The organism is Pseudomonas sp. S150 (assembly GCF_004526365.1).
GTDB classification, from domain to species: domain Bacteria; phylum Pseudomonadota; class Gammaproteobacteria; order Pseudomonadales; family Pseudomonadaceae; genus Aquipseudomonas; species Aquipseudomonas putida_A.
In genome coordinates this window covers 4,920,584-4,975,920 of the sequence record NZ_CP038207.1, presented here as the reverse complement: position 1 = coordinate 4,975,920, position 55,337 = coordinate 4,920,584, and the positions used below count along the sequence as shown (strand labels likewise).

Here is a 55,337-nt window from a genome sequence, read left to right as displayed (position 1 = left end):
CATACGCACGGAGTCATGGATATCGTTGGTATATCGATCCAGTGCCTTCTATGCTGTATCGGCAGCACGATCGTAATCAAGTAGGTGCCAATACGGGGCTTCGGTCTTTAATTTCTCGATACAAAACTATTCATGATGGTTGGTGGTTCAGTCAGGTGCAACTCATTGCTCGACTAACGGGGCAGGAGTTTGATCCTTTTGTAGCGAGTTGGCTCCCATTGCATGGTTTGCAAATGCTCAGGCTATCGTTCAGTGCGTGGAGTTGCCGGCGTCGGATGCGCGATAAAGTATTATTCTTTTTTGTTTGCTGGCTAAAAATGCTGGTAAAAAATAAAGGCTGAAAGTCTAAAAAATTATTATGAGTTCAGTGATCGCCTCCCGGGTGATCCGTGGTGGTTTCATCATGCGGTGTACAAGGCGCAGATGATGCATACCTCCGCATCCTTGCGGCCTGTCCATTTCGCCATCCCTTAAAGCTGTCAGATTCTCAGGTCGGGAGGCAGGATTTTTTTTGTCAGCATGGCGTGCGGGGTGGGGCGATACGGCTCGTTTCGGTCAGACTGCATTCGTTTTCGCAAGCACTGCAGAGTGAGGGCGAGGCAAGCGCTGATGGTGGTGGCTGTCGTCGCTTTTTTAAGTGTGCGTTGCATCAATTGATGTAGAATGTAGCATTGCTTGCTAAGAACAAAAGCAAATACTGATTGGCTTTTTTATAAGTGATGGCGCTCTTTGCGGGGCGACGGTTCGTGCAAAGAGGGATTTTGTGACGGTTTCCAGCCAGAGTTTTGGTACAGATAATGCCGCCCAGGTAGCTGGCGAGCGTCTTGCGGACGTCGCAATTCTTATGTGTACATACAACGGCGCATCATTTCTCGCTGAGCAACTCGACTCGCTCGAGCGTCAGACGTATCGCAATTGGAAACTATATGTTTCCGACGATGGTTCTCAGGACGCGACACTGGCAATCCTGAAAGCATTTCAAGTCAAGGTGGGCGCAGAGCGCGTCCACATTGCGACAGGCCCCAAAAGAGGGTTTGTAGCCAATTTCCTGTCTCTCGCCTGCCGAGCGGATATCGATGCGGACTTCTTTGCCTGGTCTGATCAAGACGACATCTGGAAGGATTTCAAACTCCAGAAGGCACTTGATTGGCTGCAGGGTATCCCCGGTGATGTCCCTGCGTTGTACTGTGGTCGCACAGAGCTGATCGGTGAAACAGGTGATTCGTTTGGGTATTCGCCCCGGTTTAGCCTTCCACCACGTTTCTCGAACGCTCTCGTTCAAAGCATTGGTGGCGGTAACACCATGGTATTCAATAGGGCGGCCCAAAAGCTTTTGCTTGAGGCAGGCTATGACGTGGATATTCCATGTCACGATTGGTGGGCTTATTTGCTTGTTTCCGGGGCGGGGGGCGAGGTTCATTACGATCCTGAACCGGCGTTGTTGTATCGCCAGCACGACGAAAACCTGATTGGTGGAAACTCCGGTTGGTCTGCGCGTCTCAAGCGCATACCGCTGATTTACCAGGGCCGGTTCAGCAAGTGGAATGATCAGATCATCAAAGCGCTCGAAGCAATGCATCATCGTCTGAGCCCTGAGCACCAGGTGACGTTGGATCGCTTCAAAAAAGCACGCAAGCAGAAACTCTTCTCAAGAATCCTAGGATTCCAGCGGGCTGGTATCTACCGGCAGACACTGCTTGGAAACCTGGGGCTTATTCTCGTAGTTCTACTGAAAAAGATCTAAATTTATGACCATCTTAGTCACCGGCGGGGCCGGTTTTATCGGGGCGAACTTTGTACTGGACTGGCTGGCGCAGTCGGATGAACAGGTGATCAACCTGGACAAGCTGACTTATGCGGGCAACCTGGAAAGCCTGGCCAGTCTGGACAAAGATGTGCGCCACGTATTTGTGCAGGGCGATATCGGTGATGGTGAGCTGATAGCTCGCCTGTTGAACGAGCATAAGCCACGTGCGATCTTGAATTTCGCTGCTGAATCGCACGTCGACCGCTCTATTCATGGTCCGGAAGATTTCATCGAAACAAACATCGTCGGCACCTTCCGCCTTCTGGAAGCAGTGCGCGCCTATTGGGGCGGGCTCGAGTCAGGCGCCAAAGAAGCGTTCCGCTTCTTGCACGTTTCCACTGATGAGGTCTATGGCTCGCTGGCTAAAGATGATCCGGCGTTCACCGAAACTCATCAGTACGAGCCGAATAGTCCCTACTCTGCAAGTAAGGCTGCCAGTGACCACTTGGTACGCGCCTACCATCACACCTATGGTTTGCCCGTACTGACCACCAACTGCTCGAATAACTACGGGCCTTATCATTTCCCGGAAAAACTCATCCCGTTGATGATCGTCAACGCGCTTGCCGGTAAATCATTGCCTGTTTATGGCGACGGTCAACAAATTCGTGATTGGCTCTATGTCAAAGACCATTGCAGCGCTATTCGTCGTGTATTGGAAGCTGGGGTGGTTGGCGAAACCTACAACGTTGGCGGATGGAACGAGAAGCCAAACCTCGAGATCGTACACACTGTTTGCAGTTTGCTGGACGAGTTGCGCCCACGTGCCGATGGCCAGCCATATAACCAGCAGATCGCGTATGTGACAGACCGTCCAGGCCACGATCGCCGCTACGCAATTGACGCTCGGAAGCTTGAGCGTGAATTGGGCTGGAAGCCGGCGGAGACTTTCGAAACGGGTATTCTAAAGACTGTCGAATGGTACCTCGACAACCAGGTGTGGGTAGGTAACGTCACGAGCGGTGCTTATCGAGAGTGGGTAAGCAGGCAGTACGTATGAGAAAAATTGTGCTGCTTGGGAGTAATGGACAAGTAGGTTGGGAGTTGCAACGCTCTCTGTCCCCACTTGGAAACGTAGTGCCTTGTGATCGCAGCAAAGTTGACTTGACTGATCTAGAAGCCTTGTCAACTTATCTGGAGCATGAGCGCCCTGATGTTATCGTCAACGCAGCGGCCTACAATGCGGTCGACTTGGCTGAGTCTTTCGAAGATGAAGCCCAGAAAATCAATTTTGATTTAGTTAAAGTGTTAGCGGAGTATGCTTCGCTTAATAACGTTTGGCTGGTTCATTATTCAACGGATTATGTCTTTGATGGTGTGGCGGTGCTTCCGTATTCTGAGGAGGATGTTCCTAATCCTCTGAGTGTCTATGGAAGATCAAAGGCCAATGGTGAGTGTGCAGTTATTGCAAGTGGGTGTAATTATCTGCTGTTGAGGACGAGTTGGATTCACTCTTCGCGGGGAAGTAATTTTGCAAAAACAATACTGCGTCTAGCGGAGACCAGAGACAGTTTCTCAGTGGTGGATGATCAAACTGGCGCGCCAACAAGTGCCTCGCTCGTTGCTGATGTCACTGCACTTTGTCTTTACCGAATTGTAAATGGTACAAACTCTGAAGATCTGAGTGGAGTTTATCACTTGGTGGCGTCGGGATTTGCAAGTTGGTATGAATATGCTTGTTATTTAGTGTCTGAAGCAATTGGATTGGGCATTAAGTTGAGTTGTTCTGAACTCGATATCCGTGCGGTTAGCAGTTCTGAGTATCCTACTAAAGCAATTAGACCCAAAAATTCGCGACTCGATAATAGTAAAATTCAAGATGTGTTCAATATAAGTATTCCGGACTGGAAGATTTGTGTGAAAAGAACGCTTTCTGATATAGCTAGGCAGGGATGATTATGTATCGTAAAGGTATAATTCTAGCGGGTGGCTCTGGTACGCGTTTGCATCCAGCAACCCTCGCAATTTCAAAGCAGCTCCTTCCGGTTTTCGATAAGCCGATGATTTATTACCCCCTCAGCACATTAATGCTGGCGGGGATCAGAGATATATTGATTATTTCCACGCCACAGGATACGCCTCGTTTCGAGCAGCTTCTTGGTGACGGCGCAAAGTGGGGTATCAATTTAAGCTACGCTGTCCAGCCCTCTCCGGACGGGCTGGCACAAGCTTTCATTATCGGCGAGGAGTTTCTCGACGGTAGTGCATGTGCGTTGGTGCTTGGCGATAATATTTATCATGGGCATGATTTCCAGGAACTTCTGGCAAATGCAATGCAGCGTGATAGTGGAGCCAGTGTATTTGCATATCATGTAAACGACCCTGAGCGCTACGGCGTTGTTGAGTTTGATAAGTCAGGCAAGGCTATCAGCCTGGAAGAAAAGCCATCAGTGCCCAAATCCAGCTACGCTGTGACTGGTCTGTATTTCTATGATGCCGATGTTGTAGAAATCGCTAAAAGCATCAAGCCTTCTGAGCGTGGCGAACTGGAAATCACGGATGTGAACCGCGTCTATCTAGAGCGCAACAGCCTCTCGGTAGAAATCATGGGAAGGGGCTATGCCTGGTTGGATACGGGAACTCATGAGTCTCTTCTTGAGGCGAGTCATTTCATTGCAACGTTGGAAAACCGACAAGGCCTCAAAGTCGCTTGCCCTGAAGAACTGGCATGGCGCAAGGGGTGGATTTCGGACGAGCAATTACTCGCGTTGGCGGCTCCATTGATCAAAAACGGATATGGAAAGTATCTTAAGCGTCTCTTGGAACACGAGAGTCACTGATTTGCAAACAGCAGAACAGACCAGATTTCGGCCCGTTCTGTGAAAAATATACCTGAACCAAAACTTAAAATCGCACAGCACTTGTAATTCGAGGCTAAATACATGTCAATTCAACTGTTTGTACCTAACTTTCGTGTCGACGAATGCCTTGAAGGTATTCGTGAATGTCTTGAGAAAGGCTGGACTGGATTAGGTTTTAAAACTGTTGAGATGGAAGAAGCATGGAAGTCCTACACCGGACTGCCGCACGCACATTTTCTTTCGTCGAATACTGTGGGTCTTGAATTGGCTTTCAGACTGTTCAAGACAAAGAACGGCTGGGACGATGATGCAGAGGTCATTACTACTCCTCTTACTTTCGTATCCACTAACCACGCGATTCTCTGCGCAGGTCTGAAGCCTGTATTTGCGGATGTTGATGACTCGCTGTGTCTGGATCCTGCAAGCGTCGAGCAGCGCATTACTGACAAGACCAAAGCACTGATCTTTGTAGGTATTGGCGGCAATGTCGGTCAGTACCAGAAAATTGTTGAAATTTGCAAGGCGCGCAACATCGCGTTGATTCTCGATGCTGCCCACATGTCCGGCACCCGTATTAATGGACGTCACGTATGTCCGGAAGCGGACGTTGTGGTGTTCAGCTTCCAGGCTGTAAAAAATCTGGCAACCGCTGACTCCGGCATGATCTGCTTCAAAAACGCGGAAGATGACGAGCGTGTTCGCAAGATGAGCTGGCTGGGCATCAACAAGGATACTTATGCACGTACTGCCGCTCAGGGCGCGTATAAGTGGATGTATGATGTTGAAGAAGTAGGCTTCAAGTACCACGGCAACTCGATCATGGCAGTAATGGGTCTGGTGGCATTGAAGTATTTGGATCGTGATAACGCCTACCGCCGCCAAATCGCTAACTGGTACCGCGAAAACCTAGCTGGTAACGACAAGGTACGGTTTATCGACATTAATCCAGAATGTGAATCGTCGACTCACCTGGTGCAAATTCGTGTCAAAAACCGTGAAGAGCTGATGCTCGCACTCAATGAACATCAAGTGTACCCAGGCGTGCATTACCGTGATAACACGGAATACCGCATGTACGCGCATGGTAATGGCTCTTGCCCTAAAGCAGCGCTGGCCTCTCAGGAAATCATTTCGTTGCCGGTGCATATGGGTCTAAGCAAAGCCGATGTTGACACCGTATCTCAACTGGTAGCCAAGTACGCAAAATGAAACCTACCCTCTACTCAACATCTGATGAAGTCGTCGGGATCCGTCTACTAGAAGTAGCTGATTTACCAGCCACTCTGGCCTGGAGAAACAGGGACGAAAACCGCCGATGGTTTATTAACTCGAACATCATTGAATGGGACAGCCACGTAAAGTGGTTCGAATCCTATCAAAAAAAGTCTGACGATTTTGTGTTTGTTATCGAGGCAGATGGTGAGTTGGTAGGGCAATGTGCTGTCTATGGCGTGGATTTGGAACGAAAGCGAGCCGAAGTGGGCCGCTTTCTAGCTGCGCCGGACAATGCAGGTAAAGGCTATATCAAGCGAGGCTGCCAACTGTTGATTGAAACATGTTGGCAGCAGCTTTCGCTTGAAAATGTATTTCTAGAAGTTCTGGATGAAAATGTCAGGGCTATAAAGTTATACGAAAAGCTGGGCTTCAACGAAGTTTCCCGTAAGGGTGAATTAATAGTGCTTGAGCTAAATAGGCTTTAGATGATCAGTCAGAATAGTTTTATATCCGGTGCAATAAAATCGCTTCTTGAGTGGCGTGTATGGCTATACATGGGACTTCAGGATATTAAGGCTCGTTTTCGCAGATCGGCGATCGGCCCACTTTGGATTCTGATAAACCTGGCAATGATGGTTCTAGGTGCTGGTGTAGTTTATGGCGTTTTGCTAAAGCAACCCATGGAGGAATTTCTTCCTTACCTCACGTGCGGCCTGATTATTTGGGGGTTTTTAGTTGCCTCGTTTGTTGAAGGTGGCTATGCGTTTGTGGGGTCTGAAGGCTATATAAAGCAGTTCTCGTTTCCAAAACAAATTTATCTGCTCCGTGTGTTGGTCGCGCTGTTCGCGGTTATGTTGGTTGGTGTTGTCGCGCTGGCGGGTACGTTATTAGTCTTTGAACGCTTCAAGCCCATAGGCTGGTTATATGCGTTGCCGGGTCTCGGAATTCTTTTGGCCGCAGGCCTGGGGCACATTACTCTCAGTGCGTATTTGTCTGCTCGTTTTAGGGATCTGCCTCATGCTTTAACAGGGATTTTTCAGGTGTTATTTTTTGTTACGCCGATTATGTTTCCTGTGACGATGCTTAAAGATCGTGGTTTGGATTTTGTTTATAAATATAATCCGCTGTATTATTTAGTGGATGTTATTAGATTTCCAATTTTAGAAGGTACATTTGCAGTCAAGCAAGACTATATTTTTTGTGCCGCTTACTTGTCGCTCCTGTGGGTCGTCTGCATTTTGCTTGCATCTAAAATGGATAAAAAAGTGGTTTACATGTTATGAGCGATATTTCAATAGATTTGCGAGATGCAAGTGTGGTGTTCACTGGTCGGACAGATTTCCTCGGACGAATGAAAAATGCAGTATTGCGTCGTCCAGGAACGGCTAATACTCAAGAATATACAATTAACGCTCTTTCAAATGTGAATCTTTCAGTAGCGCGAGGGGAGCGTGTAGGCCTGATTGGCTTGAATGGTGCGGGTAAAAGCACCTTGTTGAAGGTAATGGCTAGAATTTATCCAACTACCAGCGGCACTGCTCAAACACTTGGTCATGTATGCCCAATGTTTGAGTTCGCTACAGGCTTTGAGATGAATCAGTCTGGTTGGGATAATATAAAAATCCGGGCGCTCTTATTAGGTCTGAAACCCAAAGAAATTAAAGCCAAAATGCAAGAAATTGCGGAGTTTTCAGAATTGGGTGAGTTTTTAAATTACCCAGTTCGTACCTATTCTGCAGGTATGTTTATACGTTTGGCGTTTTCTGTGTCGACTGCTATTAACCCCGAAGTCCTTTTGCTTGATGAAGTTATGGGTGCTGGTGACATAAACTTTGCTCACAAAGCCCAAGAGCGCATGAAGAAATTTATGACTCAAGGTAAAATTCTTGTTTTTTCGAGTCACTCGCCTGATTTGGTAAGTGATTTTTGTGAGCGAACAATCTGGCTGGAAAAAGGAAAAATACGCATGGATGGTGAAACTCAAAAAGTGCTAAAAGCTTATTCAGAAAATTATTCGGCAACTGTCTAAGGTTTCGAACATGAAAGTCAAAGATCTCATTCGCGAAACTCAGTGGTTGCCTGGTAGTTCTTATGTTGACGGTCCGCTTCCAATTGTCTCCGTTTTTCTTCCCACCTTTCGGCGCGCGAAGAGTGGTAAGTTTCGTAAGGCGATAGAGTCAGTATTAAGTCAAACGCTGACTGAGCTTGAGTTGATCATCGTTGATGATGCCAGTACAGACGGTAGTGCTGACATTATTGCGGAGTTCATGGAAAAAGATGGGCGTGTGAGCTGTCTTCGCCATGTAGTAAACATTGGTCTTCCTGCAATTTCTGAGTATGAGGCGTATTCAAAGTCTCGCGGTCGCTACATCGCATTTGCGTTTGATGATGACGAATTCTTTCCTGATGCACTGGAAGAGCTTTACAAACATGCTCAAATGACGCCAGACCAAGTAGTCTATGGGTCTGTCGGTATGAGAATAAGGGAGTTGGGCTCTGGTACTGAGCAGTTTGTGCACTTGGGTGAAAGTATTTCATCGCACAATATAAATAGCTGGAATTGCATCTCAAATAACGCAGTCTTAGTACCACGTTTCATCCTTGATGATATAGGTCTATACGATCCGCACATACTTATGACGCGCCTTTGTGATTGGGATCTGTGGAGAAGGATTTCCAGAAAGTACATTTTGCGTTATGTAGATGTTTGCGTTGGCGAAGTTGGTGGCCCTGCAACTGACGATAGTTTAGGAAAAACGTACGCGCTGGATACTTGGGCCTCGGAAGAGCAAATGAGGCAAGAGCGTGATTGGTCTCTCCGACCAGAGAACTTTGAGGAGTATGATATCTTCGCGTTGCCGGATTCAGCGGCGCATTGTACAGCTATCGCCGTGAGAGAAATGGCAGTTGCGCACGGACGAACGAGAGAAAATTTTGATATCAGTAGCTCTTTGTCCGGCTCAGATGATAATCGAAAGGTATTGGTTCTTACAGGCAATCACGATGCATGCACTAGTATATACTTCGACTTTTTGCCTGATGAATGGAAAAGCCGTGTAAGAGTTATTCGATACCCAGGTGGTTGGCCGATTTCCGAAATTGCACATGCTAGCTGTATTGTATTTGTCCGGCAACTGGATCCGTTCTTCGAATGGATTGCTGCTGCACAGAAGATGCAAATTCCTTGCTATTATTTCACCGACGATAATCTCACTCTGCTTCAAGAAAATAAGGAGATGAATTTTTTTGAGGACTTAAGCAAGAAGACGTTGCGTAATAAACTGAAAGATTTTTCAGGAGTCTTGACCAGCACTCTTGAACTGCAAGAATACTTTAGAGAGCATCTTATTCATTCGAATGTAGATTTTTTTCCGCCTACATTCTGTGATCTGAAAATCACTACCAGCAAGGTTGTTCCGGTACGTGACCGGTTGGTTATCGCTTTCGCGGGAGGCAGTCATCGGCTGTCCGCTCTCCGTGATGTCATGTTGCCCGCTTTTCTCAAGTACACAGAGTCGGGTAAAACTATTCAGCTAATTGTTGGTGGAGCAGGCTCGGATTTTTCGGACGAATTCAAAAAGCATGATTTTCTTGAATTGGTAACGCTACCCTTTGAGCTGAACTGGGAAACTGCGCTACTGCAGATCTCGCGATATAGTCCAGATATTCTTATTCATGCTCCGAGCGAGTCGGCCAATAATAAGTATAAAACAACAAATGTCGCATTGTCTGCAGATGTATTAGATGCCGTACTTGTTGTTCCAGATTACATGCCTTATTCCGACTTTAAAGAACTGAATAACGCTTATGTAGTCTCATCGCCGTTTAGCGCTCGCTCATGGCTTGAAGTTCTTGAAGGTTTGGATTTTTCCAAGTTTTCAGAAATGAAGAAAAATAACAAAAAATATTGTAATGAACACTTCTCTGGAGTTTTAAGTTGCAGAGTTCTGGCGTCCATTTCTAAGCCTACTACGTTTAATGGTTTTACCACCGTAGAAGGTAGGTTGAAATTAATGTCTAAGAGCCATGGCAGCCATATATCTATTGCGGGTGGTGATGTAATAAAAGATCCACAAAAATTGCTTGAGAGTCTTGAGGAGTTAGCTCGGCTACGGCAGGCGGCTTCTAGATCTAAGCGTCTAGGGTTTTTGTCTCGTAAGCACGATTTGTGGGACAACTTGATGCCACAATTCGCAAAGTTGAAGGAGTTTTCTCAACAAGCTAAGAGCGGAAGCTCGGAGATTAAGCTGGAGCTATCCAAGTCGCTGCACGATGTTCCATATGTTGAGTACTCAATTAATTTTCCTGCGGCAATAAAGTCCGTTTTAATAGCTTTTGCCACTGATGGGCTTCAGGATGGTTTAGTTGGTATTGAACTTGTTGGGGCAACCGGATCCATTGTTTTCAATGGAGTTGCATCGTTAAGCGGAGTGGATCTGTCTTTGCCTGTTGAATTCGTGGTCGATCAGGCGGCAGTTTCTTCGTCGGCTGATTATCGATTGCGAGTTTTTGCGCGTACGTCTCACCCTGTATATATGTTTGAACTGGTTAAATATCGTTATGCAGGCTTGAAGCGTTTCCCTGTGTATCCGTTCGTGGAAATATCGACTGTATAGGTATTGCCGATGAAATTAGATATAGGCTGTGGGCCAAAATGCCTTCCGGGATTTATCGGTGTCGATAGGTTTCCACTACCAGGTGTCCAAGTGATAGCGGATCTTGATAAACCGCTCCCATTTGAAGACGACTCTGTAGAGCTAGTGCATGCAGCGCACAGCTTGGAACACGTCTCAGATCTAATGTTTACAATGAGGGAGCTTTATCGTGTATGTAAACATAAAGCTCAGATCTGTATTGTCGCTCCCTATTATGAGCAGAAGCTTAACGTAGCTAATCCTTATCATCTTCAGGTATTCAACGAGCACACGCCAAGATTTTGGTCCAGCTGTTCTTGGGCACCCATTGATAAAAAGGAGTATTTCCATCCCCATGCAGTCACGTGGGGTTTGTCGCAGTCTGATAATTCGGATCCGGGTTTAGAAATACGACTGCTGCGGATGGAGTTTTTCTATTTTCCACGATTCAATCAGATGGAACCATCTTGTCAGCGAGAGTTGCGACAGCACTTAACTGATGTTTGCCATCAGGTTGTTTATCATCTTGTTGTTTGGAAGGATGATGATGAGAATGACTACGTTGAGCTAACAGAAAATCTGGAATCTTACCCATTTTTGGACACTCCTGCGCTGCAGGAGTCTAGGGCTGATGCAGAAGAGTATGAAGTAGAGAGTTTTTCTACCTTGTCTTTTGCTGAGGAGCGTCTAAGCGAGAGGTTGAAAGAGCAACATCATTATGTTGTTGAGTGTGAAAAAAAGCTTTTTAGAAATGAGAGGCTGATTAACTTACTTACCGCTGGGCCAGATCTGCCCGAATCTGATTCGAAGCTTTTTGATGAGTATTTTTCCAAAAAATACAACACCCGGGAACCAAGGGGCTATCGGCTTGGTAAAGAAATACCGGGTACTGGATATGTTGAGTATCCAATAAGAGGGAGCGGCGAGTTTAATTCGATTTCTGTTTGTATTTACTTGGCTGCAGATACCACAGATGCTCTGTTGGGCTTGGAACTGGTCGATAAAGGCAACAATATTGTATTCAGCTCAACTGAAAGTCTGTCCGAAATAAATATTATAGGAGTTGTACACTTTTCTATCGGAGAACCGCTTAGACAAGAAAATTTGGCCTATATGCGTTTTTTCGGTCGAAACTTGAATATCTGCGCCAAGGTTGTAGAGTGTTCGGTTGCATCTCGTTGGCCTTTACGCCCCAGCAAACTGGTTCCATACGCATGTTTTTCAAATGATGAGTGATGTTGATTCAAGTATTGAAGTTCTACTGATTGTCGAAGCGGATATCGCGACAACGCAGTTGACTGAACAGTTGTTGTCTGAGTGTTCTTGCCTCGGTATTAGATACAAGAAAGTATATCTTACTGATCTCGATCAGCATGTTTTTTCAGAGTCTGCGTTACCTCTGTTTGTGAGAACGGCCGATCCAGTTGCTATATCATGGATGCAATCTTTAAAGCGTAGCAATATTCCGTATTTCTACTATATTGATGATAATTTCTGGCTGATAGACGGTGATACTGCTTTGGCGAAGTATTACCAGCATCCGATTATCCGTCGTTCGCTTAAATATGCTGTTGAAAAGGCCAGTGCCGTCATTACCAATTCGGTTGCTCTAAGAGAGTTCATCCTTCCGAAAAACCGCAATACGGTGCTCCTGCCGGCTTTTTTTGACTTCTCGTTACTGCCAACTGGCGACGTCAAAACTGTCTCTGAGTACCGTATCGGTTTCGCGGGGAGTGCCTCGCGTGAGGCTGATCTGGAAGTGCTCAAGGACGTCATTCCTTATTTTCTCGCGCAAAGAGACGATGTCGTCTTTGAGTTTGTCGGCTGTCTTCCCAAGTGGTTGGAGCAGGGTCCCAAGGTGCGTTTTTTTGGGCATATGAATAGCTATGCTGACTATATAGCCTTTCAGGTGCAGCGCGGTTGGAAGATTGGTTTGGCGCCTTTGGATAACAAGACATCCAATAGGTATAAGACGAATAATAAGTATCGCGAATATTCGGCGTTCCGTTGTGCTGGGATTTATACAGATTCCGAAAGCTATGTGGATTCTGTTGTAGATGGTAGAACTGGTTTGCTCATCAAGAATAATACTGCGGCATGCTGGATTGCCGCAATCGAGCGCTACCTGGATGATGAAAAGTTCAGGATTTCCATTGCTGAACGGGCGCACATTGATGTCTACCAAAGATTTGATATCGTTGCTGTTGCTGCTCAGTGGGCCGAACTTTTCCAGCAGGGTGCGCGCGAGTTGAATAATAATAAAACGCGTCCAGTTCGTAGTTCGTTTTGGAGCGGTATTTCCAGAAAACTGGCGCATTATTGGTTGTTGGTTGAGATCTCCATGTACGAGGGTGGTTGGAGACTTACCTTTTCTAGAGCGTTTAGAAAATTATTGCGTCATTTTAGTCAACGAGAGAAACGCTAATCCGAAAGGTAAATAACGGCCTCTTTAACTGGGGAAGCTAGCAAGGCATGTAGTCAGTGCATATTTGTTCCTGCGCTGGATACGTGCCTTGGCACGTTCCCAGGCAACGAAGTGAAATAAATCCTCGCATTCTGCTCGCCGGTGAAGGCGATTCTGCTTGAATGATTCCCTGAGAGGACCGTGGAGCAATGTCTCCCGCCGGTTTTTCATGATAAATTGCAGCCTTGCTTTCTACAGTCTGAATCGGTTTAACATGCCAAAAAAAATACTTGTCACCGGTGCGACAGGATTTCTTGGGAGGTCCTTGGTTCGGCATTTTTGCAATTTTCCGGAGATATCTATTGTTGCTCCACTACGTAATGTAGGTGCGAGGCTATCCGAAAGAGTTGTAGTTACACATTTGTCGGATATCAATGAAGAAACAGACTGGCACGAATCACTTGTGGGTGTAGATGTTGTTGTACACGCAGCAGCGCGAGTGCATGTCATGCAAGAGGAATCGGCGCAAGCCATTGCGAAGTTTCGGGCGGTAAATGTAAGAGGAACGCTTTGCCTTGCACACCAGGCCGTTCAGGCCGGGGTTAAAAGATTTATCTATATTAGTTCCATCAAGGTTAATGGTGAAAGCACTCCGGTAGGTCACCCGTTCACCGCAAGCGATACGCCGCACCCTTCGGACGCTTATGGGATCTCCAAGTACGAAGCAGAGCAACAACTCATGCAGCTTGCCCAGACAGGCGCGATAGAGGTTGTCATTATTCGACCTGTACTTATTTATGGTCCTGGGGTTCGAGCGAATTTCCAGCAAATGATGCACTGGCTGGTGAAAGGGATTCCCCTGCCATTCGGGGCAATTAGTAATTCAAGAAGCCTTGTTTACGTAGACAATGTCGTCGATCTGGTTACGACTTGTATCGATCATCCTGGTGCCGCGAACCAGGTGTTTTTGGTCAGTGATGGCGAAGACGTTTCCACGACGCAGTTAATGAGCCGTCTCCTGATTTCGCTCGGCGTGAAGACATGGCTCATCCCTATTCCTGTCGCAGTGCTGAAGCTCCTTGCCATCTCCGTCGGACGAGGTGCTGTCGCACAGCGTCTTTTCGGATCGTTGCAAGTCGATATCAAGAAAAATCGTGAGTTGCTTGGCTGGCGGCCACCGTTCAGTCTTAACGATGGTTTGAAAGCAACAGCGGAGCATTTTTTGGAGTCTCGAAAAAGATGAGTTACGCGTGGGTCATACCTGTGGTTTTCGGTATTTCTTTTGTCATGACTGCAGTATTGCGTCGTTATGCAATATCCCGAAGTCTGATGGATGTTCCAAATGCGCGCAGTTCACATGTCGTTGCGACGCCTCGTGGCGGCGGCGTTGCAATTGTCCTGGCTTTTTTCGTATCCCTGGGTTTACTGCTTTTTACAGGCTTGATTTCTGTCGAGCTGTTTTTCGCTCTCGCAGGTGGTGGCGGCGCGGTTGCCCTGATCGGGTTCATGGACGACCACGGACATATCGCTGCACGCTGGCGGTTATTGGGTCATTTCGGTTCAGCTTTCTGGGTGCTGGGATGGATCGGGAGCTTGCCGCCAATCGCGGTGTTCGGTGTTTCCATCGATTTAGGCTGGGCAGGTTATTTAATGGCAGCTTTCTACCTGGTTTGGCTGCTCAACCTCTACAATTTCATGGACGGCATTGATGGTATCGCCAGTGTAGAAGCGATTTGTGCTTGTCTGGGGGCCAGTCTGCTTTACTGGTTATCGGGTATGGAGAGCCTGATTTGGGCACCGTTGTTGCTGGCTGCTTGCGTTGCCGGGTTTTTCTACTGGAATTTTCCTCCAGCGAGGATATTCATGGGCGATGCTGGCAGCGGATTTCTCGGTATGGTTTTGGGAGCCTTGTCTCTACAGGCTGCATGGATAAGTGCACCAATGCTCTGGGCTTGGTTGATTCTGCTTGGAGTCTTCATTGTCGACGCGACCTTTACGTTGTTGCGCCGCATGTTTCGAGGGGAAAAGGTCTACGAGGCTCACCGAAGCCATGCTTACCAGTTTGCGTCGCGTCGATTTGGCAGGCACTTGCCGGTAACAGCGGCGGTCGGTTTGATCAATCTGTTCTGGCTGTTGCCCATAGCGTTGTGCGTCACATGCCTGGATCTGGACGGTGCCTGGGGAGTAGTTCTGGCTTACACACCGCTGATCGTATTGGCGATAAAGTTTCGTGCTGGAGATCTGGAGACTCCGGCAGTCAAGAACTAAGCAGCAATCATTGGGTCATTTAGGTTTAGAGTGATCACCGAGCGCGCCGCAAGCTGCCACCATGGTGCGTGCCGCTGAGCAGAGTGATCAAGGTAATTGAAGGGTTTATGGATAAAATCAGAGAGTACCTGGTAAGCCTGCCTCGGCGCCGTAAGAGGTTGATTCAGGTCACCACAGACATGGTGCTTGTCTGGGCCGCCCTGTGGCTGGCCTTTATCGTCCGCCTCGGCCTGGACGATATGTATAACCCCTTCAAGGTGCATTTCTGGCTTTTCGTGTGCGCACCTATCATCGCAATTCCCTTGTTTATTCGTTTTGGCATGTATCGTGCGGTCATGCGCTATTTCGGCAACGATGCGCTCATTGCGATTATAAAAGCGGTCAGCCTGTCTGCGCTGATTTTGGCGCTTGTGGTTTATTGGTACAGCAATCACGAGGCTGTCGTTCCACGCTCGATTGTCTTCAACTATTGGTGGCTGAGTCTCGTCATTCTTGGCGGATTACGGCTTTGTATGCGGCAGTATTTCATGGGCGACTGGTTCGCCGGCGCTCAACACGTGCCATTTACAAACCGCGATGACGGCCTGGTCAAAGTTGCGATCTACGGTGCCGGTGTTGCTGGCAATCAGCTGGTGGCGGCCCTGCGCATGGGGCGAGCCATGCGCCCAGTGGCATTTATCGATGACGATCCAAGTATCTCGGATCGGGTGATAGCAGGCCTGCAGGTTTACAAACCAAAACACATTCAACAAATGATCGATGAAACCGGGGCTCAGGAAATTCTTCTGGCTCTGCCGTCATCAACCCGTGCACGCCGCCGGGAAATTCTCACACTTCTGGAGAGCTTTCCTCTCCACATCAGGAGCGTGCCCAACTTCACTGATCTGGCCAGCGGCCGTGTGAAAGTTGAAGATATTCAAGAGGTGGACATCGCTGATCTGCTTGGGCGCGATTCCGTACCTGCGCAAGCGGATTTGCTTGAACGTTGTATCAAAGGCAAAACGGTCTTGGTCACTGGCGCGGGTGGCTCGATTGGGGCGGAACTGTGCAGGCAGATTTTCGCACTCGGTCCGACCACTCTACTGTTGTTTGATCACAGTGAATTCAATCTCTATAGCATTCTTTCGGAGCTGGAGCAGAGAAGGTGTCGAGAGTCGGTAGCGGTCAGATTGTTGCCAATTCTCGGCTCCATTCGTCATCCACATAAGTTGTTGGATGTCATGAAAACCTGGAACGTTGAAACGGTCTACCATGCCGCTGCTTACAAGCATGTGCCCATGGTCGAGCACAATATTGCCGAAGGGGTGTTGAATAACGTCATTGGTACTCTCAATACTGCTCAGGCTGCGCTGCAGTCGGGTGTGGCAAACTTTGTGTTGATCTCAACTGACAAGGCGGTTCGCCCCACTAATGTGATGGGCAGTACCAAACGCCTTGCAGAGCTTACGCTGCAAGCTTTGAGTCGGGAAATTGCGCCGGTGCTATTCGGCGACAAGTCCAATGTCTCCCGAGTCAACAAGACTCGCTTTACAATGGTGCGTTTCGGTAATGTCCTGGGTTCTTCCGGTTCAGTGATTCCCCTGTTTCACAGCCAGATCAAATCCGGCGGGCCGTTAACCGTTACTCATCCCAAAATCACCCGTTATTTCATGACCATTCCTGAAGCTGCACAGCTGGTGATTCAGGCTGGCTCCATGGGGCAGGGCGGCGATGTATTTGTGCTCGACATGGGAGAACCGGTAAAGATTGTCGAATTGGCCGAGAAGATGATTCATCTGTCCGGTTTGAGCGTACGTTCGGAAAAAAATCTGCAGGGCGATATATCCATCGAGTTCACCGGATTGCGCCCCGGTGAGAAGCTTTATGAAGAGCTGCTGATTGGCGATAACGTATTGGCGACTGAGCATCCGATGATCATGAGCGCAAAGGAAGATCATCTCTCCTGGGAGTCACTCAAGCTGCGTTTGACGGAATTGATGACTGCCGTTGAGCAGGACGACTATTCCCGCGTCCGCCAACTCCTGCGCGAAACTGTCAGCGGCTACACCCCCGACGGCGAAATCGTCGACTGGATCTACCAGCAGCGCCGCCTCGAACCCTGATTGTTTCACATCCTGTAATAGACGCATTTTTGACACCCGCCAACCATCGCCTAAGTTTGGAGAGCAGCTTCGGAAAGCTGCTTTCCCAAACGATGATGGAGCGTCATTTATGCGTAACGGTTTTTTCTACTCTCTGGTTTTTGCTTTGCTCACCAGTGCTTCAATCGCTGTAGTGGCGGCACCTGCCGTTGTCCAGAACACGGATAAGGCTACGATGGTGAGCGATACCGTTGCGACGTCTACCAGTGAAAAGGTCGATCTCAACGGCGCCGACGCAGCAACTCTGCAAAAACAGCTGTCCGGAGTCGGCGAGGCGAAAGCCAAAGCGATTGTTGCGTATCGTGATGCTAATGGGCCATTCGCCTCGGTGGATGAACTGCTTGAAGTGAAGGGCATCGGCAAGGCGATCCTCGATCGCAACCGCGACAAGCTGGAAGTGAACTAAGCTGATTGTTCAACGCCAAGGGGCCGGTCATTGACCGGCCTTTCTGCTTTCTGGTGGTAGAGATGCGGCAGAGAGAGGGGCGTCGCGTTTGTCGGTGAGCTGAAAATTATGGGTATCATATTGTCTTTGGATTATGCCTATAATAATTTCCGCCACCTCCAGGCCAGTGAGCGTTGGAGGCCTATCTCCCAATATATTTCAGGAGCGCTGTCATGAGTTCAGTCCAGTCTCAAGGTACGGCCGTCGTCACTGGCGCATCGTCCGGTATCGGTGCCGTCTACGCGCAGCGGCTGGCAGCGCGTGGTTTTGATTTGCTGTTGGTGGCACGCGATCAACAGCGTCTTGAAAGCGCTGCGGGCGAGTTGCGCGAAGCGCACGGTGTAAAGGTCGAAGTGCTCAAAGCCGACCTGACGCAAAAGAACGATGTCCTCAAACTCCAGCAACGCCTGCGCAGTGATTCGAGCATCAGCCTGTTGGTGAATAACGCAGGGGTCGCAGCCGATGGTTTGCTGGCCAATTCCGACGCCGAGCAACTGGAGCGTCTGATCCAATTGAACGTCACCGCCGTGACGTTGCTGGCCTCGGCAGCCGCCGCCAGTTTCGCCAAGGCTGGACGCGGCACGATCATCAATATCGCCTCGGTGGTGGCGCTGTTTCCAGAACGCTTCAATGCAACCTACAGTGCGAGTAAAGCCTACGTGTTGAGCCTGACTCAGTCGCTCAACGCCGAGCTCGAAGGCACTGGCGTGAAGGTGCAAGCGGTGTTGCCTGGCGTTACCCGCACTGAAATCTGGGAGCGTTCCGGCATCGATGCCAGCGGCATTCCGGCGGAGATGGTGATGGAGGCCGGCGAGATGGTCGATGCGGCGCTCGCCGGTCTGGATCAGGGCGAGTTGATTACCATCCCGTCGCTGCCTGACGAGAGTGAATGGCAGGCCTTTGTGCGTGCACGGCATGTCATGGCACCGAATCTGTCGCGCAGTTCGGCGGCTGAACGCTACAAAAATTGATCAGAGGTAACTGCGGTATGAGTCAGCGTCGAATTGTTGTCACCGGTATGGGCCTGGTTTCTCCCTTGGGCAGTGACGTCGAGAGGGTCTGGCAGCGCTTGCTCGCCGGGCGCTCGGGCTTGCGCAATTTGCCGGAGGCGGTGAGCGCAGATCTGCCGACCCGGGTCGCCGGGATGGTGCCAACGGCGGCGGAGGACGTCGAGGCCGGTTTCGATCCGGATCTTGCCACGCCGCCCAAAGAGCAGAAGAAGATGGATCGCTTCATCCTGTTCGCCATGGAAGCGGCGCGCCAAGCGTTGGCGCAAGCCGGATGGCAGCCGTCCGAGGCCAAGGATCAGGAGCGCACCGCGACCATCATCGGCTCCGGTGTTGGTGGGTTCGGTGCAATAGCCGACGCCGTACGCACCACGGACAGTCGTGGCCCGCGTCGGCTGTCGCCGTTCACCATTCCATCGTTTCTGGTCAATCTGGCGGCCGGTCATGTGTCGATCCAGCATGCTTTGAAAGGCCCGCTCGGCGCACCGGTGACTGCTTGTGCTGCCGGGGTCCAGGCAATCGGCGATGCTGCGCGGATGATTCGTGCCGGTGAAGCGGATATCGCGGTTTGCGGTGGCGCGGAAGCCTGCATTGATCGGGTCAGCCTGGCCGGTTTTGCCGCGGCGCGAGCGTTGTCCAGCGGTTACAACGACACCCCCGAACGTGCCTCACGACCCTTTGATAGTGGTCGCGATGGTTTCGTGATGGGCGAGGGCGCCGGTCTGCTGGTGATCGAATCGCTGGAGCATGCGCTGGCACGTGGCGCGCAGCCTTTGGCTGAGCTGGTCGGTTACGGCACCACTGCCGATGCCTATCACCTCACCGCCGGGCCGGAGGACGGCAGCGGTGCACGACGCGCGATGCAGTTGGCGCTGGCTCAGGCGGGTGTTGCGCCAGATCAGGTGCAGCATCTCAATGCGCATGCGACCTCGACGCCGGTGGGCGATCTTGGTGAGTTGGCAGCGATCAAGGCGCTGTTCGGTACGGAGAATAAAATCGCCGTGACTTCGACCAAATCCGCCACCGGGCATTTGCTCGGCGCTGCCGGCGGGTTGGAAGCGATCTTCACCTTGTTGGCCATCCGGGATCAGGTCGTCCCGCCGACGCTCAACTTCGACAATCCCGATCCGGCGAGTGCGGGTGTAGATATCGTTCACGGTCAGGCGCGGTCGATGCCAATCGAGTATGCCCTGTCCAACGGTTTCGGTTTTGGCGGAGTGAATGCCAGTGTGCTGTTCAAGCGCTGGCAGGCTTAGTCCTGCGATTGCTTGAGGTGATCGCGCGTGACGTCGAGGATGCGTTGGGCAAACTCGGCGTCAGCGACACTGCGTGACAGCAAGAGCGCGCCGACCAGCGTCGACATGATGACAATGGCCCGGTCGGCGTTGTTGTCGCCCTCGAGGGTGCCTTCGATTTGACTCAGTCGGGCATTGAGTACCGCATCACTGGTCGGGCTCGGCTGGCCGCGCAGACCCAGCTCTGAGGAAATGGTCAGCAGCGGACAGCCTTCGTGCGGGGAGGTCTGATGCCATTCGGACAGGTAGGTGTCGATAAACGCCTGCAGCGGCTGTTCCTTGGCAAAGATCTCGGCGCACAGACCATCGACTTGATCGCTCGCCTCCTGCAAGGCTTTTTCGACCAGTTCGTCCTTGGATTTGAAGTGTGAGTAAAAGCCGCCGTGGGTCAGCCCCAGTGCTTTCATCAGGGGTTGCAGACCGGTAGCACCAATGCCGTCTTTGCGAAATCGCGCCGAGGCTTCCTTGATGATCCGCTGATGGGTTTGAGCTTTATGATCTTGCGAGTAACGCATGTGGAACTCTCCGCAACAAGACCACCATCTTAACCAAGGTAAATGACATGGTGACTGTACTTCTACTTCTTAAAAGCGCGCCGCTGAGTCCAACACGATCCTTGGAGTTAATACTCCCACAAAAAACAAACCCCGCCGATTCAGGCGGGGTTCTTCGTTCAGCGATCCTGCGCGTCTTTGATGTCCGCTTCGGCGTTGCGCTGCGCAACGCGTTTGCGTTCTTCATCGGTCAGTTCAACCTTGTTGGCGGTGTCGCGCAGCATCATCAATCCGCCAACGATCGAGCCGATTGCAACGACCAGAATCAACCAGGCATACCAGGGCATAACGGCTCTCCTTAATGGCAGCTCGGCGGGCGAGGGTTTCGCCAGCGACGCTGCATACCACTTTGAGCGAAGTGAGTTCGCAGTGGTTCCATTCTAGGCCGGTTAAGCCCGGTGTACCCGAAATCCCTCAGCGGCCGGTCAGCATCGCATCGGCCGGAGCGTCAGCGCGCAGTTGCCCGGTGAGCAGGAAGTAGCCGAAGCCGACCGCCATGAAGCCAAGGAAAATCAGCCCGATCAGTGCATTGAACCAGGCCATGGCGATCAGACACACCACCGCCAGCACCAGTGCGATCAGCGGAATCAGCGGATAACAAGGCGCACGGAAAGTCCGCTCGAGATTGGGTTCGGATTTACGCAATTTGAACAGGCTGAGCATGCTCATGATGTACATCACGATCGCGCCGAACACAGCCATGGTGATCATCGCCGCAGTGAGGGTCATGCCGCCGAGGTTGATCAAACCATCGCTGTAGATCGCGGCGATGCCGATGATGCCGCCGGCAATGATCGCCCGGTGCGGGGTCTGGAAGCGCGAGAGTTTCGCCAGCGACGCCGGCAGGTAACCGGCGCGGGCGAGGGCGAAGAACTGCCGCGAGTAGCCGAGGATGATCCCGTGGAAGCTCGCCACCAGACCGAACAGGCCGATCCACACCAGCATGTGCAACCAGCCGGAGTTGTCGCCGACCACGGTCTTCATCGCTTGCGGCAGAGGGTCGTTGATGTTCGCCAGGGTGCGCCAGTCACCGACGCCGCCTGCGAAGAACATCACGCCCATCGCCAGCAACACCAGGGTCAGGATCCCGCTGATATAGGCCTTGGGGATCGTGCGTTTGGGATCCTTGGCTTCTTCGGCGGCCATCGCCGCGCCTTCGATGGCGAGGAAAAACCAGATCGCAAATGGAATCGCGGCGAACATCCCGGCAATCGCTGGCGGCCCGAACACATCGGAACCGGCCCAGCCATTCAGGGCAAAGCTACTGAAGCTGAACGCCGGCGCGACCACTCCCATGAACACCAGCAATTCGATCACCGCCAGCACGCAGACGATCAGTTCGAACGTCGCCGCCAGTTTCACCCCGAGGATGTTCAAGGTCATGAACACGATATAGGCGCCGACTGCCGCGTGTTTCGGGTCAAGCGCCGGAAATTGCACGTTCAGGTAGGCGCCGATCGCCAGCGCAATCGCCGGAGGTGCGAAGACGAATTCGATCAGCGTGGCCAGCCCGGCGATCAGCCCGCCTTTCTCACCGAACGCACGACGGCTGTAAGCGAACGGCCCGCCGGCATGCGGAATCGCCGTAGTCAGTTCAGTGAAGCTGAAGATGAAACAGGTGTACATCGTGGCGACCATGAACGAGGTCACTAGAAAACCCAGCGTGCCAGCCACGCCCCAGCCGTAACTCCAGCCGAAGTACTCGCCGGAAATCACCAGCCCGACGGCGATGCCCCACAGGTGCAAGGTGCCCAGCGTGGGTTTGAGTTGTGTGTTCATGCGCTTGCTCCCGGAACGGTTTGGAAAGCTCGGGGGAGGGCGTGTGCAGTGGGCGTGCCATTGCTGTAAGTCAGGTCGTAAAGCGCTGAAAGCTGTCGTATCGGGGATGTTCGCGGCTGGATGAGCGTTTTTTGTGCGCCAGTTGGGTGCGATGCTGGCAGTTATGCCGTCTTCGCGAGCAAGCCCGCTCCCACATTGGATCTGTGGCGTTCACAAATCCCCTGTGGGAGCGAGCTTGCTCGCGAAGAAGCCCGCCAACACGACGCAAAACCCACCTGTAACGAACGCATAAACCCACTCTTTACGCTTTCTTTATGCGCCGCCGCACCCCTCGGTCTCGTTCCTTTACAGCCTCCTTTCCGACAATGCCTCCACACGCGGCAATACGCCGTAAAACGGAGATCTTCCATGAGCGTTCTGGACGGGGTGTCCCTGCTGTTGGCAGCCGGGCTGTTCATTTATCTGTTGGTTGCGCTGTTGCGCGCGGATCGGAACTAGGAGCGGCTATGCACAGTTATGACTATTGGCTGATCCTCGCGTTTTTTGCGGTGGTCTTGCTGCCGGCGCCGTTCCTCGGGCGCTTTTACTACAAGGTGATGGAAGGTCAGCGCACCTGGCTGACGCCGGTTCTCGGCCCGGTCGAGCGCGGTTGCTATCGGATTGCCGGGGTTGATCCGCAGGCTGAGCAGAGCTGGCAGAAGTACACGCTGGCCTTGCTCGCGTTCAATCTCGCCGGTTTCCTGCTGTTGTTCGCGATACTGTTGTTTCAGGATCACCTGCCGCTGAACCCGCAAAACCTGCCGGGCCAGGAATGGACCCAGGCGTTCAACACCGCGGTCAGTTTCATGACCAACACCAACTGGCAGTCCTACAGTGGTGAAGCGACCCTCAGCTATCTGAGCCAGATGGTCGGCCTCACCGTGCAGAACTTCGTCAGTGCCGCCACCGGCCTGGCGGTGCTGGTTGCGCTGTGCCGTGGCATCGGTCGCAAGTCGACCAAGACCCTGGGCAACTTCTGGGTCGACATGACCCGCGCAACCCTCTACGGCCTGCTGCCGCTGTGCCTGCTGCTGGCGCTGTACCTCGTCTGGCAGGGCGTGCCGCAGACCTTCGCGCAATACGTCAATGCCGTAACCATGCAGGGCGTCGATCAAGTGATCCCGCTCGGCCCGGCCGCCAGCCAGATTGCGATCAAGCAACTGGGTACCAACGGCGGTGGCTTCTTCGGTGTGAACTCGGCGCATCCGTTCGAGAACCCGACCGCGTGGAGCAACCTGTTCGAACTCGCGTCGATCATTCTGATTCCGGTAGCGCTGGTGTTCACCTTCGGTCATTACGTGAAAGACCAGCGTCAGAGCCGCGCGATCATCGCCTGCATGCTCGCATTGTTCCTGATCGGCGGCGCGACTTCGCTGTGGGCCGAATATCAGCCTAACCCGGCGCTGAACAATGTCGCGGTCGAACAGACCGCGCCGCTGGAAGGCAAGGAAGCACGCTTCGGTACCACCGCCACCGTGCTGTGGTCGGTGACCACCACCGCAGCGTCGAACGGTTCGGTCAACGGCATGCACGACAGCCTCAACCCGCTTAGCGGCATGGTGGCGCTGGTCAACATGATGGTCGGCGAAGTGATCTTCGGCGGCGTCGGTGCCGGGCTCTACGGCATGTTGCTTAACGTGCTGATCGCGGTGTTCCTCGCCGGCCTGATGATTGGCCGCACACCGGAATACCTGGGCAAGAAATTGCAGGCGCGGGAAGTGCAATTGCTGGTGGTGACCTTGCTGGTCATGCCGGTAGGCGTGCTGGTACTCGGCGCGATCGCCGCTGCTCTGCCTGGCCCGGCGGCGACCATCAGCAACCCCGGCCCGCACGGTTTCAGCCAGTTGCTCTATGCCTACACCTCGGCCAGCGCGAACAACGGTTCGGCGTTCGGTGGCCTGAGCGCCAACACCCCGTTCCACAACCTGATGCTCGGTCTGGGCATGTTGATCGGTCGCTTCGGCTACATCCTGCCGGTACTGGCACTGGCCGGCAGCCTGGCGATGAAGAAAACCGCACCGATCGGCCAGAACAGCTTCCCGACCCACGGCCCGCTGTTCGTGACCCTGTTGACCGTGACCATTTTGCTGGTGGGCGGCCTGACCTTCCTGCCGACCCTGGCGCTCGGTCCGATTGCTGAACACTTGAGCATGGGCTTCTAAGGAATCGATCATGAATATGCATGTTCCTGCAAAACCTGCGGTGCCGACCCAGTCGGCAGAAGCACCGAAAACCGCGATCTCGGCCCTGTGGCGTCCGGCGCTGGTGCAAGCCTTCGTCAAGCTCGACCCGCGCCAGCTGGTGCGTTCGCCCGTGATGCTGGTGGTCGAACTGACGGCGATTTTCACCACCGTGCTGTGCTTCATCCCGGACAACGTCGTGCCGACTTTCGTCGCCGCGCAGATTGCTCTGTGGCTGTGGTTCACCGTGCTGTTCGCCAACTTCGCCGAGGCCTTGGCCGAAGGTCGCGGCAAGGCCCGCGCCGACAGCCTCAAGGCTGGCAGCGAAGGCCTCAGCGCGCGGCGCAAACTGGCCAACGGCAGCTTCCAGGTGGTGCCTGCCGCCAGCCTGCGCAAAGGTGACGTGGTGCGCGTCGAAGCGGGGGAGATGATCCCCGGTGACGGCGAAGTCATCGAAGGTATTGCCGCGGTCAACGAAGCGGCGATCACCGGTGAATCGGCGCCGGTGATTCGCGAGTCCGGTGGCGATCGCTCGGCGGTCACCGGCAACACGCGCCTGGTGTCCGACTGGTTGTTGGTGAAGATCACTGCCAACCCGGGTGAATCGACCCTCGATCGCATGATCGCCCTGGTCGAAGGCGCCAAGCGCCAGAAGACCCCGAACGAAGTCGCGCTGGATATCCTGCTGATCGGCCTGACCCTGATCTTCCTGCTGGTGGTGGTGACCCTGCAGCCGTTCGCCCACTTCGCCAACGGCAGCCTGCCGCTGGTGTTCCTGGTGGCGCTGCTGGTCACGCTGATTCCGACCACCATCGGTGGTTTGCTGTCGGCCATCGGTATTGCCGGGATGGATCGTCTGGTGCGGCTGAACGTGATCGCCAAATCCGGGCGCGCCGTGGAAGCGGCCGGTGACGTGCATGTGTTGCTGCTGGACAAGACCGGCACCATCACCTTCGGTAACCGCCGTTGCAGCGCGGTGTATGCCGCGCCAGGCGTGAATGGTCGCGAACTGGCCGAAGGCGCGTTGTTTGCCTCGCTGGCGGACGAAACCGCCGAAGGCAAATCCATCGTCGAGTACCTGCGCGGTCTGCACCCACAAACCGAGCCGGCGCTGGATACTTTGACTGCCGTGCCGTTCAGTGCGGAAACCCGCTTGTCCGGTGTCGACTATCAGGGCCGCGTGTACCGCAAGGGCGCAGTCGATTCGCTGCTGGCCTTCCTCGGTCAACAACGCTCCGATCTGGCCCCGGCGCTGTCGCGGGAAATCGACAAGATCGCGCAGAGCGGCGGTACGCCGTTGCTGGTCTGCGCCGACGGCAAACTGCTCGGTGCGATCCATCTCAAGGACGTGGTCAAGCCAGGCATTCGCGAGCGTTTTGCCGAGCTGCGCAAACTGGGGATTCGCACGGTGATGGTCACCGGCGACAACCCGTTGACCGCTGCGGCCATCGCGGCTGAAGCGGGCGTCGATGACGTGCTCGCCGAGGCCACCCCGGAGAAAAAACTCGCACGTATCCGTCTCGAACAGAACGACGGTCGTCTGGTCGCCATGTGCGGCGACGGTGCCAACGATGCCCCGGCGCTGGCCCAGGCTGACGTCGGCATGGCGATGAACGACGGTACGCAAGCCGCACGCGAAGCAGCCAACATGGTCGACCTCGACAGCGACCCGACCAAGCTGCTGGACGTGGTGCAGATCGGCAAGGAATTGCTGGTGACCCGTGGTGCGCTGACGACGTTTTCCATCGCCAACGACGTGGCCAAATACTTCGCGATTCTGCCGGCGCTGTTCGCCGCGATCTATCCGCAACTGGGTGTGCTGAACATCATGCACTTGACCAGTCCGCAGAGCGCGATCCTCTCGGCGATCGTCTTCAACGCCCTGATCATCGTCGTGCTGATTCCACTGGCATTGCGTGGCGTACGCGTACAAGCAGCGAGTGCCGCGGCACTGCTGCGGCGCAACCTGCTGATCTACGGACTGGGCGGGATTCTGGTGCCGTTCGTGGGGATCAAGGCGATCGACATGCTGCTCACGGCTTTGCATTTGGTTTGAGGTTGGAAGAGCCCCTCACCCTAACCCTCTCCCGGAGGGAGAGGGGACTGATCGAGGTGTTTGTAAGAGGCGTACCGACCTGGGATAGCGAGCCGAACTCAGGTCTGGAAAAGCGCAGAGATCGGCTCCCTTTCTCCTCGCCCCCTTGGGGAAGAGGGCTGGGGTGAGGGGGAAAAGATCTCCCTGGTACCCCGCAAAAGTTTGCCCAACGAATTCGAGGATTTTGCAATGTCCACAATGATACGTCCGGCCCTGAGCCTGCTGGTGCTGATGACCCTGATCACCGGCGTGGCCTATCCACTGGTGGTGACCGGCGTTGCGCAGGTCGCTTTCCCTGAACAGGCCAACGGCAGCCTGGTGCACGATGCCGACGGCAAGGTGCGCGGCTCGTCGTTGATCGCCCAGGATTTCGTCGGTGATGCGTGGTTTCATCCGCGTCCTTCGGCGGGCGCCTTCGCGACCGTTTCCAGCAGCGCCAGCAACCTGGCGCCGAGCAATCCGGCGCTGGCCACGCGGGTGATCGACGACGCCAACAAGTTGCAGGTGCCCGGCCAGGGGCCGGTGCCATTGGCGTTGCTGACCACCTCCGGCAGCGGCCTCGATCCGCACTTGCCACCGGCGGCAATTGCCTATCAACTGGCGCGTGTCGCGCAAGCGCGCAACTTGCCTATGTCGACTTTGCAGCAACTGCTCGATGCGCACATCGAACAGCCGCTGGTGGGGCCGCCGGTGGTGAATGTGCTGGAGCTGAACATGGCGCTGGAAAAGCTGTAATTCTGCGGCGCGGCCATTCGCGAGCAAGCCCGCTCCCACAAGAGCAACACTGAACCTGTGGGAGCGAGCTTGCTCGCGAAGAGGCCACAACTGGCAACACATAAACGTCTGACTGAAGAGATCAAGCATGAGCGACTCCGGCCGCGCCGACGCCCTGTTAGCAGACCTGCCCCGCGACGGCCGTGGCCGGCTGAAGATTTTCCTCGGCGCCGCCCCCGGGGTCGGCAAGACCTACGCCATGCTCCAGGCCGCGCACACGCAATTGCGCCAAGGCGTGAAAATCATTGCCGGTGTCGTCGAAACCCATGGTCGTGCGGAAACCGAAGCGCTGCTCGGCGGTTTGCCGCAGCAGCCGCTGGTACGCTCGGAATACCGTGGCGTGATGCTCGAAGAAATGGACCTCGACGGCCTGCTCGCGGCCAAACCCAAGCTGGTGCTGGTGGACGAACTGGCGCACACCAACGCCCCCGGCAGCCGACATGCCAAGCGCTGGCAGGACATTCAGGAACTGCTCGCCGCCGGCATCGACGTCTACACCACGGTCAACGTCCAGCACCTGGAAAGTCTCAACGATCAGGTGCGCGGCATCACCGGTGTGCAGGTGCGTGAAACCCTGCCGGACTGGGTGCTGCAGGAAGCCTACGAACTGCTGCTGATCGACCTGCCACCGCGCGAGCTGCTGGAGCGTCTGCGCGAAGGCAAGGTCTACGTGCCGGAACAGGCGCGGGCGGCGATCGATGCGTTTTTCACCCAGACCAACCTCACCGCGTTGCGCGAGCTGGCGATGCAAACGGCGGCCGCGCAGGTTGATAACGATCTCGCGCAAGGCTATCGCCAACTTGGTCAGGCAGCTCCGGCGGTGCGCGGGCGTTTGCTCGTCGGCGTCGATGGCGATGCGCATGCCGAACGCCTGGTGCGTCACGCCAGCCGCGTGGCCCAGCGTCGGCATTTACCGTGGAGTCTGGTGCATGTCGACAACGGCACGGTGCGCGACGAGCAATCGCGCCTGCGCCTGCAAAACGCCCAGCAACTGGCTGAACGCCTCGGCGGTGAAGTGGTGCTGTTGCGCGCCGGCGAAGTGGCGAAAACCCTGATCCAGCATGCCGCCGAACGCCGTGCGAGTCTGCTGCTGGTCGGGCAGTCGCGGCCGAGTCTGCGCCGTCGCCTGTTCGGTGGCGGGCTCGCCGCGCGTTTGCTGCGCCAGGCCCACGGCCTGGAAATCAACGTCCTCGACAACGATCATGAACACCCGCAACAGCGCCTGCGAACCACGCCGACGCTGGTCTGGTTCGACTATCTGTTGGCGCTGGTTGCCACGCTGTTGGCCAGTGCCCTGGCGTGGGCGGTATCGAGTATTTTGCCGCTGCCAAACATCTCGCTGGTGTTCCTCGCGGCGGTGCTGCTGGTGGCGGTGCGCAGCAGTCTGGGCCCGGCGCTGGCCTGCGCGGCGTTGTCGTTTCTGACCTACGACTTCCTGTTCATTCCGCCGAATTTTTCCTTCGCCATCCAGCGCGAAGAAGATGTTCTGACCTTGCTGTTCTTCCTGCTGATGGCGGCGCTCACCGGCAATCTCGCGGCGCGTCAGCGGCGGCAGTTGCAGGCGTTGCGCGACACGCAAGAAGAGACCACAGAGCTGCTCGATCTGTCGCGCAAACTGACTGCGGCAACGGATCGTCAGGCGGTAGTCAGCGCTGCGGCGCAGCACCTCAACGGCTGGAGCGATCTGCAATTGTGCCTGCTCAACCGCGACGGGCAGGGCGGCTGGAAAGTCGAGACCGGCGGGCCGCTGGAATTCAGCGAATCGGAACGCGCCGCCGCCGACTGGGCCTGGCAACACGATCAACCGGCCGGCATGGGCACCGGCACGCTGCCGTTCGGTCGCTGGTGGTGGTGGCCGCTGTCGGTGGAGGACGGGCCGCTGGCGCTGCTCGGGGTCTGCGCCAAAGAGGGCCAGACCTTGAGCGGCCAGCGTCGACGCCTGCTCACCGCGTTGAGTCAGCCACTGGCGCAGGCGCTGGCGCGGGCGCAACTGGCGGACGATCTGGAAGCCGCGCGCCTGCACGGTGAAACCGAGCAGTTGCGCAGTGCGCTGCTGGCCTCGGTATCGCATGATCTGCGCACACCGCTGACCGCCATGCGCGGCAGCATCGACAGCCTGCTGGCCCTCGGCGAAGCCATTCCGCTGGAGGATCGCCGCGAGTTGCTCGAAGGCACCCGCGACGAAGCCGAACGCCTCGATCGCTACATTCAGAACCTGCTGGACATGACCCGCCTCGGCCATGGTGCATTGAAGCTCGCGCGCGACTGGGTAGCGCCGGCGGACATCGTCGGCAGTTCGCTCAATCGCCTGCGTGCGGTGCTCGCGCCGTTGCAGGTCAGCACCGATGTGCCGTCCGAGTTGCCGCTGCTGTTCGTGCATGCGGCGCTGATCGAGCAGGCGCTGGTCAATGTGCTGGAAAACGCCGCACGCTTCTCGCCGCCACACGGGCGTTTGCAATTGAGTGCCGGGGCGAGTGAAGACGAGATTTTCTTCACGGTCAGCGATGAAGGGCCGGGGATTCCCGAAGAGGAGCGGGCGAAGATTTTCGACATGTTCTACACCGCCGCCCGTGGTGATCGTGGCGGGCAGGGCACCGGTCTGGGGCTGGCGATCTGTCAGGGCATGGTCGGCGCGCATGGCGGCCGGATCAGCGTCGCCGACGGCATCGACGGGCGCGGCACCAGCATCACCCTGCACCTGCCGTTGCAGACGCAACCGGGGATGGACAATGAAGCCTGATCGCGACTGCGCTACTCTCTTGCCAATCTTTTGTGTTGATGTGAATTCATGAGCCAGACCGCGACCATTTTGGTCATCGATGACGAACCGCAGATCCGTAAATTCCTGCGCATCAGCCTCGCCTCACAAGGCTACAAAGTGCTCGAGGCCGGCACCGGCGCCGAGGGGCTGGCCCAGGCGGCGCTGAACAAGCCCGACTTGCTGGTGCTCGACCTCGGCCTGCCGGACATGGACGGCCAGCAGGTGCTGCGCGAGTTTCGCGAGTGGGCCACCGCGCCGGTGCTGGTGCTGTCGGTGCGGGCCAGCGAAGGGCAGAAAGTCCAGGCGCTGGATGGCGGCGCCAATGATTACGTGACCAAGCCGTTCGGCATTCAGGAGTTTCTCGCCCGGGTCCGCGCGTTGTTGCGTCAGGCGCCGGCCGGCGAGGCCCAGCAAGCGGCGCTGACGTTCGGCCCGCTGACGGTGGATCTGGCCTATCGACGAGTGCTGCTCGACGGCGTCGAAGTGGCGCTGACTCGCAAGGAATACGCAGTGTTGGCGCAACTGGCACGGCATCCGGGCCGGGTGATCACCCAGCAGCAATTGCTCAAGGACATCTGGGGGCCGACGCATACCGAGGACAGTCATTACCTGCGGATTGTGGTCGGGCATTTGCGTCAGAAGCTGGCGGATGATCCGACGCGGCCGCGGTTTATTGTGACGGAGGCTGGGGTTGGTTATCGGTTGTTGAGTGAGAACAGCCTGTAGGTTTTGGGGTGGCTGAGCTGACGCCTTCGCGAGCAAGCCCGCTCCCACAGGGTTCTTCGGTGTGATTGAAATTTTGTGTTTCACACCGGCCACTGTGGGAGCGGGCTTGCTCGCGAAGAGGCCCTGACAGCCAGCCGAGAACTTCAGGGCTCTCTACTCTGCTCACTCTCATACCGATCCAGCGTATCCCGCGCAATCTCCCGCCCCAGCGCGATCAGTTCCGGCGCCTTGTAGAACTCGAAAAACCGGCACACGCGCTTTGGCACGTTGATCAGGATGTCCGGCGGATAGCCGGCGATCTTGTATTGCGCCAACGAGGTCTGCATCACCTCGAAACTCTGGTTGATCAGGTCCAGCAGTGACGCCGGCCCGACGTTGTCGATGATGAACGAGCCGGTGGCGGACTTCGGCGCGCCTTCGCGCTCGGGTGCCGCTGCCGGTTGCTGACTTTCCGGTTCGCTGCCTTCCAGCCATGGGTTGATGTCCGCCGCCTCCGCGCGCAGGGCTTCCTGCTCAAGCAACAGCAATTGCTCGGCCTGTTTGCGGCGGAACGGCATCTTCGAACCCAGCGAACTGAGCAAACTGTCGAAGCGCGAACGAAACGCGGGCGGGCGCTGGATCACCGGCAATTTGTAGTGGCGCTGGTTGGTCGCGTTGAGGTTGACCGCGATGATCAGGTCGCAGTGGCTGGAGACCACCGGCACGATCGGCAACGGGTTGAGAATGCCGCCGTCCACCAGCATCCGGTTGCCCTGCATCACTGGGGTGAACAGGCTGGGAATCGCCGCCGAGGCGCGCATCGCCTGATGCAGACAGCCTTCCTGAAACCAGATTTCCTGCTGGTTGGTCAGGTCGGCGGCGACCGCGGTGTAGGGGATGCGCAAGTCTTCGATGTTGATTTCGCCGACGATCTTGCGGATCTGCCCGAAGACCTTTTCGCCACGTATCGCCCCGAGGCGAAAACTCACGTCTACCAGCCGCAGCACGTCCAGATAATCGAGGGTTTCGATCCAGGTGCGGTACTCGTCGAGTTTGCCTGCGGCATAGATCCCGCCGACCACCGCGCCCATCGAACAACCGGCAATGCAGGCAATGTCGTAACCGCGTCTTTCGATTTCCTCAATGACCCCGATATGGGCATAGCCCCGGGCGCCTCCGGAGCCCAGCACCAGTGCGACACGCTTTTTCATCAAACTTCCTCCCGACAAGGCTCCACAATGCACCCTTCGGGGGGCGGGCGACAATCGGCAGGGTCGCTGGAGACGGCAGGGGCGTCGTTTTTTCGATACTCCGTGACCGCTCGGCGCTATGCTCTGGTCACCGCAGATTCATTGGGCGCCAAGGCACTTTTCCCGCGCCGCAACGTCTTACCTGCACGACTGTTGACCTATTTTGAGGTGTGAGTGATGAAAGCCTGGATCTGTGTGCCGTTGATCGCGCTGGCATTGGCCGGTTGCGCTGGCAAGACTGCTTATCGCGACAGCTGCGGCAGTCAGCTCGATGCGGCGTGGCATGGCATGAGCTGGACCTGGCCAAGGCCGAAGGTTTCGCCGGCACGGTCAGCTACTCCAAGGCGCTGTCGCTGCTGACGGCGGCCAAGACTCAGCAGCAATTCGAAGGCTTTGAAGGCTGCAGCAACAAGGCCGAGAAAGCCCGTTTCTATATTCGCGAATCCCGCGCCGGGCGCTAAGCTGCTGACTTGACGCAAGGATGCGGCTGGCCGACCACGGCAGACTCATCCTTCAAGCCATGTGAATCAGGAGCAAGTGATGTCTGCGTTGGTTGACCGGTTGGTGGCTCATGTCCTGAGTCTGGAAGTGCGTTTGCTGGCCTGTCAGGCGCGCGTGACTGCGCGTACCGACCCCGAGGCGCTACATGATTTGCGCACCACGGTGCGGCGCTTGCGCAGCCTGTTGCGACCCTTGCGTGGTTTGCCCGGAGTCGAGCAACTGGAAGGTGCCGCCTCGGCGGTCGGTCAGTTGACCACCCCGTGGCGCGATCGCGAGGTACTGGCGGCGTACCTGCTCAAGCATGATCAGCCGCAAGCGGCGCAGCGGCGCATGGCGCAAATGGACGAAGCCTATCCAGCATTGGCAGCGAGCGCCGAAGTGGCTTCGCTGCTGATCATCCTCGATGCGTTCCCGCGTTTCCTGCGTGCCTCCGAGCGTCAGGGCCTGCTCAAGGGCCTGGGCAAACGCATCGAAAAACGCCTGCACAAACAATGGAAGAAACTCGACGAGGCGCTGCACGATCCGGCCCACGACCGCCATCGTCTGCGCTTGCTGATCAAGCGCGTGCGGTATGGCATCGAAGCCTATCCGGAACTGGATCGCCTGCCTGAGCCGGCGCTGGAGCGGCTGAAGTCGGCGCAGGGCGCGCTGGGTGACTGGCACGATTGCTGGCAGTGGCTGGCGCGGGCCGAACTGGAAAGCGATCTGCAAGCCTGCGTCGCGACCTGGCAGGCGGGCCTGATCAAGGCTGAAGCCAAGGCCGATCGGGTGCTGGAAAAACTCAGTTCAAGCTGCTTCAAATCCTGAATCCACTCAGATCCCCTGTGGGAGCGGGCTTGCTCGCGAAAGCGGTGTGTCAGTCACAGATGTGTCTACTGATACAGCGCTTTCGCGAGCAAGCCCGTTCCCACATTCGAATATCTTCCTGACCTTAAGGCCTTTCTGTCAGTCCATTTGACCGGAATAGACGCTGCGGCGCTCTGCCATGCTGGTTAAGATCGCTGCATTCCTTTTTTCGCTTGCCGAGGTTGTCATGCGTTTTTCCGATCTGCTCGATGCGGTTCGTCGCCAGCCAGAAGTGACCATTCCTGCCGAGTGGGGTCAGGGTCGGGCCAGTTTTGGTGGCCTGGTGGCGGCGTTGCAATACGAGACCATGCGCGCGAATGTGCCGGCGGAGCGCCCGGTGCGTTCGTTGGCGATCACCTTTGTCGGCCCGGTGGAGCCGGACGTCCCGGTACGTTTCGAAGTCGATGTGTTGCGCGAAGGCAAAGCGGTCAGCCAAGTGCTGGGCCGGGCTGTGCAGAACGGTCAGGTAGTGACGATCGTGCAGGGCAGCTTTGGTGCTTCGCGACCTTCGGAAGTCGCAGTCGAGGCCTATCCGGCAGCTGAAATGAAACACTGGGAAGAATGCCAGGAGTTGCCGTACATCAAGGGCGTGACCCCGGAGTTCATGCGCCATCTGGCGATGCGCTGGAGTGTCGGCGGCATGCCTTTCACCGGCAACACTTCGCGGCAGATGGGCGGCTGGGTGCGTTTGCGTGGCGATGTGAAGGAAGAGCCGGTCAATGAGGCGCATCTGTTGGCACTGGTGGATGCATGGCCACCGGCATTGTTGCCGTATCTGAAGAAGCCGGCACCGGGCAGTACGCTGACCTGGACCATTGAATTCGTGCAGCCGCTACGCGACTTGAGCACCCTGGACTGGTGCAAATATCTGGCAGACATCGAATACGCCGCCGACGGTTACGGCCATGTCGCCGCCAAGCTGTGGAGTGCGGACGGGGAGTTGATCGCCATGAGTCGTCAGACCGTAACGATTTTTGCCTGAATCAATGCCGACGGTGGCGCTCACGCCAGGCGCGCCACCAGCCGCCACTGAGGAAGAACCGCGGAAAGGTCAGAAACTGCTCGACCAGCAAGCGTGACACGGCATCTTTGCGATCACTGAACGGCTCGGAGGCTTGCGCCTCCAGGCTGTGGCCGTGGCGCTGCAGACCCAGCGCCGCGACGATACCGATTACGCCGATGGCGATACTGGCCAGACTCAAGCTGAACACGCCGGACACGATCAACAGAAATGCAACGATAAACAGCGGCACGGCAATCAGGTGCAACACCAGATTGGTCGGGTGCTGGTGATTGTTCGGGTACGCGCGCCATTGCCACGCGGGAAGATTGGGGTGACGTTTGCCCATGTTGACTACTCCTCGATCCATGTTGAACACATGGTTGAAGAATAGGCCGGGGCGGGTGGGGCGGCGAATCAAGGTTGGCTATGGTGGTGATAGGTGCAATGGCTGGATTCGATGGTGTTGCAATTGACGCCATCGCGAGCAGGCTCACTCCTACAAAGGATCTGCTGCGTACACAAATCCCCTGTAGGAGTGAGCCTGCTCGCGATGAGTCCCTTAAAGTTTGAGTTGACCGATGGCCTTGCTCAACTCCCCGGCCAACGTCGCCAACTCATTGCTGGTGGTCGCTGAATCCACGGTCTGCTGCACGGTGTTTTCGGTCACATCACGAATGCTCACCACCGCCCGATTCATCTCTTCCGCGACCTGACTTTGTTGCTCGGCCGCCACCGCAATCTGCGTGTTGCTCTCGCGCATCTGCGCCACGGCGCCAGTGATTTCCGCCAGTGCTTCGCCGGCCTCCTGCGCCTGCTGCACGCAGTCGTCGGCCTTGTACGAACTCTCCTGCATGAAGTCCACCGCATCGCGCGTGCCGGCCTGCAGTGCCGAGACCATGGTGGTGATTTCATCGGTGGAGGTCTGCACACGCTTGGCGAGGTTGCGCACCTCATCAGCGACCACCGCAAAACCGCGGCCCATCTCGCCGGCACGCGCCGCTTCGATGGCGGCGTTGAGGGCCAGCAGATTGGTTTGCTCGGCGATGCTGTGAATCACACTGACTACGCCGTTGATCTTCTGGCTGTCTTCGGCCAGGCGCTGAATCATCTCGGCGGTCTGCTGCACACCGCTGGAGAGTCCGGCAATCGACTGTTGCACGCGGCTGACCACTTGCTGGCCGCTGCCCGCCAGACCATCGGCGGTCTGCGACAGGTCACGGGTGGCGCCGGCGTGCTGGGCGATGTGATAAACCGTGGCGGTCATTTCATTAATTGCGGTGGCGGCCTGATCGGTCTCGCTCTGTTGACCGAGCATGCCGTGGCGCACTTCGTTCATGCTCGCTGCCAGACGCGCAGCGCCGACGTCGAGTTGCCGCGCGGTGTTGGCGACCGTGGTGACCACGCGCTGATAACCGGCCTGCATCGCGTTGAACGCATTGGCCATTTGCCCTACTTCGTCCTTGCAGGCCAGCGGCACGCGGGCCGAGAGATCACCGCTCTTCTCGACATGCAGCATCACGTCTTTCAAGGTGTTGAGCTGACTGAGCAGGAAGCGGATCAGCAGTTGCGAAGCGCCGAGCATGGCCAGCATCAGGATAAACACCGCCACGGCGTAGTTGGCAAAACGATCACTGAACACTTGCGCCAGACTTGGGCCATAGGCGATGACCGCGACTTGCTGGCCGTCGCCACGACTGAACACTTCGGCGCCCAGCAGCGGGTTGCTGCCGAACAGCGGCAGATGATTGATCTCGTTCCAGCCGTTGCTATCGCTGATCTCCAGCAGCGGTTGACCATTGAGGCGCGGCGCTTCCCCGCGTTTGAAGGTCAGCACCTGATCGGCCTTGGGCAGCGCCTGCCCAGCCGGCCACGCCTTGAGCAATTGTGCCTGGGCCTGAGCGGAAGCCTGTGAGGCGTGGCTGCGGGCCTGCTGCTCAAGCTGCACGGCATACAGCACCAGCAGCAAGGTGGTGACGAAAGCGACCGCATTGACCGCCCAGAATTTGTATTTCAGCGAGATATTGCTAAGCCAGGCACCCATGGAGGTCTTCTCTGATAGCGGAAACAGTTTTGGCAAGGTGCCAGCATTGTGCCGCTATGCGGATCTGAAGATCTTGATACAGGTCAACAGGTTCTACGCTGAGCCCCCTTTGTGCGAGCGGGCTTGCTCGCGAATGCGGTGGTTCAGTTAATTAACAATGACTGACACACCGCCTTCGCGAGCAAGCCCGCTCCCACAATGGGATTTGAGGTGTGTCAGGGCAGGGCGGGGAGGTTGAAGAACGCGCGGGCACACGCCGTTGTGTGCGCAGCCAGATCTTCCTCGGTCTCGCCCCGATGCAGCGCCACTTCGCGCAGCACCTCGGTCAGATACGCTGGCTCATTACGGCCGTTCTTCGGCTTTGGGCGCAAGGTGCGCGGTAGCAGGTACGGCGCGTCGCTTTCGAGCATCAGTCGTCCGCGCTTGATCTCCTTGACCAGCGGGTGCAGATGCGTGCCACGGCGCTCGTCGCAGATCCAGCCGGTGATGCCGATGTGCAGGTCCAGATCGAGGTAACTGAACAGGGCTTTTTGCTCGCCGGTAAAGCAGTGCACCACGGCGGCGGGCAGTTGGTCGCGGAAGTCCCTGAGGATTTCCAGCAGACGCTGACTGGCATCCCGCTCATGCAGGAACACCGGCAATTGCAGTTCTACTGCCAGCGCCAGATGTTCTTCGAGGACTTTTTCCTGTTGCGGGCGCGGCGAGAAATCACGGTTGAAATCCAGCCCGCATTCGCCCACGGCGACCACGTTTTGCTCTTGCAGCAGACTGCGCAAACGACGCGCGCTGTCAGCGTTCCAGTCACTGGCCGAATGCGGGTGAATGCCAGCGGTTGCAAACAGCCGCTGGCCGCTTTGATCCAGTTGCCGGCAGAGCTCCAGCGCCTGTTCGCTACTCTCGACGCTGGTGCCGGTCAGCACCAGTTGGCAGACCCCGGCAGCGTAGGCGCGGTCGAGCACGGCCTGATGTTTTTCGGCGAAACTGGGGTTGGTCAGGTTGACGCCGATATCGATGAGTTGCATGGTTCTACCTCGGGCCGAAGGCCGGAAAGCATACCAGAGCTGTAGATTTATAAGAAAAGCCAAGAACTACAACGAGTTATAGCTGTCTTTTGATGCCGTGACGTAGCCCGGGTTGGCAGAAAAGCCATCACTGTGCCAGTCTCTCGCACTTTGCCAGCGCTCCAGGCGCTCTGTTTTCGTCGGTGATTTCGACCGTTCAGCGGTGAAATCACCCCGTATTCTTTCCGGAGAGTGGATGCATCGTCCCTCGGTTTTGCTCCTGTTGTGCGCGTCACTGCTGCTGCCGATAACGGCGGTTGCGCGCTTGCCCGGGCCACAGCAAGCCGTGCCGGCCGCCAAGGTTCGTGACCTGTCGGAGATCCGCAGCAGTCGAGTGTTGCGAGTGCTGGTCAATCAGAGTCGCAACAGTTCCGGTGAAGTCCAGGGTCAGGCCATCGGCGTCGAATACCATCGCCTGCGCGCCTTCGAGCAATACCTCAATGGCCACGCCCGCGATGGTCAGGAGGTCACCCTCAAGATCATTCCCAAAGCCAAGGATCAACTGCTTGGCGCGTTGCAGCGTGGTGAAGGAGATCTGGTCGCGCCCGGCGAGCTGCTTGATCTGCAACCCGGCCACGCGGTTGCCAGCAGTGAGCCGATCGCCAGCAACGTGCCGCTGGTGCTGGTGGGCATCAAGGGCGAGCGCCGTTACACCAAGGTCGAGCAGCTTTCCGGCAAAACCCTGGCCTTGCCCACCGGCAGCGCGGCGGGGGAGGCGGTCAGCCAGCTCAATCAGAAACTGGCGTTGCACAAACTGGCGCCGATCAAGATCGAATGGGTCGATCCGACGCTGGCGGTCGAGGACGTGCTGGAGATGGTGCAGGGCGGGATTTTCCACCTGACCGTCGTCGAGCAACCGATCGCCGAGCGTTGGGGCAAAATCCTGCCCAAGCTGCGTTTCGACCGGCAATTGATGATCAGCGAACCGGGTGAGGAATACTGGTTCGTGCGCCGGGATGCCTCGATGCTGCGGGCGAGCATCGATCGTTTCCTGGGCGGCTACAGGAAGCCGGCGAACGAGGATGCAGAGTTTCTGCGGATTTATCGACGGCTCTATCAAGTGCATTATCCGTTGGCCAAGGCTGACCGCCAGCGTCTGGAGAAACTGCGCCCGACCCTGCAAAAACACGCCGACGCGCAAAGTATGGACTGGCTGAATCTGGCGGCGCTGGCCTTCAAGGAGTCAGCCCTGCAACCCAGCGCCCGCAGCGGCAGTGGCCCGACCGGGTTGATGCAGATTACCCCGTCCGCAGCGCAGCGGGTCGGTGTGAACAATATCCAGAATCTCGATGCGAATGTGCAGGCCGGGGCCAAGTACCTGGCGATGATTCGCCGCAAGTTTTTCAACAGTCCGAAACTCAATGAGCGCGAGCGCATGGCGTTCACCCTGGCGGCCTACAATATCGGCCCGGAGCGGGTGCAGGGCATGCGCGCCGAGGCACGGCGGCGCGGGCTGAATCCGAACCAGTGGTTCTTTCAGGTCGAGCGCATCGCCATGGAGCAGGTGGGCATGGGCCCCGTCAGCTATGTTAATAGCGTGAACAAGTATTACCTGGCGTTCGACCGGGAGCGGGAGTCGCTGGAGCCCCGGGGACAGAAAGTCGCTTCACGGAAATGATCTAATAATTTGATTGTTATGGCGGAATAATTGCGCTTTTAACATGAATTTAACTGATTAATATAGCGGCCAATCCCAACACACTTCTCGCAAAACAAGGAATGCCCCATGAGCTCTCTGATCAACAAGGTTCTGTTCACTCGCGCCGGTTACGGCCTGACCATTCTGCGTATCGCGGTCGGCGTGATCTTCGCCGCCCACGGCTCGCAAAAACTGTTTGGTCTGTTCGGTGGTTACGGTCTGGCGGGCACCGCGCAATACATGGACAGCATCGGTCTGCACCCGGGTTACCTGATGGCCACGCTGGCCGGCGGTACCGAGTTCTTCGCCGGTCTGGCGCTGATCATCGGCCTGCTGGTGCGCCCGGCGGCGCTGGGTCTGACCTTCCTGTCGCTGGTGGCGATCTTCACCGTACACATCAGCAACGGTCTGTTCATGGCCAACAACGGTTACGAGTTCGCCCTGGCGCTGCTCGGTGGCAGCCTCGCGGTGATGATCGAAGGCGCCGGCAAGCTGTCGGTGGACCGCGCCATCGCCGGTTGAGCGCTCTGGATCAAGCAAAAGGCCCGCATTGTGCGGGCCTTTTTTGTTGCGGCCGATTCTTGACACTCATCGGTCACGTTATCTAGGATGTTGCTCATGCGCCGATTTAAACAGCTACTTGCGGGGCGCCAGGTGACTCAGACAGTTGCCGTCAGAAGCCGGAACAGGGCTTCGAAATACCGCTAAAGCGCTGGTTCGGTGTTGCCTCTCACCTGCCATGCAGACTTTTGAGGCAGAGACACGACACGATGAATGCACTACGCCCTCCAGCACGTCCCGCGCCGATCACGGCACATATCACCCAGCGCAACCCGAAAATCCTGCTTGGCGGCAAACATCAGCCGACGCTGTTGCGTTATCTCGATGGCTGGCCACGTCGCAGCGGCGGTCCTGCCGCGTTCCTGATCCAGTTTGTTGAAGACGGCGAGTCGCTGGCGCGGTTCGCCAGTGACAGTTTTGATCTGGCAGTGATTCAGGCACCGAGCGCTGAAGACGCGCCGGAAATGATCAAGCAACTGACCCGCGTTGCGCGGCAGGGTTTGATCACCCGCCGCTGAAACGCTCAGGGATATTCGATCGCCACGATATAGACAAACTGCTCACCGGTTGGCGTCTGTACCCGGACTTCGGCGTCCAGCGCCTTGCCGATCAAGGCGCGGGCCAGTGGTGAGTCGATGCTGATCAGGCCCAGTTTCAGATCCAGTTCATCCGGACCGACGATGCGGTAGCGCGACTGCTTGCCGTCTTCGTCCTCGATGGTGACCCAGGCGCCGAAGTAGACCTTGTTCGGATCGCTGGGTTTTTCGCTGACGACCGTCAGTGCTTCGAGACGCTTGGTGAGAAATCGCACGCGGCTGTCGATCTCGCGCAGCATTTTCTTGCCGTAGGTGTACTCGGCGTTTTCCGAACGATCACCCTGGGCCGCTGCTTCGCTGACCGCTTGCGTTACCTGCGGGCGGCGCACATGCCACAGCTCATGGAATTCGGCGCGCATCCGCGCTTCACCTTCAGGGGTGATCAGCGCGGTGCCGGCGGTGCGAGGAGGGCGATAACGGCTCATGGCAACTTCTTGTGGTGACGAAGGCTGGAGTCTATCAACCCTCGCGCAAGACTGTCAGCGGACTCGCATTCAGCGCTCGACGTGTGCCGAACACACCGGCACCGCCAATCAGCGCGGCGCCAATCAATGGCAGCATCAGCAACCACGGATGCGGATGCCAAGGTAGATCGAAGGCAAAGCGATACAACACCAGACTCACCACTTCCGAACCGATGGCTGCCAGCAAGCCGCTGACCGCACCGAGCAAGCCGAACTCGATGCGCCGCGCCTTGACCAGCAATTGCCGTTGCGCACCCAGCGCGCGCAACAGTGCGCCTTGGCGAATGCGTTCATCCAGCGTTGCCTGCAAGCCGGAGAACAGCACCGCCATCCCCGCCGCCAACACGAACAACAACACGTATTCCACCGCCAGGGTGACTTGGGCGAGGATGCTGCGCAGTTGTTCCAGCAGAGCTTCGACCTGAAGGATGGTCACCGCCGGGAATGCCCGTGACAGCTCGACGATCTGCTGATCGTGACCGGGTGCAAGATAGAAACTGGTCAGGTAAGTCGCCGGCAGATCCTTCAGGGTGCCGGGCTGGAAGATCATGAAGAAGTTCGGCTGGAAGTTGTCCCAGTTGATCTCGCGCAGGCTGGTGACTTTCGCTTCACGATTGACCCCGCCCACGCTGAACACCATGTGATCGCCGAGTTTGAGCTTGAGGCTTTCGGCGACTTTGCCTTCAACCGACACGCCGGGTACGTCATCCGAGGGTTGCCCGGTCCACCACGAACCGGCGGTGAGCTTGTTGCCAGCCGGGAGGTCGGCGGCCCAGGTCAGGCTCAAGTCACGTTGCACGGCACGGTCGCCGGCCGAATCCTTGCTGACGATCTGCTGCACCGGTTCGCCGTTGATGCTGATCAGCCGTCCCGGCACCACCGGGTACAGCGGCGCCGCCTGCGCGGACACCTTGATCAAGTGATCGGTGAAGGCCTGTTTGTCCGCCGGCAGGATGTTCAGGGCGAAGTAGTTGGGGGCGTTTTTCGGTAACTGGTTTTGCCAGGTGTCGAGCAGCTCGCCACGCAGCAGGGCGATCAGCGCCATCGACAGCAGAATCAGACCGAACGCCAGCGCTTGCCCGGCCGCCGCCAGCGGATGACGCAACAACTGGCCCAGACCGAGGCGCCACGGCAGCGGCGCGCGGGCGAGCATTCGGCGCAGGCTGTTGAGCAACAACAGCAGCAAGCCACCCAGCACCAGCGCAGCGACCACGCCACCGCCAAGCAGGGCGAAGGTCAGCAGCAGATCCAGACTCAGACGCCACATGATCAGGCCCAGTGCACCCAACGCCGCGCCATAGACCATCCAGGTGCTCGACGGAATCGGCAGCATGTCACGACGCAATACCCGCAGCGGCGGCACCCGACCCAGCGCGGCAAGCGGCGGCAGGGCGAACCCGGCGAGTGCGACCAGCCCGGTGCCGATCCCGGCGAGCGCCGGAAACAGGCCGCCCGGTGGCACATCGGCAGGCAGTAGATCATGTAATAGAGCGAACAGGCCCAGTTGCGCCAGCCAGCCGAGCACCGCGCCGCTGAGGGCAGCGAACAGGCCGAGTACGGTCAGTTGAATGCTGAACAGCGCCATGGTTTCCCGGCGCGACAGCCCGAGGCAGCGCAACAGCGCACTGGCATCGAAGCGGCGGCTGGCGAAGCGGTTGGCCGATAACGCTACGGCCACGCCGGCCAGCAACACCGCGACCAGACTGGCCATGTTCAGATAACGCTCGGCCTTGCCCAGTGCACCGCCAATCTGCCGATTGCCGTCGCGCGCATCTTCGATTCGCTGGTTGGCCGCCAACCCCGGTTTGATCAATTGCCGGTAGGTCTCCAGCGCCTGCGGTTCACCGCGCCACAACTCGCGGTAGCTCACGCGGCTACCGGGCTGCACCACGCCGGTGGCCGCGAGGTCATCGAGGTTGATCATCACCCGAGGCGTGAGGCTGTAGAAGTTGCCGGCGCGATCCGGCTCGTAAGTCAGCACGCGGGTCAGCTTCAAGGTTTTCATGCCGACGTCGATGCTGTCGCCGATCTTCAGATCCAGCGCAGTCAGCAGACGAGCTTCAACCCACGCTTCACCAGGTTGCGGCTCGCCGCCCGAGGTTTCAGCGGCAAACGGGGCCGGGGCACTTTTCAGCTCGCCGCGCAGCGGGTAGGCGCGGTCGACGGCTTTGATGCTCGATAACTGAATGCCGTTGTCAGTGGCGATTACGCTGGAAAATTCCACCACCTGCGCATGATTCAAGCGCAGCTCGGTGCCGCTGCGGATCTGTTCGTCGCGGGCCGGCGAGCTGCCCTCAAGCACCAGGTCGGCGCCAAGGAACTCGGTGGCGCGCAGCATCATCGCACCGTTGAGGCGGGCACCGAAGTAGCCGATGGCGGTGCTCGCCGCCACTGCGACGACCAGGGCAAAGAACAGCACGCGCAATTCCCCGGCGCGGGCATCGCGCATGAGTTGACGTAGGGCGAGACTGAACAGACGCAACAGCGGCAGACGTGCCATCAAGGCTCCAGGGGGGCAACCAGCAGCCCGGCTTCAAGTCGGATCAGGCGCCGGCAGCGATGGGCCAGGCGTTCGTCGTGGGTCACCAGCACGAGGGTGGTGCCGCGTTCCTTGTTCAGTTCGAACAGCAAGTCGCTGATGCGCTCGCCGGTGTGGCTGTCGAGGTTGCCGGTGGGTTCGTCGGCGAACAGCACGTCCGGCTCGGCAGCGAAAGCCCGGGCAATCGCCACGCGCTGTTGTTCGCCGCCGGAGAGCTGGCGCGGCGAGTGCGTCAGGCGCTGGCCGAGACCGACCCGTTGCAGCAGTTCAGTGGCGCGTTCGCGGGCGTCTTTGCGGCCATCGAGTTCCAGCGGCAGCATGACGTTTTCCAGGGCGTTGAGGCTGTCCAGCAACTGGAAGGACTGAAAGACGAAACCCACGTGTTCGGCACGGATTCGCGCGCGCTGGTCTTCGTCGAGATTGCTCAGGCCTTGCCCCGCGAGGATGACTTCGCCGCTGCTTGGCAGGTCGAGGCCGGCGAGCAGGCCGAGCAGGGTGGATTTGCCGGAACCGGACGCGCCGACGATGGCCAGGCTGTCGCCCTGGTTCAGTTCCAGGCTGAGTTCGTGCAGGATAGTCAGTTCACCTTCCGCGCTGGGAACCACTTTGCTGAGGTTCTTCGCGGTGAGAATGCTTGCGCCCATGGAGAATCCGATGCGTGTGTGGTTTTTGAGTGCTGGCCTGGCCTTGATGTGCATGGCCCAGAACGCAGCGGCGGGTACTGTCCTGATCGTTGGCGATAGTATCAGCGCCGGTTTCGGACTGGATACCCGCCTGGGGTGGGTATCGCTGCTCGAGCAACGGCTCAAACAGGAGGGTTTTGACGACAAAGTGGTCAATGCCTCGATCAGCGGCGACACCAGTGCCGGAGGCCAGGCACGCCTGCCGGCGCTGCTTGCAGAGCACAAGCCGGAACTGGTGATCCTCGAATTGGGGGGCAACGACGGCCTACGCGGAATGCCGCCAACGCAATTGCAACAAAACCTTGCGGCGATGATCGACAGCTCGCGTCAGAGTGGCGCCAAGGTGTTGCTGCTGGGCATGCAATTGCCGCCCAACTACGGCAAGCGTTACACCGATGCCTTTGCCGAGGTTTACGGCAAACTTGCGGACGATAAAAAAATCCCGCTGGTGCCGTTTTTCCTCGACGGCGTGGGTGGGCATCCCGAGCTGATGCAGGCCGATGGTCTGCACCCGGCCGCCGGGGCTCAGGGCAAGTTGCTGGAAAATGTCTGGCCGACGCTAAAACCGCTGTTATGAGGCTTTTCTAGTGGCAGGCTTTCGGCTAATGTGGCGCCCCCTTATTTGGAGCCCCCGATGCCGCGTCCTGCCTGGTCCCTGTTTGCCTACCAACTGATCGAGCCTGACGAACAGCTGGATCTGTTCGCCTGCCAGGAAGTGCGGGTGCATCTGGTGACCCGTCAGCTCGAACTCGGTGGCTCGGCAGACCGCACGTTGTGTGGCAGTCTGCTTCCAGCACAACCGCGTTGGTCGAGTGTGGATCGTCGGGTGTTTCAGGATCAGCGTCTGTGTTCGTTGTGCCGGGCGATTCTCGAGTCGCAGAAGCGCGGCACCTCGCCGATCTGGCCTGAGTTGCGTTTCGAACTCTAGGATCAACAAATCGCAGCCTGCGACAGCTCCTACATGAAGACTTCTGGCTGCCCATCGGCGCATCTCCCCGAATTCCCGAGGTGCGGTGTACAATCGCGCTCTTATACCCTTGTTGATCATGCGAAGGATTTTCCGGATGTTGCCGCGCTTTCCTGCCGTCACCCGCTGCCTGTCACTTGCCGCCCTGTGTGTGGCCGGTCCCGTTGCTGCATTGGAGTTTCCCCTGCCACCACCCGGTGAGGACATCATCGGCCAGGTGCAGGTGATCAAGGCCAAATACGAAGACACCTTCGCTGACCTGGGCACCAAGTACGACCTGGGTTATTCGGAAATGGTCGCGGCCAACCCGGGCGTCGATGCCTGGCTGCCGGGCGCCGGTACTGAAATCGTCCTGCCGACCCGGTTCATTCTGCCGCCGGGTCCACGCGAAGGCATCGTGATCAACCTCGCCGAGTACCGCCTCTACTACTACCCGAAAGGCCGGAACGTGGTGTACACCTTCCCGCTGGGGATCGGGCGTGAAGGTTGGGGCTCGCCAATCGCCCACACCTCGATCACTGCCAAGACGCCGAACCCGACCTGGACCCCTCCGGCGTCGATCAAGGCCGAGCACGCCGCCGACGGTGATCCGCTGCCGAACGTGGTACCGGCCGGTCCGGACAACCCGCTGGGGCCGTTCAAGTTCACCTTGGGTACCCCGGGCTACCTGATCCACGGTTCGAACAAGAAGTTCGGCATCGGCATGCGCACCAGCCACGGCTGCTTCCGCATGTTCAACAACAACGTGCTGGAAATGGCGGCCATGGTGCCGGTCGGCACTTCGGTGCGCATTCTCAACGATGCGTACAAGTTCGGCAGCAGTGGCGGCAAGGTCTATCTGGAAGCGCACACACCCATCGATGACAAGGGCAACCCGTCGGTGGTCGACAAGCACACTGCAGTGATCAATGCGATGCTCAAGCGCGAAGATGTCACCAACAACCTGCGCGTGAACTGGGATGTCGTGCGTGATGTGGTAGCGGCCGAAGATGGCCTGCCAACTGAAATCGGCACACCGAATACCTCGGCGCCGATGGTCTCGAACACCCCGATCGACCTGCAGCAGTAAGTCGATCAAAACCCGCAGGCGCGTGCAGCGTCGGCGGGTTTTTTATTGCCCGGGGGAAAGTACCGGCAATAAAAAAGCCGACCCAAAAAATGGGTCGGCTTGATAACAATCCCGAGGGATTATTACTTGCGGCTAGCTTTGTCCAGCATGCGCAGAGCACGCTCGTTAGCTTCGTCAGCAGTCTGTTGTGCTTTTTGAGCAGCAGCCAGAGCTTCATCAGCTTTACGGTAAGCTTCGTCTGCACGAGCTTGGGAGCGAGCAGCTGCGTCTTCAGTAGCGGTCAGACGTGCTTCGGTTTCTTTCGATGCGCTGCTGCAACCGGTAGCCAGAACTGCGGCCAGAGCCAGAGCAGAGAATTTCAGAACGTTGTTCATCGTGTTCCCCTTCAAGGACTTTCAATTAAGTGGCTTTCTCCTCCGATTGAGGAAATAGCCGGCGTACATACTACCCATTACTTGTAGTAAGTAAACTGACCTAACGCAAGAAGCAAAAAAAATTGTAGGCGTTGATTCTTTTTCGAGCAACTTTTAACCGGCCTGTATAAAAAGTATCCAGCTGCAAGCCCCGGCTTGAGCGTGTTAATGAGAAAAAGTTCCCGTTGCCTGATGCAGTTTCTGCGTCTTGCACCAAGTGTGCCTAGATGAATTCGTCTACACTTTTGTTCCGATTTTGCATGACGCCTCACATATCTTTGTCGCTCTTGAGGTGACTTTAAAGAAGAGGCTGCGTCTTAAGTCTCGACATTCGGCAATGTTCCGGTGAGCGCTTCGGGAAGATCTTCCCTGCGCCTGCCGCTGCGTCCATCGGAGTCACCCGGTCAACGAGCACGATGACGAGCGCACCTTGAGCATTTTCGCCAATGGTGCCTACTATTTATCACGTGCTCGATTGCGCGAGACCGGTGTGGTTTTTCTCGGTGTCCATCAGGCACGGGGTGGCGTAGATGTTCCTTCGCCGGAAAAACATCGGTAAGGTAGGGGTCAGAATTCGAGACCCGCGAGGAGTAGTGATGAGCGAGGCGTTGTCCATCCACCATGACCAGGCTGGTCATCAGTTCGAGACCAATGTGGACGGTCATCGTGCCTACCTGACCTATATGGATCTGGGGAAACAGACCCTGGATATCTATCGCACCTTCGTGCCCAACGCCTTGCGCGGCCGTGGCATTGCCGCCGCGCTGACCGAAAGCGCGCTGCAGTACGCCGAAGAAATGGGTTACACGGTGATCCCGTCGTGCTCCTACGTCGAGCGCTACATGGAACGTCATCAGCGCCGCGCCGCCAAGATCTGAATCGCACACACGAAAACGCCGGGCAATGCCCGGCGTTTTTTTATGCCCCTGAAACGCTGATCAGTTGCGCTGACGTTTCGGCAGAACATCCTTGAGCTTGGCGTGCATGCTGCGCAGGGTGTTCTCGGTGGCAGACCAGTCGATGCAGGCATCGGTGATCGACACGCCGTATTGCAGGTCGACGAGGTCTTTCGGGATGGCCTGGCAGCCCCAGTTCAGATGACTCTCGACCATCAGGCCGATGATCGACTGGTTGCCTTCGAGGATCTGGTTGGCGACGTTCTCCATCACCAGCGGTTGCAGGGCCGGGTCCTTGTTGGAGTTGGCGTGGCTGCAATCGACCATGATGTTCGGCTTGATCTTCGCCTTGTTCAGCGCCTGCTCGCACAGGGCGACGCTGACCGAATCGTAGTTCGGCTTGCCGTTGCCGCCACGCAGCACCACGTGACCGTAGGCGTTGCCCTTGGTGGTGACGATCGACACGCCACCTTCCTGGTTGATCCCCAGGAAACGGTGCGGGCTGGACACCGACTGCAGGGCGTTGATCGCCACGGTCAGGCCGCCGTCAGTGCCGTTCTTGAAGCCGACAGCCGAAGACAGGCCGGAAGCCATTTCACGGTGGGTCTGGGATTCGGTAGTGCGTGCGCCGATGGCCGACCAGCTGATCAGGTCCTGCAGGTACTGCGGGGAGATCGGGTCGAGGGCTTCGGTGGCGGTCGGCAGGCCTTTCTCGGCCAGGTCCAGCAGCAACTGGCGACCGATGTGCAGACCGTCCTGAATCTTGAACGAGTCATCCAGGTACGGATCGTTGATCAGGCCTTTCCAGCCAACGGTGGTTCGTGGCTTCTCGAAATACACGCGCATGACCAGATACAGGGTGCCGGAGACTTCCTCCGCCAGCACCTTGAGGCGATCGGCGTATTCGTGGGCAGCCTTGATATCGTGGATCGAGCACGGGCCGATCACTACGAACAGACGGTGGTCGGTGCCATCAAGAATGTTGCGAATGACTTCGCGGCCCTTGGTGACGGTGCGCAGCGCAGCATCGCTCAGAGGGATATCACGCTTGAGCTGATCGGGAGTGATCAGGGTCTCGTTAGAGGCGACGTTTAGGTCGTTGATCGGTAAATCAGCCATCGTTTACTCGTCAGGTCACGGGTGCCGGCCGCCAGCGATCCCCGCGCGGCGGAGCACAGCAGATTTAAGCGCGTCGGGGAGCCGAACCTTAGCGCGTCAGACGCGGCTCGACAATGGGCAAACGCCGCTTTAATCCAGCACTGGCTGGGCAAAAGCCTTGCGCACGCTGTCGTGGGAGAACTCGTCGGCGTGTTGTTCGACCCATTGCAGGGCCAGCGCCTGAACATCCTGCAGATCGTCGTGGGCCTCGTTCATGCGGCAATAACGTTCGATCTGGCACACCTGTTCGCCCATCCGGGCACTGAACAGCGTCTGCTCATCGGTGAACGCGATCCCCACCAGATAGCCCTTTTTGCGCCGCAGACACCATGCGACATAGCCCGGATAACAGATCTCGGCGTTGAGTGTCGGCATGCGCACCTGCAGCGCCGTGCCGTGGCGCCAGGCGCGGTGATAATTGCAAGCGATCCCGCCGAGGCTGATAGTGTGCAGCTGTTGCCTGGAAATACACTCGGGCTTGAGCAAGGTTAATTCAACCGGCACATCGTCCGGATGAGGAATGAAACGTCCCATGAGCACAGACTCCCTGTGTCGGCCATTTGACATTGTTTCACCCAGTATAGTGGTCGAATCCGAGCTGACCGATTTCGACGCCGACCAGCGGCTGCTGGCGATGAGCGGCGTTTCGCTGGTGATTTTCACCAGCGTCGGCTGTTCCAGCTGCCGCTATGCCAGAGAGGTGTTGCCCGGGTTCGAGCTGGCGGTGGATCGCCTGTGCTGGATCGATGCCGGCAACAACGGCGGGTTGGTGGAGCGCTATCAGGTCTTTCATTTGCCGGCGCTGTTTGTGGTGCGCGACGGCGAGTTCTTTGGGGCATTGCACACGCGTCTGACCGCCGTTGCGCTGAACGCGGCAGTGGCGCAGGCGCTGGGTCGAATTGCAGAGGAGTTGCCATAGATGGTGGGAGCAGACAGCAAACCGGTGATCGGGATTATCGGCACTGGGGCCATTGGCGGGTTTTACGGTGTGATGCTGGCGCGGGCCGGTTTCGATGTGCACTTTTTACTGCGCAGTGAATTCTCGGCGGTGGCCGAACGTGGTTTGCAGGTGGACAGTGCCGTGCATGGCACCCTGACGCTGAACCCGGTGCAGGCGTATGCGAAGGCCGAGGACATGCCGGCCTGCGACTGGTTGCTGGTCGGCGCCAAGACCACCAGCAGCGCGGGTCTGGCCCCGGCGATCATTGCTGCGGCCAGGCCCGGCGCGAAAGTGCTGGTGCTGCAGAACGGTCTGGACGTCGAAGACAGCTTGCGCGAGTTGCTGCCCGATTCCCTGCATCTGCTCGGTGGTCTGTGCCTGATCTGCGTGCATCGCGAAGGGCCGGGACACATCACCCATCAGGCCTTGGGTGCGGTGAATGTCGGCTATCACAGTGGCCCGGCGGCGGATGAAGCGGCGCGCACGGCACTGGTCGAGGAGGGCGCCGGTCTGTTCCGCGCCGCCGGTATCGATTCGCAGGCGATGGCCAATCTGCAACAGGCGCGCTGGCAGAAACTGGTGTGGAATATTCCCTACAACGGTCTCTCGGTGTTGCTCGGCGCCGGCACCACGGCGCTGATGGCCGACGGGGACAGTCGCGCGCTGATCCAGGCGTTGATGGCCGAAGTGGTACAGGGCGCCAGGGCCTGTGGTCACGAGATACCGCCCGGTTACGCCGAGTACCTGTTCATGATGACCGAGAAAATGCCCGACTATTGGCCGAGCATGTACCACGATTTTCTGCACAAGCGGCCGCTGGAACTGGACGCGATTTACGCCCGGCCTCTGGCCGCAGCCAAAGCGGCAGGCTGTGAGTTGCCACGGATCGAAGCGCTGTATCGCACATTGAGTTTTATCGACCGACGCAACACTTGAGTCGGTTTTCGGGGGAGTGGGGGAAGGCATGTCCAAGAACATCGATGACAAACTGGTGCTGGCGATTTCGTCTCGCGCCTTGTTCGACCTGAGCGAGAGTCACAAGGTCTACCTGGCGAGCGGCGTCGAAGCCTATCGGCAATACCAGATCGAACACGAAGACGAAATTCTCGCGCCCGGCGATGCGTTCCCGCTGGTAGAAAAACTCCTGAGCCTCAACAGTCGCCTCGACCGCGCCCGGGTCGAGGTGATTCTGGTTTCGCGCAACAGTGCCGACACCGGCCTGCGCGCGTTCAACTCGATCGATCATTATGGGCTGGACATCTCGCGGGCGGCCTTCGTCGGCGGGCGCAGTCCGTATCCCTATCTCAAAGCGTTTGGCTGTGACTTGTTTCTGTCCACCCACGCCGAGGATGTGCGCGCCGCGCTGGACGCCGGGTTTGCCGCGGCGACGATTCTCTCCGGCGGCGCCAGTCGCGCGGCCAGTGATGAGTTGCGCATCGCCTTCGACGGCGACGCGGTGTTGTTCTCCGACGAATCCGAGCGCGTTTATCAGGCTGGCGGGCTGCTGGCGTTTCAGGCCAAGGAACGCGAGTCGGCGCGCGAGCCATTGCGCGGTGGGCCTTTCAAGGGCTTTCTGGCGGCACTCAATGCGCTGCAACGCGAGTTCCCCGAAGACGACTGCCCGATCCGCACGGCGCTGGTTACCGCGCGTTCGGCACCGGCCCATGAGCGGGTGATCCGCACCTTGCGCGAGTGGGACATCCGCCTCGACGAGTCGCTGTTTCTCGGCGGGCTGACCAAATCGGCGTTTCTCGAAGCCTTCGCTGCCGATGTGTTTTTCGACGATCAGGCCGGCCACTGCGAGGCCGCCCGCGAAGTGGTCGCCACCGGTCACGTACCGCATGGCATCAGTAACGAACCATCGATCTAAAGCCCCTGTGCTTCAAGACGTTGCGTCGCACGTCGTACTCGCCAAGGCACTGCTAAGCTGAATCAATCTCCGCCATGTTGGCACGCGAGGAGGTCATATGATTCGTTCGATGCTGTATGCCACTGACCTCGGTCTGTACGCACCTTTAGTGATGCAGCATGCCCTGGCGCTGGCGCGGACATTCAATGCCGACTTGTATGTGGTGCATGCAGTGGAACCCATGGGGCTGTTTGCCGAGTCGGTGTTGCAGAGTTATCTCGACGAACAGGCATTGAACGAATTTCACAGTCAGGGTCTGAAAACTGTCATCGCCAATATCGAGCAACGGGTGCTGGACAGTTTTCGCGAAGAGCTGGGCGACGAGGGCGAGCAGGATCTGCAGCGGATTTGCGCGGTTCGTGTGGTGCAGGGCGATCCGGCGCAGGTGATTCTCGACCAGGTGCAGAAACTCTCTGTGGATTTGCTGATCGTAGGCACTCACAGCCACGGCGTAGGGGCGGAAACGCCTTTGGGGCGCACGGCGACTCGGGTCCTGCAATTGGCCAAGGTGCCGGTTTATCTGGTGCCATTGGTGGAGCGCCGGCGCCGGGGGGATCGCTGAAGCGGGAATAATGGCCTTTTGATAAAAAAGTTCTAGATTTATTCATCAAACCATTAATATAGTTATATACCGTCGCTGATGCCCGTGGCGTCTACCTGCTTTGAGGGATACATATGAAGCTTCAACAATTGCGCTACATCTGGGAAGTGGCGCACCACGACCTCAACGTTTCCGCTACCGCCCAAAGCCTTTACACCTCGCAACCGGGTATCAGTAAACAGATCCGCCTGCTGGAAGACGAACTTGGCGTTGAAGTGTTTGCCCGCAGTGGCAAGCACCTGACCCGCGTCACCCCGGCCGGCGAGCGCATCATCACCACCGCAGGCGAAATCCTGCGCAAGGTCGAAAGCATCAAGCAGATTGCCCAGGAATTCTCCAACGAGAAAAAAGGCACCCTGTCGATCGCCACCACCCACACCCAGGCGCGTTATGCATTGCCGCCGGTGATCAGCAATTTCATCAAACAATACCCGGACGTGGCGCTGCACATGCACCAGGGTTCGCCAATGCAGATCGCCGAGATGGCCGCTGACGGCACCGTCGATTTCGCCATCGCCACCGAAGCGCTGGAGCTGTTCGGTGATCTGGTGATGATGCCGTGCTATCGCTGGAACCGCTGCGTGGTCGTGCCCCAGGGCCACCCGCTGACCAAGCTGCCGAAGCTGACCCTCGAAGCGCTGGCCGAATACCCGATCGTGACTTACGTGTTTGGTTTCACCGGCCGTTCGAAACTCGACGAAGCCTTCAGCCATCGCGGCCTGACGCCGAAAGTGGTGTTTACCGCGGCCGACGCCGACGTGATCAAAACCTACGTGCGTCTGGGCCTGGGTGTGGGCATCGTTGCCAAAATGGCGGTCGACACCAAGCTCGATAACGACCTGGTGGTGCTGGATGCCAGCGAGCTGTTCGAGTCGAGCATCACCAAGATCGGTTTCCGTCGCGGTACTTTCCTGCGTGGTTTCATGTGCGACTTCATCGAGAAGTTCGCCCCGCACCTGACCCGCGAAGTAATGGCCAAAGCCATCCAGTGCCACAACAAGCAGGAACTGGAAGAGCTGTTCGACGGCGTCGAACTGCCGGTCCACTAAGACCCTGCCTCAAAGCACCTCGGTGACAGCAAACTGTTGCCGGGTGCCCGCTACCAGAATCACCACCTCATCACCTTCGAACTTGCCCAGCAGGCTTTTGCCCAGCGGCGAGCGCGGGGTGATGACGGTAATCGGCTGACCCACCACATCGACTTTCAGGCCCGCCGCATCCGGGGCCAGAAACAGCCATTGCTCGCGCCCTTTTTCGTCTTCCAGGCCGAGCAGGGCGCCGATCTCGATGCCGCGATTTTCGTCATAGGCGCGCAGTGTCAGGTTCTGGCACAGCGCCAGTGACTGGCGGATTTCCTCGACCCGTTTCGCCTGACCCGCCGCCAGATAGGAAGCCTCAAGTCCAAGGGTGTCGTACTTGTTCTCGGCGATGTTCTCTTCGTGGGTCGCGGTTTCGTAAGCGGTCTGCGCGGCGCGTTCGGCGATGTCGAGGTCGACGCGCAGTTTGTCGAGGATCAGTTGGTGGACGGTGTGTTTGTTCATGATCAATCGCAGAATTGCAAAACGTTGGCGCGGCTCTTTTCGCTCGGCGCGGTCTGGTCCTGTTGCAGCCAGAACTGGCATTTCGGATTTGACTGGTTGCGACTGCTGCCGCGAGCCTGATCCAGGCGCGCCTGCTGCTCGTTCTTGCGCAGGTTTTCTTCGTACTGTTCGAACAGCGGGCTCTGTGGCGGAATGTCTGGTTGCACCTGCATCGCCGCTGGTGGCTTGGCCAGTTGCTGCACGGCCTGGGCAACCGGCGCCAGTTGCTCGGTCAACACGAACCGCGAAATCAGCCAACAGGTCAGGGCGATGGCCAGAAAACCCAGCCACATGCCCAGGGCAATGCTGCCGGTCAGTTGCAGCGCGCTAAGCTGAACGGGCAACGGGCGACGCGGATTGGGACGATAGGGCATGGCTGCCTCCTGGCGGATGATTGCGGGCAAGTGGCGATTGTCGCACGAAGATTAATCGCCGTCGGCTCTTCTGCGCGAGGTCATTTATGCGGACAATCAGCGCTTTTGCCAACGGGAGTCTTGCATGCCGATACCGAAAACCCGCTGGGATATTTTTTGCACCGTGGTCGACAACTATGGCGATATCGGTGTGACCTGGCGTCTGGCCCGGCAACTGGTAGCCGAGCATGGGCTGGCGGTGCGCCTGTGGGTCGATGACCTGCGCGCCTTTGAACGTATCTGCCCCGAGATCGACATCCACCTGGCGCAGCAATCGCAGCAGGGCGTCGAGGTGCGGCATTGGCCGAGCGACTGGCCGCAGACGGAGGCGGCGGACGTGGTGATCGCCGCATTTGCCTGTCAGCTGCCATCGGCGTACATGGACGCCATGGCCGAGCGGCAACAGCCACCGCTGTGGATGAACCTCGATTACCTCAGCGCCGAAGACTGGGTCACCGGTTGTCACGGTTTGCCGTCGGTGAAGTACAAGTCGGTACAGAAATTCTTTTTCTTTCCCGGATTTCAACCGGGGACGGGCGGCTTGCTGCGTGAAAACGGTCTGCTTGAGCGGCGTCGGCGATTTCAGCAGGACGCGGCTGCGCAGCGACAATTCCTGCACGGCCTGGGCGTAGATCGCGCAGCTGACGCACAGCTGATCTCGTTGTTTGCCTACGAAAATGCCGGGCTGGCCAGTTGGCTGGATGCGTTGGCGGCCGATAGCGCGCCGACCCATCTGCTGGTGCCGGAAGGGCGGATTCTCGGTGACGTTGCGCGCTGGCTCGGGGTCGACGCGTTGGCTGTCGGCGATCTGGACGTGCGTCAGGCGCTGACGGTGCAGGTGCTGCCGTTCGTCCGTCAGGATCAATACGATCAGTTGCTGTGGTGCTGCGACTTCAACGCGGTGCGCGGTGAAGACTCGTTCGTCCGTGCACAGTGGGCCGGGCGACCGATGCTCTGGCATATCTATCAGCAGGACGAAGACATCCACCTCGACAAGCTCGATGCCTTTCTCGCGCTCTACACCAAAGGGCTTTCACCGGCCGCTGCCGAGGCGATGAGCGGTCTGTGGCGGGCCTGGAGTGCCGGGAAACCGATCGGCGAGCACTGGCTCCAGGCCCGTAAACACTGGCCAGAACTGCAGGAAAACGCCGAGGCGTGGTGTCTGGAACAAGGCTTGCAGGCGGATCTTGCCACGGCGCTGGTACAGTTTTACCTAAATTGGATATGATACGCGGCCTAGATTTTTGTAAATCCCATCCAAATTCGGATATTCGCAATGAAAACTGGTAAAGAACTCAAACCC

55 protein-coding genes and 1 pseudogene (2 of these 56 running past the window's edge) are annotated in these 55,337 nt (G+C 57.1%); 41 read left to right on the top strand and 15 right to left on the bottom strand.

Going from position 1 to position 55,337, the window contains the following annotated elements; translation table 11 throughout:
• The 18 genes from E3Z29_RS22995 to fabF all read left to right on the top strand — a co-directional run.
• Nucleotides 1–341: the 3' end of a glycosyltransferase gene (locus E3Z29_RS22995; RefSeq protein ID WP_103368354.1), read on the top strand. The gene continues 580 nt to the left of window position 1, outside the view; 341 of the gene's 921 nt are visible here — the last part of the coding sequence; its start codon lies beyond the left edge, outside the window; it ends in the stop codon at nt 339–341.
• Between the two features lie 422 nt (nt 342–763).
• Nucleotides 764–1,744, top strand: a complete 981-nt coding sequence (locus tag E3Z29_RS22990) for a glycosyltransferase family 2 protein (RefSeq protein ID WP_256584932.1) — start codon at nt 764–766, stop codon at nt 1,742–1,744.
• A 4-nt stretch (nt 1,745–1,748) separates the two neighbouring features.
• Nucleotides 1,749–2,807: a dTDP-glucose 4,6-dehydratase gene (rfbB, locus tag E3Z29_RS22985; RefSeq protein WP_134787044.1), complete on the top strand. Its 1,059-nt coding sequence runs from the start codon at nt 1,749–1,751 to the stop codon at nt 2,805–2,807.
• Nucleotides 2,804–3,703, top strand: a complete 900-nt coding sequence (rfbD, locus tag E3Z29_RS22980; RefSeq protein WP_134787043.1) for a dTDP-4-dehydrorhamnose reductase — start codon at nt 2,804–2,806, stop codon at nt 3,701–3,703. The genes rfbB and rfbD overlap by 4 nt, the downstream gene beginning before the upstream one ends.
• A 2-nt stretch (nt 3,704–3,705) precedes the next feature.
• Nucleotides 3,706–4,587 (top strand): glucose-1-phosphate thymidylyltransferase RfbA, encoded by an 882-nt coding sequence (gene rfbA / locus E3Z29_RS22975; RefSeq protein WP_134787042.1) that lies wholly within the window; start codon nt 3,706–3,708, stop codon nt 4,585–4,587.
• A gap of 102 nt (nt 4,588–4,689) precedes the next feature.
• Nucleotides 4,690–5,817: a DegT/DnrJ/EryC1/StrS aminotransferase family protein gene (locus tag E3Z29_RS22970; protein ID WP_134787041.1), complete on the top strand. Its 1,128-nt coding sequence runs from the start codon at nt 4,690–4,692 to the stop codon at nt 5,815–5,817.
• Nucleotides 5,814–6,308 (top strand): GNAT family N-acetyltransferase, encoded by a 495-nt coding sequence (locus tag E3Z29_RS22965; RefSeq protein WP_134787040.1) that lies wholly within the window; start codon nt 5,814–5,816, stop codon nt 6,306–6,308. Before E3Z29_RS22970 ends, E3Z29_RS22965 begins: the two co-directional genes overlap by 4 nt.
• Nucleotides 6,309–7,106, top strand: a complete 798-nt coding sequence (locus tag E3Z29_RS22960; protein ID WP_134787039.1) for an ABC transporter permease — start codon at nt 6,309–6,311, stop codon at nt 7,104–7,106. It abuts the gene before it with no gap.
• Nucleotides 7,103–7,852, top strand: a complete 750-nt coding sequence (locus tag E3Z29_RS22955) for an ABC transporter ATP-binding protein (RefSeq protein ID WP_167734166.1) — start codon at nt 7,103–7,105, stop codon at nt 7,850–7,852. The genes E3Z29_RS22960 and E3Z29_RS22955 overlap by 4 nt, the downstream gene beginning before the upstream one ends.
• 10 nt (nt 7,853–7,862) lie before the next feature.
• Nucleotides 7,863–10,439, top strand: coding sequence for a glycosyltransferase family 2 protein (locus E3Z29_RS22950; RefSeq protein ID WP_134787038.1), 2,577 nt, complete (start codon nt 7,863–7,865; stop codon nt 10,437–10,439).
• Nucleotides 10,440–10,448: 9 nt separating this feature from the next.
• The gene (locus tag E3Z29_RS22945) at nt 10,449–11,693 is read left to right on the top strand and encodes a methyltransferase domain-containing protein (RefSeq protein WP_134787037.1); all 1,245 of its coding nucleotides are present in this window, start codon (nt 10,449–10,451) and stop codon (nt 11,691–11,693) included.
• Complete coding sequence (locus E3Z29_RS22940; protein WP_167734164.1) at nt 11,686–12,882, top strand: glycosyltransferase; 1,197 nt, start codon at nt 11,686–11,688, stop codon at nt 12,880–12,882. Before E3Z29_RS22945 ends, E3Z29_RS22940 begins: the two co-directional genes overlap by 8 nt.
• Before the next feature lie 208 nt (nt 12,883–13,090).
• Nucleotides 13,091–14,104 carry an SDR family oxidoreductase gene (locus tag E3Z29_RS22935; RefSeq protein ID WP_134787612.1) on the top strand — a complete coding sequence of 338 codons (1,014 nt, stop codon included), beginning with the start codon at nt 13,091–13,093 and terminating at the stop codon, nt 14,102–14,104.
• Nucleotides 14,101–15,129, top strand: a complete 1,029-nt coding sequence (locus E3Z29_RS22930) for a glycosyltransferase family 4 protein (protein WP_103368343.1) — start codon at nt 14,101–14,103, stop codon at nt 15,127–15,129. Before E3Z29_RS22935 ends, E3Z29_RS22930 begins: the two co-directional genes overlap by 4 nt.
• A 107-nt stretch (nt 15,130–15,236) precedes the next feature.
• Nucleotides 15,237–17,231, top strand: coding sequence for a nucleoside-diphosphate sugar epimerase/dehydratase (locus E3Z29_RS22925; protein ID WP_134787035.1), 1,995 nt, complete (start codon nt 15,237–15,239; stop codon nt 17,229–17,231).
• A gap of 109 nt (nt 17,232–17,340) precedes the next feature.
• Nucleotides 17,341–17,676 carry a helix-hairpin-helix domain-containing protein gene (locus E3Z29_RS22920; RefSeq protein WP_134787034.1) on the top strand — a complete coding sequence of 112 codons (336 nt, stop codon included), beginning with the start codon at nt 17,341–17,343 and terminating at the stop codon, nt 17,674–17,676.
• A gap of 212 nt (nt 17,677–17,888) precedes the next feature.
• Nucleotides 17,889–18,686: an SDR family oxidoreductase gene (locus E3Z29_RS22915; protein WP_134787033.1), complete on the top strand. Its 798-nt coding sequence runs from the start codon at nt 17,889–17,891 to the stop codon at nt 18,684–18,686.
• A 17-nt stretch (nt 18,687–18,703) separates the two neighbouring features.
• Nucleotides 18,704–19,978 carry a beta-ketoacyl-ACP synthase II gene (gene fabF, locus E3Z29_RS22910; protein WP_134787032.1) on the top strand — a complete coding sequence of 425 codons (1,275 nt, stop codon included), beginning with the start codon at nt 18,704–18,706 and terminating at the stop codon, nt 19,976–19,978.
• On the opposite strand, the gene E3Z29_RS22905 is transcribed toward fabF, so the two are convergent.
• The 3 genes from E3Z29_RS22905 to eat form a co-directional block, all read right to left on the bottom strand.
• Complete coding sequence (locus E3Z29_RS22905) at nt 19,975–20,532, bottom strand: TetR/AcrR family transcriptional regulator (protein WP_134787031.1); 558 nt, start codon at nt 20,530–20,532, stop codon at nt 19,975–19,977. The two genes, fabF and E3Z29_RS22905, sit on opposite strands and share 4 nt — an antisense overlap.
• 158 nt (nt 20,533–20,690) lie before the next feature.
• A complete protein-coding gene (locus E3Z29_RS22900) occupies nt 20,691–20,858 on the bottom strand; it encodes a DUF2897 family protein (RefSeq protein ID WP_003226857.1) in 168 nt (55 codons plus the stop codon).
• Nucleotides 20,859–20,985: 127 nt separating this feature from the next.
• A complete protein-coding gene (gene eat, locus E3Z29_RS22895) occupies nt 20,986–22,350 on the bottom strand; it encodes an ethanolamine permease (RefSeq protein ID WP_007963671.1) in 1,365 nt (454 codons plus the stop codon).
• Between the two features lie 408 nt (nt 22,351–22,758).
• Between eat and kdpF the strand changes: the two genes are divergently transcribed.
• The 6 genes from kdpF to E3Z29_RS22865 all read left to right on the top strand — a co-directional run bounded on the left by kdpF (nt 22,759) and on the right by E3Z29_RS22865 (nt 30,925).
• The gene (kdpF, locus tag E3Z29_RS22890; RefSeq protein WP_007963673.1) at nt 22,759–22,848 is read left to right on the top strand and encodes a K(+)-transporting ATPase subunit F; all 90 of its coding nucleotides are present in this window, start codon (nt 22,759–22,761) and stop codon (nt 22,846–22,848) included.
• Nucleotides 22,849–22,856: 8 nt separating this feature from the next.
• Nucleotides 22,857–24,551 (top strand): potassium-transporting ATPase subunit KdpA, encoded by a 1,695-nt coding sequence (gene kdpA, locus E3Z29_RS22885; RefSeq protein WP_096794943.1) that lies wholly within the window; start codon nt 22,857–22,859, stop codon nt 24,549–24,551.
• Nucleotides 24,552–24,561: 10 nt separating this feature from the next.
• Nucleotides 24,562–26,625, top strand: a complete 2,064-nt coding sequence (gene kdpB / locus E3Z29_RS22880) for a potassium-transporting ATPase subunit KdpB (RefSeq protein ID WP_134787030.1) — start codon at nt 24,562–24,564, stop codon at nt 26,623–26,625.
• A 228-nt stretch (nt 26,626–26,853) separates the two neighbouring features.
• Entirely contained in the window at nt 26,854–27,399 is a 546-nt protein-coding gene (kdpC, locus tag E3Z29_RS22875; protein WP_096794945.1) for a potassium-transporting ATPase subunit KdpC, read from the top strand.
• Nucleotides 27,400–27,526: 127 nt separating this feature from the next.
• A complete protein-coding gene (locus E3Z29_RS22870) occupies nt 27,527–30,178 on the top strand; it encodes a sensor histidine kinase KdpD (RefSeq protein ID WP_134787029.1) in 2,652 nt (883 codons plus the stop codon).
• Between the two features lie 48 nt (nt 30,179–30,226).
• Complete coding sequence (locus E3Z29_RS22865) at nt 30,227–30,925, top strand: response regulator (protein ID WP_003226844.1); 699 nt, start codon at nt 30,227–30,229, stop codon at nt 30,923–30,925.
• A 143-nt stretch (nt 30,926–31,068) separates the two neighbouring features.
• On the opposite strand, the gene E3Z29_RS22860 is transcribed toward E3Z29_RS22865, so the two are convergent.
• Nucleotides 31,069–32,115: a patatin-like phospholipase family protein gene (locus E3Z29_RS22860; RefSeq protein WP_027612455.1), complete on the bottom strand. Its 1,047-nt coding sequence runs from the start codon at nt 32,113–32,115 to the stop codon at nt 31,069–31,071.
• A gap of 216 nt (nt 32,116–32,331) precedes the next feature.
• Between E3Z29_RS22860 and E3Z29_RS22855 the strand changes: the two are divergent.
• From E3Z29_RS22855 to E3Z29_RS22845, 3 genes and pseudogenes are all read left to right on the top strand, one after another.
• Nucleotides 32,332–32,615, top strand: a pseudogene (locus tag E3Z29_RS22855) (hypothetical protein).
• A 79-nt stretch (nt 32,616–32,694) separates the two neighbouring features.
• Nucleotides 32,695–33,462, top strand: coding sequence for a CHAD domain-containing protein (locus E3Z29_RS22850; RefSeq protein ID WP_134787028.1), 768 nt, complete (start codon nt 32,695–32,697; stop codon nt 33,460–33,462).
• Nucleotides 33,463–33,688: 226 nt separating this feature from the next.
• A complete protein-coding gene (locus E3Z29_RS22845; RefSeq protein ID WP_134787027.1) occupies nt 33,689–34,483 on the top strand; it encodes an acyl-CoA thioesterase II in 795 nt (264 codons plus the stop codon).
• Nucleotide 34,484: 1 nt separating this feature from the next.
• On the opposite strand, the gene E3Z29_RS22840 is transcribed toward E3Z29_RS22845, so the two are convergent.
• The 3 genes from E3Z29_RS22840 to E3Z29_RS22830 form a co-directional block, all read right to left on the bottom strand.
• Nucleotides 34,485–34,850: an Mpo1-like protein gene (locus E3Z29_RS22840; protein ID WP_027612458.1), complete on the bottom strand. Its 366-nt coding sequence runs from the start codon at nt 34,848–34,850 to the stop codon at nt 34,485–34,487.
• A 213-nt stretch (nt 34,851–35,063) separates the two neighbouring features.
• Nucleotides 35,064–36,545, bottom strand: coding sequence for a methyl-accepting chemotaxis protein (locus E3Z29_RS22835; RefSeq protein WP_134787026.1), 1,482 nt, complete (start codon nt 36,543–36,545; stop codon nt 35,064–35,066).
• 215 nt (nt 36,546–36,760) lie between these two features.
• Nucleotides 36,761–37,567: a TatD family hydrolase gene (locus E3Z29_RS22830; protein WP_134787025.1), complete on the bottom strand. Its 807-nt coding sequence runs from the start codon at nt 37,565–37,567 to the stop codon at nt 36,761–36,763.
• A 235-nt stretch (nt 37,568–37,802) separates the two neighbouring features.
• Between E3Z29_RS22830 and E3Z29_RS22825 the strand changes: the two genes are divergently transcribed.
• From E3Z29_RS22825 to E3Z29_RS22815, 3 genes are all read left to right on the top strand, one after another.
• Nucleotides 37,803–39,224, top strand: coding sequence for a transglycosylase SLT domain-containing protein (locus E3Z29_RS22825; RefSeq protein WP_134787024.1), 1,422 nt, complete (start codon nt 37,803–37,805; stop codon nt 39,222–39,224).
• A gap of 108 nt (nt 39,225–39,332) precedes the next feature.
• Nucleotides 39,333–39,767 (top strand): DoxX family protein, encoded by a 435-nt coding sequence (locus E3Z29_RS22820; RefSeq protein ID WP_007964771.1) that lies wholly within the window; start codon nt 39,333–39,335, stop codon nt 39,765–39,767.
• Between the two features lie 248 nt (nt 39,768–40,015).
• Nucleotides 40,016–40,324 carry a hypothetical protein gene (locus E3Z29_RS22815; protein WP_003226820.1) on the top strand — a complete coding sequence of 103 codons (309 nt, stop codon included), beginning with the start codon at nt 40,016–40,018 and terminating at the stop codon, nt 40,322–40,324.
• Nucleotides 40,325–40,329: 5 nt separating this feature from the next.
• Here the strand turns inward: E3Z29_RS22815 and greB are convergent, their stop codons facing one another.
• Genes greB through E3Z29_RS22800 form a run of 3 tightly spaced genes read right to left on the bottom strand, consistent with a single transcriptional unit; the run spans nt 40,330 to nt 44,049 of the window.
• A complete protein-coding gene (gene greB, locus E3Z29_RS22810; RefSeq protein ID WP_134787023.1) occupies nt 40,330–40,827 on the bottom strand; it encodes a transcription elongation factor GreB in 498 nt (165 codons plus the stop codon).
• Between the two features lie 34 nt (nt 40,828–40,861).
• Nucleotides 40,862–43,366, bottom strand: coding sequence for an ABC transporter permease (locus E3Z29_RS22805; protein WP_134787022.1), 2,505 nt, complete (start codon nt 43,364–43,366; stop codon nt 40,862–40,864).
• Nucleotides 43,366–44,049 (bottom strand): ABC transporter ATP-binding protein, encoded by a 684-nt coding sequence (locus E3Z29_RS22800; protein ID WP_007964778.1) that lies wholly within the window; start codon nt 44,047–44,049, stop codon nt 43,366–43,368. The genes E3Z29_RS22805 and E3Z29_RS22800 overlap by 1 nt, the downstream gene beginning before the upstream one ends.
• A 10-nt stretch (nt 44,050–44,059) precedes the next feature.
• Between E3Z29_RS22800 and E3Z29_RS22795 the strand changes: the two genes are divergently transcribed.
• The 3 genes from E3Z29_RS22795 to E3Z29_RS22785 all read left to right on the top strand — a co-directional run bounded on the left by E3Z29_RS22795 (nt 44,060) and on the right by E3Z29_RS22785 (nt 46,124).
• Nucleotides 44,060–44,665, top strand: a complete 606-nt coding sequence (locus E3Z29_RS22795; RefSeq protein ID WP_007964780.1) for an arylesterase — start codon at nt 44,060–44,062, stop codon at nt 44,663–44,665.
• A 57-nt stretch (nt 44,666–44,722) separates the two neighbouring features.
• A complete protein-coding gene (locus E3Z29_RS22790) occupies nt 44,723–45,016 on the top strand; it encodes a hypothetical protein (RefSeq protein WP_003226812.1) in 294 nt (97 codons plus the stop codon).
• A 136-nt stretch (nt 45,017–45,152) separates the two neighbouring features.
• Nucleotides 45,153–46,124: a L,D-transpeptidase family protein gene (locus E3Z29_RS22785; protein ID WP_027613458.1), complete on the top strand. Its 972-nt coding sequence runs from the start codon at nt 45,153–45,155 to the stop codon at nt 46,122–46,124.
• Nucleotides 46,125–46,246: 122 nt separating this feature from the next.
• Here E3Z29_RS22785 and oprI read toward each other — a convergent pair whose 3' ends face one another.
• Nucleotides 46,247–46,498 carry an outer membrane lipoprotei OprI gene (gene oprI / locus E3Z29_RS22780; RefSeq protein WP_003199355.1) on the bottom strand — a complete coding sequence of 84 codons (252 nt, stop codon included), beginning with the start codon at nt 46,496–46,498 and terminating at the stop codon, nt 46,247–46,249.
• Nucleotides 46,499–47,133: 635 nt separating this feature from the next.
• On the opposite strand from oprI, the gene E3Z29_RS22775 reads away from it, so the two are divergent.
• Complete coding sequence (locus tag E3Z29_RS22775) at nt 47,134–47,415, top strand: GNAT family N-acetyltransferase (protein ID WP_003226804.1); 282 nt, start codon at nt 47,134–47,136, stop codon at nt 47,413–47,415.
• A gap of 60 nt (nt 47,416–47,475) precedes the next feature.
• On the opposite strand, the gene E3Z29_RS22770 is transcribed toward E3Z29_RS22775, so the two are convergent.
• Both E3Z29_RS22770 and E3Z29_RS22765 read right to left on the bottom strand, forming a co-directional pair.
• Nucleotides 47,476–48,552 carry a 3-deoxy-7-phosphoheptulonate synthase gene (locus E3Z29_RS22770; protein ID WP_134787021.1) on the bottom strand — a complete coding sequence of 359 codons (1,077 nt, stop codon included), beginning with the start codon at nt 48,550–48,552 and terminating at the stop codon, nt 47,476–47,478.
• 129 nt (nt 48,553–48,681) lie between these two features.
• The gene (locus tag E3Z29_RS22765) at nt 48,682–49,125 is read right to left on the bottom strand and encodes a PilZ domain-containing protein (protein WP_134787020.1); all 444 of its coding nucleotides are present in this window, start codon (nt 49,123–49,125) and stop codon (nt 48,682–48,684) included.
• Between E3Z29_RS22765 and E3Z29_RS22760 the strand changes: the two genes are divergently transcribed.
• The 5 genes from E3Z29_RS22760 to cysB all read left to right on the top strand — a co-directional run bounded on the left by E3Z29_RS22760 (nt 49,124) and on the right by cysB (nt 53,090).
• A complete protein-coding gene (locus E3Z29_RS22760) occupies nt 49,124–49,510 on the top strand; it encodes a co-chaperone YbbN (protein WP_027613456.1) in 387 nt (128 codons plus the stop codon). The two genes, E3Z29_RS22765 and E3Z29_RS22760, sit on opposite strands and share 2 nt — an antisense overlap.
• On the top strand, nt 49,511–50,467 hold the full coding sequence (locus E3Z29_RS22755) for a putative 2-dehydropantoate 2-reductase (protein WP_134787019.1): 957 nt from the start codon (nt 49,511–49,513) through the stop codon (nt 50,465–50,467).
• Between the two features lie 28 nt (nt 50,468–50,495).
• The gene (locus E3Z29_RS22750; RefSeq protein ID WP_134787018.1) at nt 50,496–51,401 is read left to right on the top strand and encodes a 5'-nucleotidase; all 906 of its coding nucleotides are present in this window, start codon (nt 50,496–50,498) and stop codon (nt 51,399–51,401) included.
• Nucleotides 51,402–51,498: 97 nt separating this feature from the next.
• Nucleotides 51,499–52,002 (top strand): universal stress protein, encoded by a 504-nt coding sequence (locus E3Z29_RS22745; RefSeq protein WP_027613453.1) that lies wholly within the window; start codon nt 51,499–51,501, stop codon nt 52,000–52,002.
• Between the two features lie 113 nt (nt 52,003–52,115).
• Complete coding sequence (cysB, locus tag E3Z29_RS22740) at nt 52,116–53,090, top strand: HTH-type transcriptional regulator CysB (protein WP_007908591.1); 975 nt, start codon at nt 52,116–52,118, stop codon at nt 53,088–53,090.
• Between the two features lie 9 nt (nt 53,091–53,099).
• Here the strand turns inward: cysB and E3Z29_RS22735 are convergent, their stop codons facing one another.
• Both E3Z29_RS22735 and E3Z29_RS22730 read right to left on the bottom strand, forming a co-directional pair.
• On the bottom strand, nt 53,100–53,582 hold the full coding sequence (locus tag E3Z29_RS22735) for a GreA/GreB family elongation factor (protein WP_134787017.1): 483 nt from the start codon (nt 53,580–53,582) through the stop codon (nt 53,100–53,102).
• A 2-nt stretch (nt 53,583–53,584) separates the two neighbouring features.
• Entirely contained in the window at nt 53,585–53,995 is a 411-nt protein-coding gene (locus E3Z29_RS22730) for a hypothetical protein (protein WP_134787016.1), read from the bottom strand.
• Between the two features lie 124 nt (nt 53,996–54,119).
• Here E3Z29_RS22730 and earP point away from each other — a divergent pair, with 124 nt between their 5' ends.
• A complete protein-coding gene (gene earP / locus E3Z29_RS22725; RefSeq protein ID WP_134787015.1) occupies nt 54,120–55,262 on the top strand; it encodes an elongation factor P maturation arginine rhamnosyltransferase EarP in 1,143 nt (380 codons plus the stop codon).
• Nucleotides 55,263–55,310: 48 nt separating this feature from the next.
• Nucleotides 55,311–55,337: the 5' end (the start) of an elongation factor P gene (locus tag E3Z29_RS22720; protein WP_003226785.1), read on the top strand. It continues 543 nt past the right edge of the window; 27 of the gene's 570 nt are visible here — the first part of the coding sequence; it begins with the start codon at nt 55,311–55,313; its stop codon lies off the right edge, out of view.

Excerpts from the sequence above, each read along its gene's own strand:
- E3Z29_RS22750 (WP_134787018.1), top strand. The coding sequence starts at position 50,496 with ATGTCCAAGAACATCGATGACAAACTGGTGCTGGCGATTTCGTCTCGC.
- rfbA (WP_134787042.1), top strand. The coding sequence starts at position 3,706 with ATGTATCGTAAAGGTATAATTCTAGCGGGTGGCTCTGGTACGCGTTTG.
- E3Z29_RS22820 (WP_007964771.1), top strand. The coding sequence starts at position 39,333 with ATGAGCTCTCTGATCAACAAGGTTCTGTTCACTCGCGCCGGTTACGGC.
- oprI (WP_003199355.1), bottom strand. The coding sequence starts at position 46,498 with ATGAACAACGTTCTGAAATTCTCTGCTCTGGCTCTGGCCGCAGTTCTG.
- E3Z29_RS22930 (WP_103368343.1), top strand. The coding sequence starts at position 14,101 with ATGAGTTACGCGTGGGTCATACCTGTGGTTTTCGGTATTTCTTTTGTC.
- E3Z29_RS22905 (WP_134787031.1), bottom strand. The coding sequence starts at position 20,532 with ATGCGTTACTCGCAAGATCATAAAGCTCAAACCCATCAGCGGATCATC.
- fabF (WP_134787032.1), top strand. The coding sequence starts at position 18,704 with ATGAGTCAGCGTCGAATTGTTGTCACCGGTATGGGCCTGGTTTCTCCC.
- E3Z29_RS22850 (WP_134787028.1), top strand. The coding sequence starts at position 32,695 with ATGTCTGCGTTGGTTGACCGGTTGGTGGCTCATGTCCTGAGTCTGGAA.
- E3Z29_RS22860 (WP_027612455.1), bottom strand. The coding sequence starts at position 32,115 with ATGAAAAAGCGTGTCGCACTGGTGCTGGGCTCCGGAGGCGCCCGGGGC.
- earP (WP_134787015.1), top strand. The coding sequence starts at position 54,120 with ATGCCGATACCGAAAACCCGCTGGGATATTTTTTGCACCGTGGTCGAC.
- eat (WP_007963671.1), bottom strand. The coding sequence starts at position 22,350 with ATGAACACACAACTCAAACCCACGCTGGGCACCTTGCACCTGTGGGGC.
- E3Z29_RS22765 (WP_134787020.1), bottom strand. The coding sequence starts at position 49,125 with ATGGGACGTTTCATTCCTCATCCGGACGATGTGCCGGTTGAATTAACC.
- E3Z29_RS22920 (WP_134787034.1), top strand. The coding sequence starts at position 17,341 with ATGCGTAACGGTTTTTTCTACTCTCTGGTTTTTGCTTTGCTCACCAGT.
- E3Z29_RS22865 (WP_003226844.1), top strand. The coding sequence starts at position 30,227 with ATGAGCCAGACCGCGACCATTTTGGTCATCGATGACGAACCGCAGATC.
- E3Z29_RS22945 (WP_134787037.1), top strand. The coding sequence starts at position 10,449 with ATGAAATTAGATATAGGCTGTGGGCCAAAATGCCTTCCGGGATTTATC.
- E3Z29_RS22790 (WP_003226812.1), top strand. The coding sequence starts at position 44,723 with ATGCCGCGTCCTGCCTGGTCCCTGTTTGCCTACCAACTGATCGAGCCT.
- E3Z29_RS22925 (WP_134787035.1), top strand. The coding sequence starts at position 15,237 with ATGGATAAAATCAGAGAGTACCTGGTAAGCCTGCCTCGGCGCCGTAAG.
- E3Z29_RS22815 (WP_003226820.1), top strand. The coding sequence starts at position 40,016 with ATGAATGCACTACGCCCTCCAGCACGTCCCGCGCCGATCACGGCACAT.
- E3Z29_RS22795 (WP_007964780.1), top strand. The coding sequence starts at position 44,060 with ATGCGTGTGTGGTTTTTGAGTGCTGGCCTGGCCTTGATGTGCATGGCC.
- rfbB (WP_134787044.1), top strand. The coding sequence starts at position 1,749 with ATGACCATCTTAGTCACCGGCGGGGCCGGTTTTATCGGGGCGAACTTT.
- E3Z29_RS22965 (WP_134787040.1), top strand. The coding sequence starts at position 5,814 with ATGAAACCTACCCTCTACTCAACATCTGATGAAGTCGTCGGGATCCGT.
- E3Z29_RS22825 (WP_134787024.1), top strand. The coding sequence starts at position 37,803 with ATGCATCGTCCCTCGGTTTTGCTCCTGTTGTGCGCGTCACTGCTGCTG.
- E3Z29_RS22730 (WP_134787016.1), bottom strand. The coding sequence starts at position 53,995 with ATGCCCTATCGTCCCAATCCGCGTCGCCCGTTGCCCGTTCAGCTTAGC.
- E3Z29_RS22970 (WP_134787041.1), top strand. The coding sequence starts at position 4,690 with ATGTCAATTCAACTGTTTGTACCTAACTTTCGTGTCGACGAATGCCTT.
- E3Z29_RS22735 (WP_134787017.1), bottom strand. The coding sequence starts at position 53,582 with ATGAACAAACACACCGTCCACCAACTGATCCTCGACAAACTGCGCGTC.
- kdpF (WP_007963673.1), top strand. The coding sequence starts at position 22,759 with ATGAGCGTTCTGGACGGGGTGTCCCTGCTGTTGGCAGCCGGGCTGTTC.
- E3Z29_RS22845 (WP_134787027.1), top strand. The coding sequence starts at position 33,689 with ATGCGTTTTTCCGATCTGCTCGATGCGGTTCGTCGCCAGCCAGAAGTG.
- kdpB (WP_134787030.1), top strand. The coding sequence starts at position 24,562 with ATGAATATGCATGTTCCTGCAAAACCTGCGGTGCCGACCCAGTCGGCA.
- E3Z29_RS22770 (WP_134787021.1), bottom strand. The coding sequence starts at position 48,552 with ATGGCTGATTTACCGATCAACGACCTAAACGTCGCCTCTAACGAGACC.
- E3Z29_RS22830 (WP_134787025.1), bottom strand. The coding sequence starts at position 37,567 with ATGCAACTCATCGATATCGGCGTCAACCTGACCAACCCCAGTTTCGCC.
- kdpA (WP_096794943.1), top strand. The coding sequence starts at position 22,857 with ATGCACAGTTATGACTATTGGCTGATCCTCGCGTTTTTTGCGGTGGTC.
- E3Z29_RS22775 (WP_003226804.1), top strand. The coding sequence starts at position 47,134 with ATGAGCGAGGCGTTGTCCATCCACCATGACCAGGCTGGTCATCAGTTC.
- E3Z29_RS22760 (WP_027613456.1), top strand. The coding sequence starts at position 49,124 with ATGAGCACAGACTCCCTGTGTCGGCCATTTGACATTGTTTCACCCAGT.
- E3Z29_RS22805 (WP_134787022.1), bottom strand. The coding sequence starts at position 43,366 with ATGGCACGTCTGCCGCTGTTGCGTCTGTTCAGTCTCGCCCTACGTCAA.
- E3Z29_RS22870 (WP_134787029.1), top strand. The coding sequence starts at position 27,527 with ATGAGCGACTCCGGCCGCGCCGACGCCCTGTTAGCAGACCTGCCCCGC.
- cysB (WP_007908591.1), top strand. The coding sequence starts at position 52,116 with ATGAAGCTTCAACAATTGCGCTACATCTGGGAAGTGGCGCACCACGAC.
- kdpC (WP_096794945.1), top strand. The coding sequence starts at position 26,854 with ATGTCCACAATGATACGTCCGGCCCTGAGCCTGCTGGTGCTGATGACC.
- rfbD (WP_134787043.1), top strand. The coding sequence starts at position 2,804 with ATGAGAAAAATTGTGCTGCTTGGGAGTAATGGACAAGTAGGTTGGGAG.
- E3Z29_RS22950 (WP_134787038.1), top strand. The coding sequence starts at position 7,863 with ATGAAAGTCAAAGATCTCATTCGCGAAACTCAGTGGTTGCCTGGTAGT.
- E3Z29_RS22960 (WP_134787039.1), top strand. The coding sequence starts at position 6,309 with ATGATCAGTCAGAATAGTTTTATATCCGGTGCAATAAAATCGCTTCTT.
- E3Z29_RS22840 (WP_027612458.1), bottom strand. The coding sequence starts at position 34,850 with ATGGGCAAACGTCACCCCAATCTTCCCGCGTGGCAATGGCGCGCGTAC.
- E3Z29_RS22940 (WP_167734164.1), top strand. The coding sequence starts at position 11,686 with ATGAGTGATGTTGATTCAAGTATTGAAGTTCTACTGATTGTCGAAGCG.
- E3Z29_RS22835 (WP_134787026.1), bottom strand. The coding sequence starts at position 36,545 with ATGGGTGCCTGGCTTAGCAATATCTCGCTGAAATACAAATTCTGGGCG.
- E3Z29_RS22745 (WP_027613453.1), top strand. The coding sequence starts at position 51,499 with ATGATTCGTTCGATGCTGTATGCCACTGACCTCGGTCTGTACGCACCT.
- E3Z29_RS22915 (WP_134787033.1), top strand. The coding sequence starts at position 17,889 with ATGAGTTCAGTCCAGTCTCAAGGTACGGCCGTCGTCACTGGCGCATCG.
- greB (WP_134787023.1), bottom strand. The coding sequence starts at position 40,827 with ATGAGCCGTTATCGCCCTCCTCGCACCGCCGGCACCGCGCTGATCACC.
- E3Z29_RS22935 (WP_134787612.1), top strand. The coding sequence starts at position 13,091 with ATGATAAATTGCAGCCTTGCTTTCTACAGTCTGAATCGGTTTAACATG.
- E3Z29_RS22955 (WP_167734166.1), top strand. The coding sequence starts at position 7,103 with ATGAGCGATATTTCAATAGATTTGCGAGATGCAAGTGTGGTGTTCACT.
- E3Z29_RS22755 (WP_134787019.1), top strand. The coding sequence starts at position 49,511 with ATGGTGGGAGCAGACAGCAAACCGGTGATCGGGATTATCGGCACTGGG.
- E3Z29_RS22800 (WP_007964778.1), bottom strand. The coding sequence starts at position 44,049 with ATGGGCGCAAGCATTCTCACCGCGAAGAACCTCAGCAAAGTGGTTCCC.
- E3Z29_RS22900 (WP_003226857.1), bottom strand. The coding sequence starts at position 20,858 with ATGCCCTGGTATGCCTGGTTGATTCTGGTCGTTGCAATCGGCTCGATC.
- E3Z29_RS22785 (WP_027613458.1), top strand. The coding sequence starts at position 45,153 with ATGTTGCCGCGCTTTCCTGCCGTCACCCGCTGCCTGTCACTTGCCGCC.